Origin of the sequence: Shewanella sp. GD04112, assembly GCF_029835735.1 — a bacterium.
In the GTDB taxonomy this organism is placed as follows: domain Bacteria; phylum Pseudomonadota; class Gammaproteobacteria; order Enterobacterales; family Shewanellaceae; genus Shewanella.
In genome coordinates this window covers 343,849-401,519 of sequence record NZ_JAOEAL010000001.1, presented here as the reverse complement: position 1 = coordinate 401,519, position 57,671 = coordinate 343,849, and the positions used below count along the sequence as shown (strand labels likewise).

Below are 57,671 nucleotides of genomic sequence, written 5' to 3'. Positions count from 1 at the left end.
TATCGCGTCGTGACGGCCGATATCGCGATTTCGCCGCAGCAAAAGTCCTTTAGTAATCTCTGCCAACAAGGCTTTTGGCTTAAGATGCAGCAAGGGCTTACCGAGTGAAAATAGTTGTGGGCGCCAAGACTTAAGCGCTCGAGTTCGAATCGTCAGGGAAGAAGACAATGGATACCGCAAGCACCACTTTCTATCAGGACTATCTCCTTTGGGGATTGTTACTCCTTGGCGGCCTGCCACTACTCAGTTATCCCTTTGTGGTTCTTGCAAGCCTGATGGGGCTTGCCAGCCAAACCACGATTAAAGTGCATTGGTTTTATCGGCTGATGAATAAAAGCTTTTTGTGGGGAACCCTAGCTTATCCCTTAGTGTACATTCCCTGCTATTGGCTCGCGCGCAGTGAAAACAGTTCATTATCCTTAGGCTATGCCGCCCTGCCACTACTCTTTTTAGCACTGCTGTACCTGTGCTTTCACTGGATGGATGTACCATCTAAAGACAAGCGCCCAGATAACGACAAAGATCCCGATTAGATCTTCTGCTGCCGTGCGTATTTTTGTTTAAATGCCTTATGGTTAGCCTTCACCAGTTTCCAGCGGCTACAGCCATTAAAGCGCGCATACTCAGTGACTGCCGCCTCAAATGCCGCACAAAAGTCATCATCCATGCCATCGAATCCAGCTTCTAGGCTCAGCTGCTGTAATAGCAATAAACCGCTTTGCCGCTCGGCTTTCACATCTACTCGACCAACGAAGCGGTCACGCCATAGAATCGCGAGGGAGTAATAGCCATTTTGGCGTTTTTCGGCGGGCACATAGACTTCAATTTGATAATCAAAATCAAACCATTGCTTTAATCGTTGCCGCTGAATTAATAGATTATCGAAGGGATTGAGTAACCAGACTCGATTGGGCATCGCAGCGGTTATTTGCAGCTCGGGGCGATAAAAATACCATTGCCCTTCGGCCTTAAAGCTCGCTAATTCAGCTTGGGACTGCATTGCGGCTAATTGCTCATTCACATTAGCTTTTATGCCTTTGCGCAGATACGCGATTTGCGCCGCCGAGCCAAAGGCATGGGCATCGAGGTAACGCTCAATCAAATGGCGGGCAAATTCGGCCTCGCTCGGCGCTTGGGTATTGATATGCTCTGGCAACACGCGTTCGGTAAGATCATAACATTTTTGAAATTTTTCCCGCCGCACCACCATTAGCTCACCGCGCATAAACAACTGCTCTAATGCCTTTTTGGCGGGTTTCCAGTCCCACCAGGCGCCGTTTTTACCTTCGGTATGTTCAAAGTCACTGGCCTTGAGTGGCCCTTCGGCGCGAATGCGGGCGCGCACTTCCTGCATCACCTTATCGTCTGGCTCAAACCAATGTTTTCCGCCATTTTGTAGCAGCTGTTTACGCTGCAAACTAAAACGGTAGTCGGCAATCGGCAAATAGGCCGCCGCATGGGACCAATATTCAAAAATCTCCCCCTGCGCTAACGCCATATCCAGCATCATGGTTTGATACTGCGGCATCCGACTATGCAGCACATGATGATGTGCCCGCTCGACCACATTGATGGAGTCGATCTGCACATAACCAAGACGGCTAATCAGCTCGCTCACCGACGAGTGAGGTTGCAGTAAGCCTTGCTGCTGCATATTCAGCTGTAACCACTCACGGGGTGAAAAAGGGCTCGACATGCACTCTCCAAAGGTAACTAAAAGCGAATAGCTCTCTCAAATGGATACCCTTATCGGCTTAATATCCAAGGGATAGCTATCTCACTTTTGTCGTATATTTCGCAAACTTGGCGCCAATTTGCCAGCTTGCCGACAACTTCGGTTAAAATAAGACATTTCCTGGCTAAGGGCTATCGCTTTACCTCGAGGCGAGCGATGAGCTCTCCAAGGTTAGCCCCTCATTAAGGATTGATGAATGAATATCTATTACCGCGAAGCCAAACTCTGCGGTCGCAAAACTGGCAATGGCACTAAGCTGCCATTTTTGATGAATATGCTGTACTCACTCGCTGCAAAGAATGGTGATTTACAACCCTTTGCCATGGAGGATATTCAGGCCGTCCTGTTTAACCAGCATCAATCCATTGGCTGCTCCATCAAAGCACCTTTGCCCATAGTCTCTTGGCGTAGCGAAGCCATTTGGTACGAGCTATTCAAAGGTGAAGCGCCCGTATATCTACCCCAATGCATTACTTTTACCAATGGCGCCGTCGACTTTGCGATTGTCGTGATTGGCGATGAGTATGAACTACGTATTTGGCCTGACGCCAATAATCGTGAGCGTGAAAGACACCAATGGTTTTCACACCATGCCGCCGTCTACTCGGATGAAACCGAAATCTTTAAGGAATGTCTTGAGACCTTACTTCAACATATCCGCAAGGAAGATGACTACGAGGCCAAACACCCCAAATTTGGCAAAAAGCCACAAGCCGAGACCTAAGATTTAGCTCGTATCTGGGCAATTGCCATAATTTTGCCACTATTGATCAGCAACTTGCCCGCAACTCCTGTGGGCAAATCTGTTTTAATACCCGCCGTGATATCGAGTTAGCCCACAGTATGCCGTGCCGACTCGCGCGTATTTCATAGGGAATGAAATCCATGTTTAACATTATTTTCTGGGTGCTCACGTTACTGAGTTTGGCGCTATTTGGCGGCGCCATCTATTTAGTGGCACGTGCACTCCTTAAAAAACTCAATCGTGATCAAGGAACGGATATGTCAGCACTGGAACAGCCTGCCACAGCAAAGGGAGCGGCATTGAAAAACACCACGCTATTAAAAGCCTTAACCATTGGCATACTGTCGATTGTGGCCTTGCTACCGCTCGGGATCATTATGGATATGACGTCCGATCGCGAAATGCTTTACAACAGTGTGGTCGATGAAATCGGCCGCTCATGGGGCGAGCAGCAAACCCTCTCAGGCCCTGCGTTGGTGATCCCCTACAGCTATTTTGTGATGCAGGAAGAAGTCAGTAATGACGGTAAAACCCGCCACGAAGTGAAGCGCACCTATCAGGATGAGTTGGTGATCCTGCCGAAAAAACTCAGCCTCGATTTAGATTTAAAACATGATTTCCGCACCCGCGGCATTTACCAATCTCTGGTGTATAACGCGGCACTTAAGGGGCAGGCTGAATTTCGCTTAAACCGTTACGACATTCCTAACCTTATCGCCTTTGATAATCAAAATGCCCGTCTAGTCTTTGGGGTGTCATCGAATCAGGCAATTGATAAAGTGGAAAAAATTGAGGTTACGGGCGATTCAGTCTTACTCTCTGGCTCACTGATGTCGGGCACAGGTTTAACGACTGGTGGCCTAGAGAAAGGCTTTAACCAAGGGATCCAAGTCGGCGAAGCGAGTGATTTTAGCGTGAACTTTGCCATGACGCTGCGCGGTTCACAGTCGATTAGCGCCCTGCCATTAGGCGAACAAACCCTGCTGAATATCCATGCCGACTGGCCGCACCCGAGTTTTAAGGGCCTGCTCCCAGCTGAGCGTGAAATCACCGCCAATGGATTTACTGCCAGCTGGAATATCAGTCACTTAACCCGTAACTATCCGCAAGAGTTTATTAAGAGTAATCAATCGACACTTACGGAAGTCGTTGCCAATGCCATGCTGTTTGAGCCAGTGACCCATTACGGCAAGATTGAGCGCTCAGTCAAATACGGTCTGCTGTTTATCGTACTGACTTTTATCATGTTATTTATCTTCGAGCTGGGTCAAAAGACCAGCCTGAGCACAGTGCAATACATGTTGGTTGGCAGCGCCATGGCCCTGTTCTACCTGCTATTACTGTCACTCTCAGAGCACCTTGCCTTCCTGCAAGCCTATCTGATCGCCGCCTGTATTCCAGTGTTGTCGGTATCCGCCTATGTGGGCAGTGCCACCGCCAGCCTTAAGCGTGGCGGGATTGTCGGCACTATGCTGGTGAGCTTGTATGCGGTGCTGTACTCGATACTGCAACTAGAAGATTACGCCCTACTGATGGGCACCGGCTTGTTACTCGTCGTTTTACTGATTTTGATGTTCGTGACCCGCCATCAACCGAAGAACACGGTGCAATAGCACCTACCGCTCCACCCTTGAAGACCCCCGACAGCGCACTTTTTGCTGTCGGGATTTTTTTATTGGCAAGCCCAAATGTGGCATGTAGCCTATGTGGTTTACTCGGAGGCGAATATTTTGACTCATCCAGCCTATCTTCTACGTCGCTTAGCCCTTGTCTGGTTACTGCTGGCAACCATTCCAAGCTTACTGTTACTCACGCAAAATCAATTATTTCCGCTGATCGACCTGCAATCACCCTTAGCCAAAGCCCTGTACTGGCTTACCACCACAGGCACGGCGCCCTATGGAGTCGCGACCGTGTTAGTGGTACTGGCACTCGCCTATCGCTATATGCCAAAAGCGCTGTTTATTAGCCTGTTTTTAGCCATTAGCCTCAGCCAAGTTATCAGCCTAAGTACCAGTCATACCCTTAAAGCCTTTTTTAAAGAGCCAAGGCCGAACCTAGTGTATCTGTCAGACCAAGGGCTCCCAGAGGAAGCACAACTCAACCCACAGACTTTTTATCAATTAGCCAAACCTGAGCGCTCACAAGCCATCGCCGAGGCGCTAACCGAGCTACATACTATGGAGCCAGAGGTCAAACTCGCGCCTAACATTCACCAACATTGGGAGGATGAAATCGGCTATTCCTTTCCCTCTGGTCACACAATTTTTGCGGTCACCCTAGTGCTCACCGCCAGCTATTACTTGCTACTCGCGGGTTTGCCACTATTTGCCAACGCGTTATTTACTTGGGGGTTATTGATGGGCCTCAGCCGCATGTTACTCGGCATGCACTGGCCGCAGGATGTGCTCTTCTCCACCGTACTCGCCGCTATTATCAGCAGCTTAAGTGTATTTTTAGTGGAAAAGTTAAGGCCAAGAAGTAAAGAGCAACCCAACGGGTAAGAAGCATAAAGCCAGCCAAAGGGCTAACTCAGTGTGACAGGCGGCATCTGCAACTTATGTCGATGCCGTTTTTATCAGGAAACGTCTAAGCGACCAATCACTTCAGCCATACGTAAATGCCACGACCTCCGTTAACAGCAATACAGCCAAGACGACAGATATTGAAAGCGCCATCACACCAATAATCAAATGACTGTATCTTGCGAGGAACTTGTGTTCGATAGCAGCTTCTGGTTGTTGAATAGGCACAGATAAGCTCACCTTATCACCTATTTTCGGCCCAAAGCGGTTGTAGGCATGCTCGTTATAATTCATCAGCGCGCCGCAGATATAGCGCTGCCCTCGCCAAAAATATTCAATCACCGGATTAATAAACACTTGTTGATCCCTAAAGTGCTCAGGCTCGTCGCTATATCGATGATTCTCTTGCAGCGAAATAACCGTCCCTTCAACCAACTCATAAGCTAACAGCTGCTCTTGCCTAAATCTTAATATCCCGCCAATCCCAATCAGCCCAAGCACCAATGAAAACCAAGAGATTAACAGCTGACCACCAATATCCTCGAAGACAAATGCGCCAATAATCACGACAGGAATAGATAAGATAAAAACAAGAAATAAGATTAAATTACTCACTCAGCACCATCAATGTAACTAAGGAAATTCCCAATCGCTTGATGTGAAATTAAACTTCATTGAAGCTCAAAGAAAAGTGCGTTTTGCTTAACTCTGCTTGAAATGTGGGAATATTTTTATTTTTCACCAAGTCTTTAATTTCCGCAATGTCAGTCGGCGAAGTCCTACAACCTAGGAACACAGCAGAGATGCAATCAACAGGCAATTGAAATAAAAAGACAGAGGAAGGCATTACCGCTAATGAACCATATATTTCATTAAGAATTGTTTCACTGGGACTAAACTTCATCTCTTCATTATCATCAGTTGAGTTTCCATCATACTCTTGGTTGTCAAAACGTTCATACTCATCTGGATTAACCTGAAATGTTATAAAGTTGTCATCTTCTGAAATAACTCTAAATAATCTAATATATAGATCATCATAAAAATCATGCAGCTGCTCGAACAAGATTCTATCTACCCGAACAAAGTCTGCATCTCGTAATTTAGGTAAAATACGGTGCTCTTTCTCATAAATCCAGTCATCACTTTTGGTAAGTAATAAATCTTTTACACAAACACCTTTCTGCAAGGGTGAAAAACGCTCTCTGTTATATAGTACACGTTCAATAGTGTCTGACATTGATAGCTTGTAGTTAAAATAATATCCTAACTTTTCATAATCAAACTCAATAACAATCCCTTTATGCTCATTAGCATAATGTGACCACATTAGTAAGTTATTGTAGTTTTCAGTAAATGAAATTACACCAACTTCGTTAAAGTTAGCATCTGATGAAAACTGTTCAGCTTGTTCAAAGAAGTCGGCCCCTAATCCATCACGAAGTACCTTATCAATTAAGTCTTGTGCAGGACTTAGCTCAAATGGATCATTTAGAACACCTCGCTGACTTGCTCGGAGACAAAAACTAGAAAAAAATTCTCGCCGATAAGGCATATATTTGTATATTTTCTTCATATATCCCCGTAAAAACAAAATCTATTTATGCATTTGAAATGATGGATATTAAATATTAAAAACACATTATATTCAATTTAATCAAAAACTTACCAACAACACGAGCCCTAAGAATTGTTAACGTTTTCACAAAGGACTACATGGTATACCAAGGGTTTAACTGGATTAAGCACGGTCATGGAAGTGACCGTTGGCGGCATGGATGCCGCCGTCGAGCCTATAGGGACATATTCACGGCGTGTCACTGAAATGACTGTGCTTAATCAATACCACCCAAAGTAAAATACAACTTTGCCGATTAAACACACTTCTCATCCGATTTATCATCGGAAGAAAGTGCTCGGCTAATACTGCCGAAGATAGCGGTTAAAATCCCAATGCCCACATCCATCTGCCGGGCATTGCTATCATCACCGCTGGCCTCGCGTTGACTCTGATTGCCTGCTGTACCTCGCACAAAATCACAACTGGTATTGTTCATATTGCTGGAAGCACAACCACTTAATATCAGAATCAAACCGCCAATCAATAAACGTGAACTCACTAACCGCAAACTCACTCTGCGTAACATCCTTATACGCGAAACTGACATCTTAGTTCAGCACCTCTTCTAGGGCACCCAAACAGAGCGCGACATTCTCACGGCGGGCACCAAAGCCCATTAAACCGATGCGCCAAGCTTTGCCCGCTAGAGCACCAAGGCCTGCACCGATTTCAAGGTTGTAATCCTTGAGTAGACGCGCACGCACGGCGGCATCGTCAACACCTTCGGGGATATAAATGGCATTAAGCTGCGGCAAGCGTGACGCTTCGGCGACCACAAATTTCAGGCCAAGTTTTTCAAGGCCAGCGCGCAGCACTAAATACATGTCTTGATGACGCTTCCACGCATTTTCTAAACCTTCTTCGGCCAATAAACGCAGCGACTCGTGCAGGGCATAAAGCGCATTAACGGGCGCGGTGTGGTGATAACTGCGCTTACCGCCAGCACTGGTCCAATAGGCCATCACCAGACTTTGATCGAGGAACCAGCTCTGCACCGGCGTTTTACGATTTTTAAGCTTTTCCACCGCATTGGGTGAGAAAGACACAGGCGATAATCCCGGCACACAGGAGAGACATTTCTGGCTGCCAGAATAAATAGCATCGATTCCCCATTCATCGACTCTTAATTCCACACCGCCGAGGGATGTAACCGCATCGACAATCGATAAACAGCCGTATTGTTTTGCCAGCGCGCACAGGGTTTTAGCATCACTCAATGCGCCTGTTGAGGTTTCGGCATGCACAAAAGCAAGGAATTGAGCATCGGGGTTGGCCTTAAGCGCCGCTTCAACGGCAGCAGGGTCGACCGGCGTGCCCCATTCGTTATCCACAACCACGGCAATCGCACCGACGCGCTCGACGTTTTGGCGCATACGCTCACCAAACACACCGTTACGGCACACAATCACCTTTTCGCCGGGTTCAACTAAGTTCACAAAACAGGTTTCCATGCCCGCACTGCCGGGTGCAGACACCGCCATCGTCATTTCATTTTTGGTTTGAAACGCATATTGGATCAGGCTCTTAAGCTCATCCATCATGCCAACAAATAATGGGTCTAGGTGACCAACGGTCGGCCTTGCCTGCGCGGCTAATACTTCAGGATAAACATCCGATGGACCTGGCCCCATCAAAATGCGGCGAGGCGGATTAAAGGCAGAAAAATGCGGTGCAGGTAACATCATGTCTCCTTAATGCGTAGGGTCGAGGTCTGATTATTGTGTGACTAGAGCATTCACTCTTAACTTGTTAAACCAAACTACCACAAAAAGGGGCGCCTGTGCGCCCCTCCTTTAGCCTAAGTTGTAACCTAAAGCTAAGTGATTACAAAGGCAGGTTCTTTTTTCCTTTTCCGGCATTCAAAAACAGCTGATAAGCAGGGCTTTGCGTCTCTTCTTGATAGACAAATCCCAGCTCAGTTAAAAACTGCTGAAACGGCAAGGCATCGCCCTCGGGGACTTCAAACCCCGCCAGCACCCGCCCAAATGCCGCGCCGTGATTACGGTAATGGAATAAACTGATATTCCACTTGCTCTGCAGGGTGGTTAAAAACTTCAGCAGCGCCCCCGGATGCTCGGGAAACTCGAAGCTAAATAGGCGCTCCTCTAACGGCTCTGGTGGATGACCGCCGACCATATAACGCACATGTAATTTCGCGGTTTCATCACCAGATAAGTCCTGCACCTCAAAGCCATTATCTTCCAAGGTATTGATGATCTGCTCTAATTCGCCATGACCTTTAGTCAAACGAATACCCGCAAACACCACCGCCATATCGCGGCTGCTAAAGCGATAATTAAATTCGGTCATCACCCGCTTTTCGAGCAACTCACAAAAACGCAGGAAGCTGCCGGGACGCTCGGGCACTTTAACCGCCAGCACCGCCTCTTTTTGCTCACCCAGCTCGCAACGCTCCGACACATAACGCAGGCTGTGGAAGTTCACATTCGCGCCACTTAAAATCGCCGCGACTTTCTCACCCTTGCCACTCTCGCCCGTAGCATTGGTGCTGACATATTTTTTAAGCCCTGCAAGGGATAAAGCGCCCGCAGGTTCGGCAATGGCGCGGGTATCTTCAAAAATATCTTTAACGGCGGCGCAGATTTCGTCGGACGTTACCGTCACTACTTCATCCACAAACAGCTTGGCTAAGCGAAATGGCTCGGTGCCGATACGTTTAACCGCAACACCATCGGCAAACAAGCCGACTTGCGGGAGTGTGACAGGCTCGCCCGCTTCTATCGCCGCTTTTAAGCAGGCCGCATCTTCAGGCTCAACCCCAACAATTTTGACCTGTGGCATCACCGCCTTGTAATAGGCGGCAATCCCTGCAATTAAGCCACCGCCGCCCACGGGTACAAATACCACTTCAAGGTCGCGCTGCTGTTGCAACATCTCTTGGGCGATAGTGCCTTGGCCGGCGATCACGGCTTCGTCATCGAAGGGGGCGATATACACCCGACCTTCCTGCTCGGCCATCTCCATCGCAAAACCATTGGCCTGATCGAAAGCTTGGCCGTGCAACACCACATTGCCGCCTAAACGGCGCACCGCATCGACTTTAATATCTGGCGTAGTTTCGGGCATCACAATCACCGCATCCACACCACGACTGGCCGCCGACATGGCCACGCCTTGGGCATGGTTGCCCGCCGAGGCGCACACCACGCCGCGTTGACATTCGGCTTGGCTCAACTGAGCAATGCGGTTATAGGCGCCGCGCAGCTTAAAGGAATGCACAGGTTGCATATCCTCACGCTTTAAAAATACTTGGCAACCCAAACGCGCTGAGAGTTTGTTAAGGCTCGAGAGTGGCGTCACTTTCGCAACGTCATAAACCGACGACAGCAGGATTTTTTGCAAGTAACTTTGCGCAAGCTGACTCTTTTCTAAGGCAGAAGTGGCCGACTGCGACTTATCGGACTGAACTTGAGAGGGCTGAACTTGATAGGACTGGGCCTCAGCCTGCTCCGTTTGCGACGATGCGAGAGATAACATATCAGTCCTCCAACTTACTGCGATCGCGCACCGCGCCCTTATCGGCACTGGTGGCAAGCATGGCGTAGGCTTTAAGCGCCATCGACACATAACGCTGACGCGAAAGCGGTTTCCACGCCATTGGCCCACGGGCGAGCATGGTTTCACGGCGCGCAGCCAATTCGGCATCACTCACTGCAAGCTTGATACTGCGCTTAGGAATATCGATTTCGATGCGATCGCCGTTTTCAATCAAGGCAATCGTGCCGCCCGCTGCCGCCTCGGGCGACACATGGCCGATAGATAAACCGGAGGTTCCACCAGAGAAGCGGCCGTCGGTGATCAACGCACAGGCCTTGCCTAAGCCGCGGGATTTTAAGTAACTGGTTGGGTACAACATTTCTTGCATGCCAGGGCCGCCTTTTGGCCCTTCGTAACGAATCACCACTACATCACCCGCCACCACTTCGCCACCTAAGATGCCAGCGACTGCATCATCTTGGCTTTCGTACACCCGAGCGCTGCCAGTAAAGATCAGGTTAGACTCATCCACACCCGCAGTTTTAACGATACAGCCATTGTCCGCCAGATTGCCCGACAACACGGCCAGACCGCCCTCTTGGCTAAAGGCAAATTCGCGGCTACGGATACAACCTTCACGCCTGTCATCGTCCAGCGATGGCCAGCGGCAGTCTTGGCTAAAGGCTTTAGTGGTGGGAATGCCCGCAGGCCCCGCCATAAAGAATTGTTTTACTTTGTCATCTTGGGTTTGCATCACATCGAACTTGGCGAGCACCGACTTGAGATTGCCACCCGCATCGGCGGCAACGTGTGGCACATCAGTATGCAGCAGTCCGGCGCGGTCGAGTTCACCTAAGATGCCCATCACGCCCCCAGCGCGGTGCACATCTTCCATATGGTATTTAGCGGTCGACGGCGCCACCTTGCACAGATGCGGTACTTGGCGCGACATGCGGTCGATATCGTCCATAGTGAATGCCACGTCAGCTTCCTGCGCCGCAGCCAATAAGTGCAACACAGTATTGGACGAACCGCCCATGGCGATATCCAGCGCCATGGCGTTCTCAAAGGCTTTAAAGCTGGCGATATTGCGCGGCAATGCCGAGGCATCATCTTGTTCGTAGTAACGTTTGGTCAGCGCCATTACGCGGCGGCCCGCTTCTAAAAACAGTTCGCGGCGGTCGCTATGGGTCGCGAGCATGGAGCCGTTGCCCGGCAGCGACAGGCCTAAAGCTTCGGTTAAACAGTTCATCGAGTTGGCGGTAAACATGCCCGAACAGGAACCACATGTAGGGCAAGCACTGCGTTCGATTTTAGCGCTATCTTCATCGCTTACACTCGAGTCGGCTGCGGCCACCATGGCATCGACTAAGTCGAGCTTAATAAGCTTGTCCGACAGCTTGGTTTTACCCGCTTCCATCGGCCCACCCGAAACAAACACCACGGGGATATTGAGGCGCAGCGCCGCCATCAACATGCCGGGGGTGATCTTGTCGCAGTTAGAGATACAAACCAGCGCATCGGCGCAGTGGGCATTGACCATATACTCGACGCTATCGGCGATAAGCTCCCGCGAAGGCAGACTGTAGAGCATGCCACCGTGGCCCATGGCGATACCATCATCGACGGCGATGGTGTTGAATTCCTTAGCAATGCCTCCCGCTTCTTCGATGGCGCTAGCCACCAGAGAACCCATATCTTTTAAGTGCACATGGCCGGGAACAAACTGAGTAAAGGAGTTGGCAATCGCAATAATCGGCTTACCAAAATCATTGTCTTTCACCCCTGTGGCGCGCCATAGCGCACGGGCACCCGCCATATTGCGGCCTTCGGTACTGGTTGCTGAACGTAACTTTGGCATTGACTCTATCCTTTATCTCAAATCGAAAATCGTGCCCTTAGGGCCTTGCTGCAGCGCTAATGCCCGCAGCCACTTGATGCTTATGCGTGTACTTTTTGTTGTTGCAAGTTTAGCGGTAACAAGACCTTGCATTGAGTGACATCAATCAATTTATTCAGTTGATTGCTGAGCAGCTCGATGGCGCGCTCGCTGTCCACTTCCATATCTAGCGACAGACTCGCATCGTCGTTCATCCGCATCTGCATTTGGGTGACCGTAAAACCACGGTGACGAGTCACACGTAGTACACGTTCTATCACTTCTGGGCGTTGTTGAACCGTTAATTCTAGGGAGTGGATCATGTTTGTTTCTCCATTTCGTCCATCATATCGCTGTTTGATGCGCCGGGGGGCACCAGTGGCCAAACGTTAAAAGCATCGTCGATTGCTACGTGTAACAAATAGGGTCCCTTAGCCGCTAACATTTCGGTTAAGGCCTCTTCCACTTCGTCGGAAGAGAAAATCGTGCGGCCGGGAATATCGAAGGCCGAGGCGAGTTGCACAAAATCAGGATTGTCTGACAGATCGGTTTCGCTGTAGCGCTCTTCAAAGAATAGCTGTTGCCACTGCTTCACCATCCCCAGTTTCTGGTTGTCGATCAGCAGAATTTTCACCGGCAATTTGCGGCGCTTGATGGTGGTCAGCTCCTGCACGTTCATCATAAAAGAGCCATCGCCAGACACTGTGACCACAGTTGCATCGGGGCGAGCCACTTGGGCGCCGATAGCGGCAGGTAAACCAAAGCCCATAGTGCCTAACCCTGCGCTGGATAAATGATCTTCAGGGCGGCGGAACCACATATGCTGGGCAACCCACATTTGATGCTGGCCCACATCACAGCACACTACGCTGTCTTCGGGCAGTTTATTGGCTAAACGGCGCAGCATGGCAGGAGCGTAGATTAAGCTGCCGGGATGTTGATAATCCCATTGATGTTTACGGGCAAGATGTTCAACCTCTGCCTGCCAAGGCGTGATGTTCAGCGCCATAGCAAGGGCAGGGAAAATCTGGCGTAAATCACCTGCGATGGCCACATCGGGCTGGCGCAATTTGCCCAGCTCGGCGGCATCGATATCCAAATGGATGACTTTGGCCTTGTTGGCAAAGGTTGCTAAACGACCAGTGACCCTGTCATCGAAGCGCGCACCGGCAACCACTAATAAATCACAATCCTGCACCGCTAGGTTGGCCGCCTTTCCGCCATGCATACCTAACATTCCTAAATAACCTGGGGTGCCATGGGCAATACTGCCTAAGCCCTTTAACGTCGCGACCGATGGCATACCCGTGGCTTTGATAAATTCCCGCAGTTGATCGACCGCGCCCGCCATCCCCACGCCGCCACCGACGTACAACATTGGCTGCTTCGCTGCTGCTAACAGGGCGCGGGCCGCTTCAATCTCACTGACGCTCGCCTGTGGCTCATTGGTTACCGCTAGCAAGGGAGTGCGATATTCCAGTTGCGCGATTTGAATATCCTTAGGGATATCAACTAGCACTGGGCCGGGTCGGCCAGATGCTGCTATTTCGAAGGCTTGATACAGGGTCGGGATAAGATCGTTGACATCCGTCACCATAAAACTGTGCTTAGTGCAGCTTAAGGACATGCCCAATACATCGATTTCTTGAAACGCATCTGTGCCAATCACGGCGGTTGAAACCTGACCCGTGATAGCGACAACAGGTACAGAATCCAATAACGCATCGGCAAGCGAAGTGATTAGGTTAGTCGCACCAGGGCCAGAGGTCGCAAAGCACACGCCGGTTTTACCACTGGCTCTGGCGTAACCTACGGCGGCAAAGGCTGCGCCTTGTTCGTGGCGGCTTAAGAGATGTTCAACAGGGCTTCCATAGAGGGCATCGTAGATTGGCATAATGGCACCACCTGGGTAACCAAATACTGTAGTAACACCATGTGCTGCCAACACTTTTATGACTGCGTCTGCGCCTCTAATCATCTGCCCTGGTTCCATATTTCTCTCGCTACCTTGATCCTGAAATGCCGAAAATCGACTCGTAATTTGTGCTATTTCGAAACCTCATTTCCAAAACCTAGGGCCTGAAAACGAAGAACCCCCCGGTCCTTTCGGAGCGGGGGGTTCTTTCGAAACTTTTAACCTTTTAGGTCTACCAGTTTGCCATGCGCCGCCCCCGCTGTGATTTAATAATCACTACGGTAATAATCACGAGAATGAGCTTGGCAGCTTGGTTAAACATCAATATGGGTTCCTAATCGGTGTTCTGTATGTGTATCGCTGAAATTCTTATCGCTACTCACTTTTAAGCCTGAGCGATGCTTGCCTTGGGAACCTTGTCCCGCCGCGAGTTATTAGCTTTACCATAAAGCGACAGCCAAACACAATAAAAAATTATCTAATGTCAAAAAAATTCAGCTTCCCTGCCGAGACAATGCAAAACAACAAAGTGAAACGTTAACAAACGCGCGTTAGTGAAACAGATCGCTTACTAACCCATGTCGGTTTTGCCCGCTCGACAACCTACGAAGCAGGAATAAATTTGCGCCGCCGAGCCCCACATCCTTAGGGGCTCGGCCTTTATCAATTAAGCTCCAACAATACTTTTCATATCAGTCATATAACCACGAAGTTCCGCACCGATATACTCAACTGAGGTGTGGCGAATCGCATCATTGATGGCGATTAACTGCAGATTATCGACGTTGTTAGAACTGTCCTTCAGACCCGCACCTAAATACTCTGGCGACATGGCATTCACATAGTCACGCAGCATAGGCACGGCGGCGTGGTTGAACAGATAACAACCGTATTCTGCGGTATCCGAGATCACCACGTTCATCTCGTAAAGACGTTTACGGGCGATGGTGTTAGCGATCAACGGCGTTTCGTGCAGTGATTCGTAATAGGCGGACTCTTCAACAATACCCGCAGACACCATAGTATCGAAGGCTAATTCGACACCGGCTTTGATCATCGCGACTAGGAAAATCCCTTTGTCGAAATAGGTTTGCTCGTCGATATGCTCGCTCAACACTGGCGCATTTTCAAAGCCCGTTTCGGCGGTTTCGGCGCGCCAACGCAGCAGGTTAGCGTCGTCATTGGCCCAGTCTTGCATCATAGTGCGAGAGAACTCGCCGCTGATGATGTCATCCATATGTTTTTCGAATAAGGGTTGCAGGATTTCTTTTAAATCTTCTGCAATTTCAAACGCTTTAATCTTGGCTGGATTAGACAGTCTATCCATCATATTAGTGATACCGCCGTGCTTAAGCGCCTCGGTCACGGTTTCCCAACCTTGTTGAATTAACTTAGCGGCATAGCCAGGTTCAACACCATCGGCCACCATCTTGTCGTAACCTAAGATCGCGCCCGTCTGCAACATACCGCACAGAATGGTTTGCTCGCCCATCAGATCCGATTTCACTTCGGCGATAAAGGATGATTGCAACACACCAGCACGGTCACCACCTGTAGCACTCGCATAGGCTTTCGCAATCTCTAAACCATCGCCATTAGGGTCGTTTTCTGGGTGCACAGCAATCAAGGTCGGTACACCAAAACCACGCTTGTATTCTTCACGTACTTCAGTACCAGGGCACTTAGGCGCCACCATCACAACTGTGATATCGGGGCGGATCTGCATGCCTTCTTCAACGATGTTAAAACCGTGGGAATAAGACAGAGTCGCGCCTTGCTTCATCAGCGGCATCACGGCACTAACAACGTTAGAGTGCTGCTTATCGGGCGTTAAGTTCAGCACTAAATCCGCTGTAGGGATCAGCTCTTCAAAAGTACCGACTCTGAAGCCATTGTCTGTGGCTTTTTGCCATGAGGCACGCTTTTGAGCAATGGCTTCTGGGCGCAGGGCATAAGCAATATTCAGCCCCGAGTCACGCATGTTCAGACCTTGGTTAAGACCCTGAGCACCACAACCTAAAATAACAATATTCCAATCTTTGATGTAATTGCAGCCGTCGCTGAATTCAGAACGGTCCATGAAACGACATTGGCCAAGCTGCGCTAATTGTTGACGTAAATTCAGAGAGTTAAAATAGTTAGCCATCTGAGATACCACCTTTCAGTCGGGAATTTGGGACTCAACCAATATCAACTTTTTGTTAATGACTGGTTGTGATTGAAATCACTATAACCTATGGCTATCGTTGCTTAAAATGATATATTCGAAACCTCACATTGCGTTTTATGCAATGTCATTTTCGGTTACAACACCCTTTATAAGCGGCCAATAGGACGAGGTTATGGACATACGCACCCTCAAATTGTACCTACACTTATGTGACAGTTTGCACTTCGCCAAGACGGCGGAGCAGATGCACGTCAGTCCCTCGACCTTAAGTCGCGCCTTGCAACGGCTCGAAGAAGAAGTGAACGCCAAATTATTCGAACGGGATAATCGCAGCGTGACCTTAACCCATGCTGGGCGCGAGTTTAAATTGTTCGCCGAGCAGACCCTGCACCATTGGCGCAACCTGCGGCACAGTATCGATCTCAAGCAGGATGTACTGCGCGGCACCTTAAATCTCTATTGCTCAGTGACCGCCGCCTACAGCCATTTACCGCAATTGCTGGAACGTTTTCGGCAGGAGCATCCCTTTGTTGAGATTGCCCTCACCACAGGAGATGCCGCCAATGCACTGGCCGAAGTGCAACAAAATCGCGCCGACATTGCCATTGCCGCGCTGCCGGATCCCTTTCCTGCCACCTTGCATTTCGCCAAGATTGACGATGTGCCTTTGTCCTTAATCGCGCCAACCATGCGCTGCGCGGTGCAGCAACAGATAAGCCAAGCCCCCATCGACTGGTCGCGGGTGCCCTTTATCATTCCCGACCATGGCCCTGGGCGCCGCCGCGCCGATAATTGGTTCAAACAGATGGGAATAAGCCCCAATATTTATGCACAGGTGTCGGGGCAGGAAGCGATTGCATCCATGGTGGCGCTCGGGTGTGGCGTGAGCATCACCCCTGAGGTGGTGATCAATAACAGTCCGGTACGGGATAGGATCCAGCTATTAGCCTCCCCCGTGAACATTGCCCCCTTTGAGCTGGGTTGTTGTTGCAAGGTCAAACGCTTAGACGATCCGATAGTGAATGCGTTTTTAGAAGCGATCTAAATTTTAGTAGCAATATAAAAAAAACGGGACTGAGTCCCGTTTTTTTATGATGTTGATAAGATTAGGTATCTGGTGACATCAACTTATCGTTGCCATCGATACGAGTTACCAGCAGTTGATCGACCTTGTAGGCGTCGATATCCACCACTTCAAACTTGTAACCAGCATAGTTAACAAAGTCGGTGCGCTTAGGGATCTTACGCAGCATGTACATCATAAAGCCGGCAATGGTTTCGTAGTTTTGGTTATGGGGGAATTCCTCAATATCGAAGGCACGCATTACGTCAGTAATCGGCGTCACCCCGTCCACTAACCAAGAATTGCCATCACGGGCAATAATCTGCTCTTCGCTCTCGTGTAGCGACCAGGCCCCCATCACCGCGCGCTGCAGATCGTTGGTGGTGACAATCCCCACAACCAGAGCATATTCGTTCATCACCACCGCGAAATCGGCGCGGCTATTTTTGAAGTATTCCATCGCCTCAGACAGGCTTAAGGTATCGGGAATAATCAGCGAGGTATGCACAAGACTGTTGTCTTTTAAGGTAATTTTTTCACCGTTGATCACACGGATCAGCAGTTCCTTCGCATCCACAAACCCTTTGACCATATCCAATTGGCCGTCACAGACTAAAAACTTAGTATGGGGATCTTCGGCAATCTTACGCTTGATATCCTCCTCGCTGTCTTGCAGCAGGAAATACACTAAGCTTTCGCGGGCCGTCATGGCTGACGTTACCGAAACGGTTTGCATTTCAAACACATTTTCGATCATTTGTTGCTCGCCCTTGTCGAGCACCCCGGCTTCTGCTCCCGCGTTCATGACCGCATAAATATCATCTGGGGTGATTTCATCGTTACGCACGGTAGGGATCTGCAGCAACTTGAAGATACCACTAGCCATGCCATTGAAAAACCACACCAATGGACGCAGGATCGCGATACAAAAACTCATTGGCCCGACAACCACTAGCGCAACCGATTCAGGCATCGCCATTGCAATTCGCTTAGGCATTAAATCGGCGACCAAAATAAAGGCACTGGTTACCACAAAGAAAGACAGGAAGAAGCTAAGTTGGCTCAGCCAAGGGTCGCTCAACCACGCACTTAAAAACTGGTAAAAATAGGGACGAAACGCCGATTCACCCACAATACCGCCCATGATGGCAACGGCATTCAGGCCAATTTGCACCACAGTAAAAAAGCTACCGGGCTGGGCTTGGAGTTGCAGCACTTTTTCGGCGCGGCTATCGCCTTCATCGGCTAATTGACGTAAACGGATTTTGCGTGATGCGGCCAAAGCGATTTCTGACATGGAAAAGAAACAACTTGCGCCAATTAAGCACAATATAATCATCACGTTATCTAAGAGACTCATGTAACACCTTTTGTTTCACACTAGACTTACTTGCACCAACCCGCGCAGTGATTTTCGCGAGTCAGTTGGATTTGGCCCCGTAAAGCGGCACAAGCCTGTGGCGATAAAAGAACCCTGCTGCCGCTAAGCCCTTTGCTACACTTTAAAAAAATCGCCACTGCGCTTAAAAAGTATGATGCGTTTATTATATCCGCTAATCGCCTTGTTATGCGTGATTCTGCTCTCGCCTGCTGCCCATGGCGCAGACGAGCTTTCCCCATTAAGGTTACGCTTTTGTGTCGAAGAGACTGAATATCCACCGTTTAATTATTTTATTCGGCAAGATGGCATTAAGACTTCCACGCTTAGCGGCTACGATATCGACCTGCTAGAACGCACCTTTAAACCCATTGGAATTGATTATGAAGTGCAGGCTTTGCCTTGGTTACGCTGTTTGAAGGACGTTCAAAATGGCAGCATAGATGCCGCAATGAGCGCATCGCTCAACCGACAAAGGGCGACTGATTATATCCCATCTATTGCTTATTATTACCTCACCCCCAGTTATTTTTATTTGAAAGCAGAACTAGACCCGCAATTTCATATAAATGATATCAATCAGTTGGCTGATTTTGGCACGGTTTGCGGCATTAAAGGCTTCAATTACGATAACTTTGGCTGGCGCAAAGAAACGCCCATCAGCGAAATCAATTCCCTGCAACATCTCCCTGAAATGTTGTTGAAACACAGATGTAAATTCTTCATCGCCCGCAAGGAGATTTTAGCTGGCAGCCTCGCTTTAACGCAGTCGGGTGAACTGCCTAAGACGCTCACCTCTAAGGTATCTCCCAACACCCAGCAGGAGCCTTTTTATATGCTGATCTCAAAACGTTCAGCCAATAAAGACTTGATTGCGCGTGAATTTAATCGGCAGGTGCAAGCGATGCGAGACAGCCATCAACTCGAAGCCCTATACCAATTCCATATCCAAAAGCTTACTCACGGGGACGATAAGGGCAGTGATTCGCTTTAGGGCCGATTTGTGGATGATTACGGCAAGTTTCAGGACGTTGATGATAAATGGTGCAGCGACGGGTTTTACTGTCGAGGTACAGGCAATCATCGTTCGCCATGCGGGCCAAGGTAAAAATGGCGGTTTTGTGGTTGAAGTTGTCGATGATGCGCGCTTTTTGTAGACGTTTGGCGATGGCTTTGAGATCGCCCTCGGCTTCAAACTCGTCCACTAAGGCCATGCGCACTAAGTCGCTCACTGTGACTTCAACGGGTAGCGTACAGCAGGTCGCATGGCAGCTATCACATAAGCCTTTGCGATATTTTTGCCAAGTGGACAAATCATCGATATTGAAAATCGACACCGCACTTGCCGTATTTTTGCCCCGTTTTGACACACCAGAACCTAGAGTTAGAAATTAAAGGGCGGCAATTATAGCAGGCCAAAAGCAGAAATAAATCTGCGCCGCGCCATGCTCAAGACAAGCTGTGGTGCCGTGCCTCAATTAACAGTCACTTATGGTTCGAATCAATCACCACGGTATTGCGCCCCTGATCTTTAGCGCGATACAGACAAATATCGGTACGGCGCAGTACCTCCGACAACGTTAAGCCATCCTGGCTCTCCTTAGGAAAATACACCCCACCAATACTCAGGGTGATCTTGCCCTTTGGGGAGCTTTTATGGGGGATCTCCAAGGCGGCCACTTGGTAGCAGAGCTGGTTGGCTATCGCCTCCAATTGGATTGGTGAAATCTGTTGCAGAACAATCGCGAATTCCTCACCACCAATACGGGCAAGTAAACTCTCCTGCGGCAAAATACCACACTGAGTTAACGCCTGCGCCACTCGCTTAAGCGCCGCATCGCCCTCGAGGTGGCCGTAGGTATCGTTGTAACTCTTGAAGTAATCGACATCCAACATGAGCAGGCCGAAGGAAGTGTCTTGCTGGAGCAAGGTTTCTAGAGTTTGAGTGAAGGGGCGGCGGTTGCTTAATCCGGTTAATTCATCGGTGTCGGCCATCACCCGCAGCTGAGCATTCACCGACACTAAAGCCTGTTGCAGGCTGAGCATCTGTCGCTCTTTTTCCTCACGCAGTAATAATTCGTTCAGTGCCGCGGCAAATTGCGTCAGCATCACCTTCTTTTGCACGCTCCAATTTAATGGACGACTGACCATAGTAAGCGAGAGTAACCCCAAGAGTTGATTGTTATTTTTAATCGCATAGGCAGCAATTGAACAGATGCCGACCGAGCACAAGGCTTGATATTCCTTTGGTGATTCATCCGCCAGTTCAGCAACCGACTCAATGACTAAGGTCGACTCTGAGGTAAATTTTTGTGCCAGCACAGCCACACTGTCGATGGAAATATCTTGGATCTTGCCCGCCTGCGACTCGCAGCTCCAAAAACTCCGATATCGGGCGTGCTGCTGGGTAAATTCAATAATGCTCACCCGTTCAACATCAAATAGGCAACCAATGCGGCCACAGACCTCGGCTAAGGACTCATCTAATCGGGTGGTGTCTGTCGTTAAAAATTGCAACGACATCTCGGCTAGCAGCTGGTTTGCCTTGGATTGCCAATTGAGTTCTTGAGTCCGCTCATCGACCAGCTTCGCCAACTGGTTTTGCTGTTGTTGCAGCGCCCGTTGCTGGCGTTTATTGATTGCCAAATCGTTGCGGATCCGCTGATACATGTCCTGTAGCGATTGGGCGACATGGCCAATCTCATCGGAGTTTTGCATCACACTCATGGGCACATTGAGCTTAGGCAGGGAGTGCAGGTTAATTTGATTGGCGAACCGCTCCAGCGCCGAGAGGCGATTGGTGACTAACAAGCGAACCAAAGAGAGAATCAAGTAAATCATCAGCAGCGTTTTCAGCCCGTTGCCTAATACTATGATGATCAATTGCTGCCACAACTCGTAATAGAGTGTGTCCGTATCTAAACCGACCGTCAGCATGCCAATCTGCTGCTCTTGATAGTTAATGGGATAGTGAAACAGGGTTTGCCGACGATTATCTAAATGAATCGACTTACCCAATTGCATGGCAACGCCGTCGATACTCTCTAGATTAACGCTCGCCACCATGGGCATCATCCCAAGGCCAGACAACAAATCCGATAACAAACTATGGTCAACATCCCACAGCGACTTAGCCACACTGGGTAAGATGGATTCGGAGTATTCACGAATATCCGCCGTGGTTTTATCTATGCTCTCTTGATAGTTCCATATCAACTGTACCAACATAGTCAGGACAGCAAAAAACGAACTCACCCCAATAATAGTGAGCGTCATTCTGTGACTGATGGAATGATTACGATGCTTCATGGATACCTATTTATGATTGTGGCAACTTATCCAAAATCTGTGTCTTAAAAATTCCCGCCCAATCCCTAGCGACTAACAGCCGATAAAACTCCGAATCCGGATTAAGGACACTAAAAAGTTGTATGTCCGCATAGGGATAATATTGCGAAGTTGCTTGATAATGCTTCAGCTGCACTAATCCCAAAGCGCCCGCTAAAAAGTGCCCGCCGCCCAAAGTGGTGACCTGCTGTGATTGGCGAAGCTGTAAAATCTCTGCGGAGGTATTCACTGAACTCACCAATACATCACGCCCAGGCTGAAGTCCTTTTTCCCGCAAGGCTTTTAACACTCCCAAGGCCATATTATCGCTGGCCGTCCAAATCAGATTTAAATCGGGATAGCGGGAAAGCAAAGTTAAGGTTTGCCCATAGGCAATATCTTGACTCCACTGGCCATAGACGGTTTGAGTCACAGTGGCATTGTGCTGCATAAAAAAGTAGTCATTGGCGCCTTGGGTGCGCAGCACTGAGGCAGGCGTCGACTTATCGCCCGAAATTAATAAAACCTTCGCGTTTTCATCCTTTAAACCACTTAATAGGATTTTGGCCGTTTCGGCGCCAATCGCGTAATTATCGGGAATAATGGCTGGTAATAAATAGGTTTGCCAATGTGGATCCGCTAATAAGGTTTCTCGCTCGGCCACTGAAATATCATTCAATATCAGCTGCACATATATGGGATAGTGGTAGAGCAACTGCAACATTTTTATTGCTGACTGCTTCTCATTTACCAAAATAATATGGCTAGGGATGGATGAGGTAGAGCTTAATAATACCTCTAATTGGTTAATCATTTTAAAATGATTACGGTCTGAATGGGTTATTTGTAAATTAATATCGAGTTGAGTGGCAGCCACTTGCATTAATTTATCGACATCACCCCAAAAGCTATCCGTTGCGGCGCCAGGGTTAAAAAAAGCCACTTCTAATTTGGCCCATGCAGGCGATATGGAACACAGCAGGCCTATAAATAAACAACTCAAATACCATAGACGCAAAAGCGAGTTCTCCTCGACGGTGTTTCCCCAAATGTGTTCCGTCACTGGAGGTCACTTTATTATTTCGATTCACAACCTTGTTACCGCATAATTACCAAAGCATGTCGCTGGTAACCAATTATTTGATTAAACCACAAAATAATAAAAAGTGAACTTGGTAACTAAGAATATTTATTTTTGCCTAAGTTCAGCGCAAACAATTATAGGATATTCATTTTAATTTTAATAAGATAACTTAAATGTTAACGGCTAAGTTCATTCTTTTGGTGTAACGCCTCCCCGCCAGTTAACCCATCGCCATTTATCCTTTCGCCAGCGTCAAGCCCAAGATTGCCTTACGCTTATACTCTGTTAGTATATGTATAAATTCACAGTGATTGAGCGCTAACGACTTGCAGCAATTGGATCTTGTTCCGATCACCGACCTCAAAGGCGTCGCCAAAAGGGTGGCGGAAAAACTCGCCAAGCTCGGCATCACAACAGTACAAGATCTGCTGTTTCACTTACCCCTGCGCTACGAAGACCGCACTCAGATTTACCCTATTGCCGCCTTAATGCCGGGAAATTACGGCACCATTGAAGCCGAAATCCAGTCGACGCAAATCATTCAAGGCCGCAAACGCATGCTGGTGTGCAATGTGCGGGATAATACCGGCAGCATGAGCCTGCGCTTCTTTAACTTTTCGATGGCGCAACGCAATGCGATGCAAAATGGTTTAATGATCCGCGCCTACGGTGAAATTCGCCGTGGTAATCATCAGGCAGAAATCGTCCATCCCGAGTACAAAATTGTGTATCCCGGTGAAGACATTCACTTAAGCGATACCCTTACGCCGATTTATCCCACGACGGAAGGACTCAAGCAGGCGAGTTGGATCAAGCTCACCGAGCAAGCCCTCGAATTATTAGAAGACGGCGGTTTGACCGAGTTATTACCCACCAATTTGCAGCCCAACAGCATGAGCTTAAAACAAGCGCTGCAAACCCTGCATCGCCCCCACGCTGGAATATCACAATTTGACTTAGAGCTCGGCCAGCATCCGGCGCAGCAACGGCTGGTGCAAGAAGAACTGCTCGCCCATAACCTCAGCATGCTCCGACTCAGGCAGCGCAGCAATCTCGACGCCGCCGTGACCATGCACACCAGCGGCCAACTATTGAATCCCTTTCTCGCCTCATTGCCCTTTAAACCGACGGGCGCACAGCAACGGGTCGTCGCCGAGATAGGTAAAGATTTAGAGCAACCGCATCCCATGATGCGCTTAGTTCAAGGTGATGTGGGTTCGGGTAAAACCTTAGTCGCCGCCCTAGCCGCCCTGCAGGCCATCGAAAATGGCTACCAAGTGGCGATGATGGCGCCTACCGAATTACTCGCCGAGCAGCATGCGGCAAACTTTGCCGCCTGGTTTGAGCCTCTGGGATTAAAAGTGGGTTGGCTAGCGGGCAAGCTTAAAGGCAAGGCGCGGGCGCAATCCTTAGCCGATATTGAATCGGGCTCGGCGCAAATGGTGATAGGGACCCATGCCATCTTCCAGCAACAGGTAACCTTTAACAAACTCGCCTTGATCATCATTGACGAGCAGCACAGGTTCGGGGTTCACCAACGGATGGGGCTCAGGGAAAAAGGCATTAACCAAGGCTTTCATCCCCACCAGCTGATTATGACGGCCACGCCTATTCCGCGCACCTTAGCCATGACAGCCTACGCCGATTTGGACACCTCGATTATCGATGAGTTGCCGCCTGGCCGCACGCCCGTGACCACAGTCGCCATTCCCGATTCGCGTCGCAATGAAGTGCTCGAGCGCGTCCGCAACAGCGTCGTCACGGATAAACGCCAAGCCTATTGGGTCTGTACTCTGATTGAAGAATCCGAAGTTCTCGAGTGCCAAGCGGCGGAAGATACCGCCGAAGAGTTGCGCCAAGCGCTGCCGGAACTCAGCATAGGTTTAGTCCACGGCCGGATGAAAAGCGCTGAAAAGCAAAAAATTATGGCCGACTTCAAGACGGGAACTATCCATTTATTGGTTGCAACTACAGTGATTGAAGTCGGCGTCGACGTCCCCAACTCTAGCTTGATGATTATCGAAAACCCAGAGCGACTGGGTCTTGCACAGTTACACCAGCTGCGAGGTCGCGTAGGGCGCGGTGCCGTGGCAAGCCATTGTGTGTTACTCTACAAGGCGCCATTGAGCCAAACCGCGAGCCAGCGGTTAAATGTGCTCAGGCAAAGTAATGATGGTTTTGTGATTGCACAGAAAGACTTAGAGATCCGTGGGCCGGGCGAAGTACTGGGCACGAAGCAAACGGGACTGGCCGAGCTAAAAATCGCCGACCTTGTCCGCGATCAGGCGCTTATCCCACATATCCAAAAACTGGCGAGCCATGTGATGTCACAGGCGCCAGAGTCGGTCGATGCCATTATTCATCGTTGGCTTGGACACAGGCAGCAATACGTTCAGGCCTAAACCTTAAGCTAACCCCTTCAAGGTAAAATAAATTCAGCCTGTTCAGCTCACTGCTATGGACAAGCGCGTGGAAACTTGCACAATGAACCTGCCATCGACAACTCGTTGGCACTTGCACTTTAAATGTTAGCTGCATGTATTCACCCCGTTACCTTGACACTTAAGCGAAGGATGTAAAATGCAAGTTAATCAAGATGATAGAATTACACCTCAAGAAACCTCCTCAAGCAGTAATCGCTTTGCTTTGATTGCGATTGTGCTCGTCATCCTGCTCTCTGCGGGAGGTTATTATTACTACACCAAAGATGACTCACCCAAGCTCATCCCCAATGCGCCGATAGTGCTGCCTGAGCCGCCTTCATCTGAACCTATGACGCTCGAAACGGGCACTGAGCCAGAAACCGCGCCGGTGGAAAATGAAACCCCTGCGACGACCACGACGGAAACCGAAACCGTCGTCACGCCAACCGAGCCTGCGATTCCAGAAGAAGTCGTCCCCAGCCTGCCTGAGAGCGATGCCTTTGTGCATCAAAAAGCGCTGGCGATCATCAATAACAACGTGGTCGGCTCCTCCTTAGTGAACCAAGATTTGGCCCGTCAGTTTGTGGTGTTCGTGGACAACTTGGCCCAAGGCGATCTCGCCCGCAAAGTTAGCCCAGTCAAAGGCCCAGAAAAGCTGTTCACTGTGTCTGAAATCACGAGCAAAGTGTATTTAAATCCAGAGAGTTACCACAGATATGACGCCTATGCGACTGTGATTGCCAGCATGGATGAGCAAACCTTAATGCACACCTACAAACAGCTCACGCCGCTGTTTGACGAGGCCTTTGCCGAGTTGGGTTACAGCAACGCGAAATTCAATGACAGAATGCTGCAAGCCATTAAGATCATGCTCGCTGCTCCTATCATCGAAGAGCCTATTGAGCTGAGCTCAATCAGCGTGAACTACCGCTTTGTGGATCCTAATTTAGAAGCCTTACCGAGCGCGCAAAAACTGATGATCCGCATGGGGCCTGAAAACACCCGTAAAGTGAAAGCGGCGCTGCGTAAATTGGAAAACCAACTCGCCCAGTAATGCTCCAAACTTGTCTAAAAAGGCGCCTAGTGCGCCTTTTTTGTATCTTAAAAATACTACCTATAGACTTGTTCAACTCAGGTTCAGTCCAAGGTTTTATCCTCTATCCTCCCAATACCTCAGCTGCAACGAATGTTACTCTTGGGTGATAAATTCGAACTTAATTGCATTTTGTTAACCATCACAATGCAAATGGCTTCATTAAAACTAAGGACTTAGTGTAGAATAAGCCACTCAATAAACGGGGGAATTGTGCTCGTCAATCCAGCGAGAAAATAGCGATAAGCCAATCAATTCATTAAAATTTTCGCTTAGTTAGGGATAACTAAGACAGCTTTAAATAGTGTCGAGGCAAAGTAGTGCAACTCAGATTCAGCATCCTTTCTTGGGGCGCATGGGCGCCAAAGTATCCACAGCGTGATGACTGGCAAACTTGGTGCAAGCACTCGGCTGACACAAGCAAAGAAAATGACCTCGAGGGGATTTCCCCAGCCCTTTCCCAAGTCCCCGCCATGCAGCGCAGACGTTTTAGCCGTTTAACCAAGATGATGCTGGATGTCAGCTTCCAATGTGAGGCCGCGCCTAACTGTCGCTCGATATTTGCTTCTCGCCACGGCGAGCTGCACCGCACCATCGGCCTGCTCGAAGACATCATTGAAAAACAACCGCTTTCCCCCTTAGGTTTTAGTCAGTCGGTGCATAACACTGGCAGTGGTATTTTTGGCATTTTAACCAATAACACCGCCCCTTCGACCTCGATTGCCGCGGGCACAGAAACCCTTTCCCAAGCCATGGTGGAAGCGTTCGCCCAGCTGCACCAATCGCCTGAGCCACTGTTATTGGTGTTTGGCGATGATCCCGTCCCGCCAGTCTATGATGAATTTACTCAAGAGTTTGAGTTGCCCTTAGCCCTGGGATTGACCCTAGCGCCCGCAGATGAGAGTGCAACCGTCACCCTCACCCTAAGCCAACTGACAGCAGAGCAGCAACGAAACGCCACGCCGCTATCCTATGGCATGTTGATTCATGCGCTGGCAACCTCACAGGATATTGACGGCTGCTTGTCACACTGGCACTGGAGCCTAACGCATGCCTAATCCAGTGCCACACAATGCCGAATTTAATGTCGCTTATACGCTGCCCGAAAAACGCCGCGCGGGAATCAACTATATCCCGCGTTGGCTCGGCGGCGTCAGTTGCTACATCGCCTTTGGTCTCGGTGGACTGTTAAGCTCGTTAACCATTTTGCCACTGCTGCGTTTTTGGCCGGGCACGCCCGAGGCGCGGATTATCCGCGTGCAAAAGGCCGTGCACACTATGTTTAAAGGCTTTGTGGCCATGTTGACTTGGGCAGGAGTTATCCGAGTCAGCACCCATAATGCCGAGCTACTGCGAAATGCCAAGGGCGTGATAGTGATTGCCAATCACCCGAGCCTGGTCGATGTGGTGGTATTAATCAGCTTGATGCCTAATGCGGGCTGTATCGTTAAACAGGGGCTGTGGCGCAATCCCTTCTTACGTGGCGTAGTCTCCTGCGCGGGATATATTCCCAATCGCGGCGCCGAACTCATGCTCGAAGATTGCCGAGAAGTACTCGCCCGCGGCACGAACCTGATTATCTTTCCCGAAGGCACACGCACCGTATTTGGTGCAAGCATTAACGAATTTGCCCGCGGTGCTGCCAATATTGCTATTCGCACCCAAGCCGATATTTTACCTGTGGTTTTGCGCACTAATGTGCGTGGTTTGACAAAGGAACAACCTTGGTATGAGATCCCAAGGCAAACCATGGGAATGGCCGTCGAAATCGGTAACACAATTTCTCACCAAGGCTACCAAGCCCCTTTGGGGGAGCATGCGAAAATGGCTCGGCAATTAACCCGAGACCTTGAACAATATTATCAACAACAACTCGAAAATAATTATGACTTTACATAACGAAATTAAACAGTTGATCATCGACTGCCTCGACTTAGAAGACGTCAGTATTGATGATATCGACACAGATGCACCGCTATTTGGTGAAGGACTCGGACTCGACTCGATCGACGCGCTCGAGCTGGGTTTAGCCATCAAGAAAAAATTTGATGTGAAAATCGAAGCGAACTCGGATAGCACTAAGGCGCATTTTTACAGCGTCGCCAGCCTAGCTAACTTCATCGAATCACAACGTCCGTAGGAGAGGAAGATGCAAAACCGCGAACAAATCCTCGCTATGTTGACCACGATTTTGGTGGATGAGTTTGAAATCGATGCCGATGCCATTACGCCAGAGGCGAATCTCTATCAAGAGTTAGATCTGGATAGCATCGATGCCGTCGACTTAGTGATTAAGCTACAGCAGCTCACGGGCAAAAAAATTCAGCCCGACGAGTTTAAATCTGTGCGTACAGTCAACGACGTCGTTAACGCCATTGAAGGGCTAGTTAAAGACTAATGCGTGTCCTGCTACAAGTACTAACCGCACTCGCGCTGATTGCTTATCCAGTCGCCGTGTATTTAGGACTGAATTATCTGCCAGCAGGCACCATAGCCCTAGTGCTATGCCTCTTGTTGGTAGTGCGTTTAATGCTGCAAAAGCAAAAGGTTAAAACCTTAGTTTTGCCTTTGCTTGTTGGGATTGCGCTCACGGCGGGCAGTTTTGTCGCCAAACGCAGCGACTGGCTCTTGTATTACCCCGTGGTGATAAACCTCACCATGTTAGCCCTGTTTAGCTACTCGCTATACCAAGGCCCGAGCATGATTGAACGGCTCGCACGGCTCAAAGAGCCCGACTTGCCGGATGAAGCCATAGGTTATCTTAAAAAAGTCACCCTGCTTTGGTGTGGCTTATTTATCCTAAACGGCACTGTGGCGGCCTATACCGCCGCATTTACCAGCCTAGCAACTTGGACCTTGTATAACGGTTTGATTGCATACGTACTCATGGGACTGCTCCTCGGTGGGGAATGGTTATATCGCAGCTTTTGGTTGAAGAAGACATGACACAACTACTCAAAAACTGGTTAACCCAAGGGCCATTCGCCCAACAACTGATCAGCTTTAATCACCATGACATAGTCACAGGTGCCCTGTTTACCAATCAGGTTGCGCATTTTTACGAGCAGCTGCGCCAAGCGCCTGAACAAAAATGGTTATTGGCGAGTGATACCAGCGATCTGTTTGCCGTGGGTTTATGTGCCGCACTCTTGGCGGGCAAGGAAATTATTCTGCCGCCCAACACCCAAACTGGCACCCTGAGTGAACTGACCCATCAGTTTGAAGGCATATTGTCAGACAAGCCGCTGTGCGAGAGTCACGCCTTTATCCTGCTGAATAAAGAGCTGAGCCTACCCACCAAACCTTGGCCAGAGAGTGACAGCTTTGGTGAACTGGTGCTCTTTACCTCGGGCAGCAGTGGCGAGCCCAAGGCGATTCGCAAGAGCCTAAGGCAGCTCGATGCCGAAGTGACAGTGCTCGAGCACACCTTCGCCGAGCATTTGCCCCATTGCAGTGTGGTATCGACCGTTTCCCATCAGCATATCTACGGGTTGTTGTTTAAAATCCTCTGGCCATTAGCCGCCAGTCGCCCTTTTTTAAGCGAGCAAATCGAATACCCTGAGACCTTAAGCTACTACACCGCCTTGTTACCAAACCTGTGCCTGATCAGTAGCCCAGCGCAATTATCCCGTTTGCCTAAGGCGCTAGAACACGAACGCCAACTGCGCTCACCCAGCTTAGTCTTTAGCTCCGGCGGGCCGTTAAGTTTTACCGCTGCCCAAGGGGTTGCCCAGTGCTATGGCCATTTACCTATCGAGATATTCGGCAGCACCGAAACCGGCGGTATCGCCTACCGTCGCCAACACGAGGCCGACGAACCTTGGCAAGTGTTTGAACAAATTACCATAGACCAAGACGCTGACGATGGTGCCCTGCTGCTGAAGTCGGCCTATTTGGCCGACGATCAGTGGTTACGTTGCGAAGATAAAATCGAGCTAACGGCCAATGGCCAATTCAGGCTCAAGGGAAGACTCGACCGCATCGTTAAGATTGAAGAAAAACGTCTTTCACTGGCGCAAATGGAGACCTTGCTCTGTAGCCACGCCTATGTCGAGCAGGCCGCCTTGGTCGTATTGCCCCAGTTTAAATCCCAGCTAGGGGCAGTGATCACCCTGTCGCCATTGGGCCGAAGTGTGCACCAAGAGCAGGGAAAACTCAGTATCAACAATGCGTTAAAAGCGCATCTACTGACTCAGTTCGAGCGAGTGACCTTACCGCGCCGCTGGCGTTACCCCGAAACCTTACCGTTAAACACTCAGGGCAAGCGCGTCGTCGCCCAGCTAGTTGAGTTATTTGACCATGATTAAGTCGAGTTTACCGCCGATCCTCGCATCAGAGATCGGCCCAGAAAGTATTGAACTGCGCCTCTTTGTCGCCGCCGATCTCGAATATTTTAACGGCCATTTTCCCGAGCAAGCCGTGCTCCCCGGTGTGACCCAACTCGATTGGGCCGTGCGCTTAGGTTGCGAGCATTTTGGTTACAACGCTGCGGTCGCTAATTTAGAAGTGCTAAAGTTTCAACAGCTTATTCTGCCAGGGCAGGAAGTCACCTTAGCCATTAGCCATAATGCTGCCAAAGAGAAGTTAACCTTTGCCTACAGCGATGGCGACCACCGCTATGCCTCCGGGCGTATCAGCTTTGCTAGTCAGCAAGGTGATGGAGCGTCCCTGTGAGCGACGGTATGAGCGACACAATGCTAGTCCCGCCGAGTGATTTAATGGGCACGGCACCAATCAAGCTGGCGCTGGTGATCCCCAATTACAATCATAGCGCCGCGATCGCCCAGACCTTGGCCGAGCTTGCCGCCCTCAATCTGCCCTGCTATTTAATTGACGATGGCAGCAACGATGAGACCCGCTATCTGCTGCAATCCTTGGCGGAGCAACACGATTGGGTGACTCTGCTGCAACACCCCTACAATCGTGGTAAGGGCGCGGCTGTGATGACGGGGCTTCGCCGTGCCTATCGCGATGGCTTTACCCATGCGTTACAGGTCGATGCCGATGGCCAGCATAATTTAAGTGATATCCCCGCCATGCTCGCTAGGGCGCAGGCCAAGCCGGATGCGCTGATCTCGGGCAAGCCCGAGTACGATGAGTCCGTCCCCAAGGGGCGACTCTACGGTCGTTACCTCACCCACTTTTGGGTATGGGTCGAAACCTTAAGCTTTGATATTCAAGATTCTATGTGCGGATTTAGGGTGTATCCCTTAGCCGCCACCGAGCGCCTATTAAGCCAGCACGCCCTCACGGAGCGGATGGATTTTGATATCGAAATCCTAGTCAAACTCTACTGGCAAGGGGTGGAAATTCTGTTTCACTCCACTAAGGTCATTTATCCCGAAAACGGCGTCAGCCACTTTCAAGGTGTGGCCGACAATGTGCGCATCACTAAGCTGCACACCCGATTATTTTTCGGCATGTTAAAGCGCCTGCCACAACTACTGCGCCGTAAACAGAAAGCGCAATCGCCCCAGCCCGATAAAACATCAACTCATTGGTCGGGGATGAAGGAGCGCGGCAGTTATTGGGGCATAAAACTGTTGGTCGAAAGCTACCGTTTCGGCGGCCATTGGCTGTGCCGCGCCATTATGTATCCGGTGATTTGCTATTTCTTCCTGACGGGCAAAGTCAGCCGTGAAGCCTCGTTGGATTTTCTGCGCCGCGTGCAACGTCTCGAGCCACAGCATCCCCAATTGAATCGCCCCATTGGCTGGCGCGATAGCCTGAACCACTTTCTCGCCTTCGGTAATGCGGCGCTCGATAGAATCGATGCCTGGTGCGACCGCATTCAATTAAGCCAAGTGGATTTTCCCGACCGCCAAGTACTGGCCGAACAGCTAGAAAGTGGCAAAGGCGCGGTGTTATTGGTTTCCCACTTGGGCAATCTCGAACTGTGCCGCGCGATTTCAATCCACCAGCGCAAGGTCAAAGTGAATGTCATGGTGTTAACCAGCCATGCCGAAAACTTTAATAATGTCCTCAAGCAATTAAACCCAGATAGCACGCTGAATTTGATCCAAGTGACCGAGCTTAATCCCGCCACCTCTATGCTACTACAGCAAAAGATTGAAGACGGTGAGCTAGTGGTGATTGCTGGCGATAGAACCTCATCCCACTCCCAAGGACGCGTGGTATATGCGCCATTTATGGGTGAAGAGGCAGCCTTCCCGCAGGGGCCATTTATTCTGGCCGGCCTCTTGGATTGCCCTGTGTACCTGATGTTTTGCCTGCGCGAACAAGGGCGATATCGCGTGCATTTGGAGCACTTTAGCAACAGTCTCAAGGGCCCGCGTGCAGGGCGAATGGAACGACTACAACAGGCGGTGCATAACTACAGCGAACGCCTCGAATACTACGCAAGGCGTGAGCCTTTGCAGTGGTTTAACTTTTTTGATTTTTGGCGGGACGATAGCAAGGTCAACCGCGCGACACCCGCCCCACAAACGACAGCAGCACTCCCAGAGCAGGAGCGCACTACAGACAGGACAGAGCATTTATGAGCCACGCAGTTACTCACACGACAACCGCTGAGTTGCCAATCGAATTTGGCCGTCAGTTACTCACATTAGAGCAAGTCGTCGCCGTTGCTAAGGGTGCTAAAGTCAAACTCAATGATGATGCCGATTACCAAGCTTATATCCAAAAGGGCGCCCGCTTTATCGACAGCCTGCTGCACGAAGAAGGTGTGGTATACGGCGTTACCACCGGCTATGGCGACTCTTGCACTGTCAACGTGAGTCTCGACTTAGTCCATGAGCTGCCACTGCACTTATCCCGCTTCCATGGCTGTGGCCTCGGCGAAATCTTAAGCGTGATGCAGGCGCGTGCCGTGATGGCTTGCCGTTTAAACTCCCTCGCCATCGGTAAATCCGGCGTGACCTATGAGCTATTAAAGCGCATCGAAACCTTGCTTAATCTCAATATAGTGCCAGTGATCCCAGAGGAAGGTTCGGTTGGTGCCAGCGGTGACTTAACGCCATTGTCTTATCTCGCCGCCGTGCTAGTTGGCGAGCGCGAAGTGATTTATAACGGCGAGCGCAGAGCCACCCAAGAGGTTTACCGCGAGCTGAACATCACGCCCCATGTGCTGCGCCCCAAGGAGGGTTTAGCCCTGATGAATGGCACGGCGGTGATGACGGCATTAGCCTGTTTAGCCTTTGATCGTGCACAATATTTAGCGCGTTTAGCCAGCCGCATAACCGCCATGGCGTCGTTAACCCTCAAAGGTAACTCGAACCATTTCGACGATATTCTGTTTGCCGCCAAACCCCATCCGGGACAAAACCAAATCGCGACTTGGATCAGGGAAGATTTGAACCACCATGTTCACCCCCGCAATTCAGATCGTCTGCAGGACAGATATTCCATCCGCTGCGCGCCGCACATCATTGGCGTATTGCAGGATGCGCTGCCCTTTATGCGCCAATTTATCGAAACCGAAGTTAACAGCGCCAACGATAACCCCATAGTCGATGGTGAAGGCGAGCATATTCTCCACGGCGGCCATTTCTACGGCGGACACATTGCCTTTGCGATGGATTCCTTGAAAAACACTGTCGCCAACATCGCCGATCTCATCGACCGCCAAATGGCATTAGTGATGGACCCTAAGTTTAACAACGGTTTACCCGCTAACCTTTCGGGTTCAACTGGGCCACGCCGCGCCATCAACCATGGCTTTAAGGCGGTGCAAATCGGCGTTTCGGCTTGGACGGCAGAGGCGCTCAAGCACACTATGCCCGCGAGTGTTTTCTCTCGCTCAACCGAATGCCATAACCAAGATAAAGTCAGCATGGGCACTATCGCCGCCCGTGACTGTATGCGCGTATTGCAACTAACAGAGCAAGTCGCCGCCGCAGCCCTACTCGCCATGACTCAAGGCATTGGCCTGCGTATAAAACAAAACGAGTTAGACGAAAGCTCACTGACCCCTTCGCTGGCGACCACGCTCGCCCAAGTGCGCGCCGATTTTGAGCCATTAGTCGAAGACAGACCGCTCGAAGCCGTGCTGCGCCAAACCGTTGCGAAAATCCAAGCGGGCGAATGGGAAGTGTGCCGATGAAAGCCTTGCTCAGCATAGAAATGGACATGCAGATCCCCTTCCACGATGTGGATTCGATGGGGATCACTTGGCATGGTAATTACCTGCGTTATTTCGAGATTGCCCGCTGCAAATTACTCGACGAGTTAGGCTACAACTATCGCCAAATGCAGGCCTCGAACTATGCTTGGCCGATTATTGATTTGCAGATCAAATACGTTAAGGCCAGCACCTTCGAGCAAAACATTACCGTGCGCGCCGAGTTGGTCGAGTGGGAAAATCGTCTAAAAATCAATTATCAAATCCGTGATACGGCAACCGGTGAGCGTATTACCAAGGGCTATACCATTCAGGCTGCGGTGGATATGACGAGCCAAGAAATGTGCTTTGTGACGCCAGAGATATTCCGCAGCAAAATCGCCCCGCTGCTTGCAAAGGCGGATAGCGAATGATTGCCTTCCTCGCACGAGCTAAGTGGTGGCAAGGGTTCTGCCAAAGCCTACTCTTAAGCTGCACACTGCTGTTTGGCTCGGTACAGGCGCAGAGCCTCACCGATTCGAACCTCACAAGTTCGAGCCAATATCAAACGCTATTTGCCCAAGGCGCAGATAACGCTGCATTGCTCGCCCTTAGCCAAAAGCTCAATCTTGGCGAGACGGTTCGCGGCCACTTTGTGCAATCGCGTCAGCTTAAAGTGCTGAAAAAGCCTCTAGTAAGCCAAGGCCAGTTTGTGTTCGACAAGGCACAAGGGCTGATCTGGCAACAACTTAGCCCCTTCGAGTCCTTGCTGATTTTAAAAGATAAGCAACTTATTCAGCGAGATAGCCAAGGGCGAGTACAAATCAGCCAAGCCGATGCTTTGGCAAGCGCGGCAGCCATGGGGGATTTATTACCGAGTCTAGTAAATGCCATGCTGGGCGGCGATATTTCGGGTTTAAGTGCAAACTTCGAACTGCACTTTTTAGCCCAAGAGCCCTTAGCGCAAGGCAAGTCGCCACAAGAAAACTCAAGTTCAGGCAGCGCAAACTGGCAGTTGGGATTAACCCCTAAAGATCCGCTGATGAAGAAGGCAATCGCTAATATGGTGCTCGAAGGCAGCGATACGCTACACGCCTTAGTGCTACTCAGCGCCAATCCGAGTGTGAGTCCGCAGGATATCACCCGTATCGATTTTAGCGAGCTGCGCCAAGGTCCACTGAGTGAGGCTGAGTTAGCCCAATATGCCATCAGCCAGACAACGCCTAAAGACACTGGTCCAAGAGAGTAAGGCAGAAACATGGCGCCCAAGATTGCCACGCGTATTGGCCACAGCCTGATGCAAACCTCGACTAAATGGCGCTTCGCTATTTGGCTGTGTTTGATGCTGGCGGCGAGCCTTTGGACGCTGCAACTGTGGCAAAATGGGGCAAAGGTTCAAAGCGATATTCTCGCCATGTTGCCCCATCTGCAGCAGGACGCGCTCACAGCGCGCGCCCTCGAACAAGTGGAATCGACACTCGCCGATCAAGTATATCTCGCCCTGATTGCCAAGGATGAACCTCAGGCGATTGCGGCGGCCACACTCCTGATGGAGCAGCTTAAGACTCAAAATACCGCCTTTACCGATATTCGCAGCGCCGATCTGCAGTTGGGTGAAGCCCTAGGACAATTTTATTTCCCTTATAGATTTAAACTGCTCACGCCTGAACAAACCGAAGCCTTAAGCCATAATGGCCTCGAGCACTTAATTGCCTCAGCCACTCAGCAGCTCTACAACGCCTTTAGTTATGCCAATAGCCAACTCTTGACCCAAGATCCTTTGCTGTTGTTTCCCGACAATTTGCTCGCCCTTGCGCCCAACTCGAAGCTGAGCGCCAATCAAGGAATTTTAATCGCTCATCCACAAAGTGTTGATACCAAACAAGGTGTTAATAGCAGTGAAGACGTGGCTGCCATTATGATGGCAAAGGGCACAGAAAGCGCCTTTAACCCGAATGCGCAATTACGCCAGCAAGCGGCTCTCGCTCAGGCGCTGAATGCCGTCAGCGCGCAATACCCCAGCATACAAGTGTTACAGGCGGGTGCATTGTTTCATGCCATCGAGGCTACCAATACTGCTAAGAGTGAAATCTCTGTCCTCGGTCTCGCTTCTTTACTTGGCGTAGTGTTATTGGTTTGGCTCGCCTTTCGCTCCGTGATGCCACTCTTGCTGGCGATGGTGACAATCGGCAGCGGTCTGCTGCTGGCGGTGACCTTCACCTTAAGTGTGTTCGGGGAACTGCATTTACTCACTCTCGTCTTTGGCACTAGCCTGATTGGGATTGCCATTGACTACAGCTTTCATTTTTACTGCGAGCGGTTAAGCGACCATCAGCGAAGCGCGCAGGCGACCGTGGCCTATATATTCCCCACAGTGTCACTGGCCTTTATCACCAGCGCCTTAGCCTATGTCGGTATCGGTTTAGCACCGTTTCCCGGCATGCAGCAGGTAGCGATTTTCTGCGCCTCGGGTTTACTCGGCGCCTACCTGACGTTAGTGCTCGCCTATCCATTATTGGCGGGCAGCAAGTTGCCTTCGGGGGAACGTCCGTTAACCCTTGCAGAGGCCTATCTTGCGAGACTCACCGGATTCTCCAATAAACTGATCTCGCCATGGGGATTGAGTCTGTTTGCCTTAGTGCTCGCGGGAGTCTGCCTATTGGGGATCAGTAAGCTTAACGTCGACGATGATATTCGCCATTTACAGCAAAGCCCTGCGAGTGTGACTGAGCCTGAAGACAAACTCAGAAAATTACTCAGTGGCGGCACGGATAACCAGTTTTTATTGGTGCGCGCCCCCAGTGAAGAAGCCTTACTGCAACGACTCGAAGCCCTAAGTCCGCAGCTCGATGCCGCCATTAAGCAGCAAGAGCTGGGCAACTATGTCAGCCTTAGCCGTTATCTGCCAAGCAAACAAAAGCAGGATGCAGCGTATCAATTGCAGGGCAAGGTTTACCAATCGCAATTAACCACAGTGCTAAACAGCATTGGCCTCGATGACGGCATAGCACCTGAGCTTTCTGCCGCCTATCTTGCCGCCAAGGATAGCTATATCACCCCGACGCATTTTTTCGAACTTGGCCTAGGCAAACAGCTAGCCCCACTCTGGCTTGCACCGCAGGGATTCGCACAGCTTGAGCACTCAACAGAGCCAACGACCAGTCTAGATAATGCCAACCTAGGGAACGATAGCCACGGCGCCATAGTGCTGCTTGGTGGTATTGAAGATATTGCGGCCCTCAAGGCGCGCTTTGCTAACAATCCGCAGGTACAGCTTATAGATAAGGTCGCGGATATTTCCACCCTGATGGGCCACTATCGCCTGCTTACCCTGAAGTTATTGGGGCTAGCACTCGTTATCGCCCTCTTACTATTTAGCCTGAGCTTTGGCGTTAAAAGAGCCGCCCTTGTGGTCGCCGTACCCGCGCTGGCCGCCTTACTCACCTTGGCCATTTTAGGCTTAGTCGGCTCGCCCTTAAGCTTGTTTCATGCGCTGGCGCTAATTTTAGTCTTCGGGATTGGGATAGATTACAGTTTGTTCTTTGCCTCGGCAGCGCAACACGGCAAGGCAGTGATGATGGCGGTGTTTATGTCCGCCTGCTCGACCCTATTGGCCTTTGGCTTACTCGCCTTTAGCCAAACCCAAGCTATTCATTATTTTGGATTAACCCTGTCCCTCGGCATAGGGTTTACCTTTGTACTTTCGCCATTGATTTTGACCACCAGTCAGGTTTTAACCACCAACAAGGTCTCGATACCTACAAGGAATGTTATTTAAATGTCCACATCCACTGCAGCAAGCTCCGCACAGTCCCACTCCCTTTCCGTCGATGTGGCCATTATTGGCGCTGGCCCCTCGGGCTCGATTGCCGCTAGCCTATTGCATAAGCAAGGCAAACGGGTATTAGTGCTAGAAAAACAACACTTTCCACGCTTTTCTATCGGCGAGAGCCTGCTGCCCTGCTGCATGCAATTTATTGAAGAAGCGGGCATGTTAGAGGCGCTGAATGCGGCGGGATTCCAATATAAAAATGGCGCCGCCTTCCGTCGCGATGGGGTGTATACCACCTTCGACTTTACCGACAAATTTACCCCAGGGCCGGGCACAACCTTCCAAGTGCAAAGGGCAAACTTCGACAAATTGCTCGCCGATACCGCAGCAAGCTTTGGGGTAGAGATCCGTTACGGTGAAACCGTTGAGGCAATCGATTTAAGCGCCAACCCGCGCTTAAGCGTGCGTAACGAGCAAGGTGAGCAGTACCAAGTTGAGGCGCAATATGTGCTCGATGCCAGTGGTTTTGGCCGAGTATTACCACGACTACTCGACCTCGAAACGCCGTCGTCGCTGCCGACCCGCAGCGCTATCTTCACCCATGTGGAAGATAACATCAGCGATCCCGACTTTGACCGTAATAAGATTTTAATTAGCGTGCACCCGCAGCATCAGGATATTTGGTACTGGTTAATTCCCTTCAGCAACGGCCGCTGCTCGCTCGGCGTAGTGGCTGAGCCGCAGTTACTCGCGCGCCTCGAAGGCGATTTAGAGCAGCAGCTACTGACCATAGTCAAAGAAGAACCCGGCCTGAAAGCATTGCTGGCCAATGCCAAGGTCGCCCAGCCCTGTGCGACACTCAAGGGTTACTCTGCCAACGTATCTCGCCTCGCCACCGACAAGTTTGCCCTGCTGGGCAACGCGGGTGAGTTTCTCGATCCGGTATTCTCATCGGGCGTGACTATCGCCATGCAATCGGCATCGATGGCGGCAAAATGCGTGCTTAAACAGCTAAATGGCGACACGGTAGATTGGCCCGCCGAGTACTCGGCGCCGTTAATGCAAGGGGTGAACACCTTCCGCACTTATGTACAGGCTTGGTACGATGGCCGTTTCCAAGATGTGATTTTTTACGAAAATCCGAATCCTAAAATCAAACAGATGATCTGCTCGATTTTGGCGGGCTATGCTTGGGATGTGCAAAATCCCTTTGTAAAAGATTCCGAGCGACGCCTGAATATGGTGGTCGAGCTATGTCGGCAAGAAGCCGAACTCAGCGCCGAACCTGCCGTTAGCGAATTAGCCGAGGTGTAATTCGATGCGCTTAAGCCTTAACGCCAAAGGTCGCCCCAAGGCGATAGCAACCTTTTCCCTGCTCCTTATCAGCCTAGGTTTGATGGGATGCAGTGAGTTGCTCTATCGGCAAACCTGTGTCGGTTTGGCGAAAGATATGCGTTACTGCTTAGCGCCACTGCCCCATGATTTTGGCCCTGCAACGAATAAACCGCTCACCAAGCCGCAGGCGAATGAACCTAAAATTCAAGGCAATAGTCAGCAAGGTGACAGCAAAGCTGGGGTATCCTCACCCCAGTCCTTTAGTCAGAAGGTGAGTATTAAGGTGGGCGATAACACCCACGAGCTACTCACCCAGCTCGAACTCGAAGGGGAACGGATGACGCTGGTCGGGCTCGCGCCCCTTGGGCAGGCATTGTTTACCTTGGTTTACGATGGGAATACACTCAGCAGTGAACAGAGTCTCTTGCTAGGGGATGAGTTTAAAGCCGAATACCTGATGGCGATGATGCAACTCATCTATTGGCCGGAGCAGAGTATTAAAAGCCATTTAGAGGGCGGCGAGTTAGTGACGGGGCTGTGTGACACTCTTCCCTGTCGCCAGTTTTATAGCCAAGATACGCTGATCAGTCGCAGCGATAGCCAAACTCAAGTAATACAAATTCGTTATCAGCAACAGACCGACGATGCCCTCTGGCAGGCACACATTAATTTGACCATGCCACAGGCAAAGTTTGAGTTAGAGATACAACCCATTTAATCGTCTTTTGACAATGCCATAGGCACCCGTTAACAGCCAATCGATATGAGCCTTTAGCCTTGCTCACATCAAAGGCCATAGGTATAGCAAGCAGCAATGAACAACAGAGTCGCCATTACACAAATTGGATTGTGTACCCCGTTAGGGCAAACGCCCGAGCAGGTGTTAGCCCGCTTGATTGCAGGCGATACCAGTGCCATGCAAACCAGTGATACTCTGCTATTTGGGGAGTCGACACTGGTTGCGCCCGTCGCTGAGTCGTTACCGACCATTCCTGCCGCGCTGGCGCAATTCGATTGTCGCAATAATCAGTTACTCCTTGCTGCCGCACTGCAAATTCACGATGCCGTAGAGCAAGCCAAAAGTGAGTTTGGCGCCGAGCGTATCGGCGTGGTCTTAGGCACCAGCACCTCGGGGATTTCGAAGGGCGAAGCCGCCTTGGCCTATCGCAATCAACACGGCCACTTCCCCGCCGATTACCATTATTTCCAGCAGGAACTCGGCAGCACCAGCGATTTTCTACGCCAGTTATTTGAGCTCCAAGGCCCTTGCTACACCATTTCGACCGCCTGCTCCTCTAGCGCCAAGGTATTTGCCAGCGCCAAACGCCTACTCGAGGCCAAGCTGTGCGATATGGTGATCGTCGGCGGTATCGACAGCCTGTGCCAACTGACAGTCAACGGATTTCACGCCTTAGAATCGGTTTCCAAGGGACATTGCAACCCCTTCAGCGCCAACCGCGATGGTATCAATATCGGTGAAGGCGCCGCGCTATTTACTCTGACCTTAGCGACAGACAACACAGCAAATGAAGCCTGCGTTTTGCTTGCAGGCATAGGCGAGTCGAGCGATGCGCACCATATGTCGGCGCCGCATCCCGAAGGTGCGGGGGCAATTGCCGCCATGCAGGCCGCGCTTGATGATGCACAGATTTCGGCGAAACAGATTGATTATATAAACTTACATGGCACAGCAACGCCTAAAAATGATGCGATGGAAAGCCGCGCCGTACTCTCGGTATTTGGCGACACGCCACCACCCGCAAGCTCAACCAAACCGCTGGTTGGCCATACCTTAGGTGCCGCGGGCGCGATTGAAGCCGCATTTTGCTATTTACTGCTCTCACCCCATAATCACCATCTTGCCCTGCCTCCCCATAGGTATGATGGGCAGCCAGATCCACAGGATCCCAGCATAGCCTTAGTCGCGCCCAAGCAATGCGCCGAACATGGCAAGCTTAACTATGTGATGAGCAACTCCTTCGCCTTTGGTGGCAGCAATGCCAGCCTGATTTTTTGCCGTAAAGGGGCTTAAGTTTTATGTCCAGTTCTACTGACACTGCAATGGCACCCGCCGAGCCGATGTGGCTGCAACAATTAGCCGAGCAGAATATTGCTGATTTTATTCCGCACCGCGCGCCGATGATCTTGATTGATAAGATCATTCGTCATCAGCAGGATGCGCTCGAAACCGAAGTGCAGATCAGCCCTCAGAGTGCTTATTTTGACGAGCAACGTCAGGCCGTCCCCAATTATGTGGGTATCGAATACATGGCGCAGAGCATCGCTGCCCTCGCCGGTGTAGAGGCCAAACTGCGCCACGATAAAATCCGAGTGGGTTTTTTATTGGGATCGCGTAAATTAGCCTTACACACAGCGCAGTACGAACTCAACCGCCGCTACCGTACTCAGGTTAAACGCCTCTATCAAGAAGAGTCGGGACTGGCGGTATTCGATTGCCAGATTTATCTGTTGCCCGAGGCAGGATCGGAGCAAACACCACAACTCGTGGCCGAGGCCAATGTGAACGTGTTCCAACCCCAGGACACTCAAGCGTATATCGCCTCCAGTCAGGCTTAATGTCTGGCCTAGCGCTCACAAGCGCCAAGCTTTAAACCGACGCAACGTCAGTCGCACTACAAAAGGATTTAGCCCTTTGATGCATAAACAACTCATCATCAAGCATCACGGGTGGAGAAATAAAGATGAATAACAGAGTATTAGTCACAGGTTCGAGCCGCGGTATTGGCAAAGCCATCGCCCTTAAACTGGCTGCGGCGGGCTACGATATCGCCCTGCATTATCACAGCAATCAGGCCGCAGCCGATGCCAGCGCTGCAGAACTTAGCGCCCTTGGGGTGAACGTCAGCCTATTAAAGTTTGATGTTGCCGACCGCGCCGCCGTAAAAGCCGCCATAGAAGCAGATATCGAAGCCAATGGCGCCTATTATGGCGTGATACTCAATGCGGGCATCAACCGTGACAATGCCTTCCCAGCGATGAGCGAAACTGAGTGGGACAGCGTGATCCACACTAACCTCGATGGTTTTTACAATGTGATTCATCCCTGTGTTATGCCCATGGTACAAGGCCGCAAGGGTGGCCGTATCATCACCTTAGCTTCCGTTTCAGGTATCGCGGGCAACCGTGGACAGGTCAATTACAGCGCCTCTAAGGCCGGATTGATTGGCGCCACTAAGGCGCTGTCCTTAGAGCTGGCTAAACGTAAGATCACTGTAAACTGTATAGCCCCAGGTTTAATCGAAACCGATATGGTGGCGGATATTCCTAAGGATATGGTCGAGCAGTTAGTGCCGATGCGCCGCATGGGTAAACCCAATGAAATCGCCGCCTTAGCCGCCTTTTTAATGTCGGACGATGCCGCCTATATTACGCGCCAAGTGATTTCGGTGAATGGAGGCATGATCTAAATGACGCAGCGCAATCCCCTAGGCAGACGTGTCGTCGTTACCGGTATCGGCGGTATCAGCGCCCTAGGCCATGACTGGCCAAGTATCGCAAGCAGCCTTAAGGCACAAAAAAACTGTGTCGTGACGATGGCGGAATGGGACAAATACGACGGACTAAACACTCGCCTCGCCGCCCCCATTACTGACTTTGAGGTGCCTAGCCACTATTCCCGCAAAAAGATCCGCTCCATGGGACGCGTCTCGATTATGGCGACTCGCGCCAGCGAACTTGCGCTGATAGATGCTGGACTCTTGGACGATCCTATCGTCACCTCGGGGGAAATGGGCATTGCCTATGGTTCCTCCACTGGCAGTACCGATCCGCTGGTCGCCTTTGGCGATATGCTCAAAAATGGCGATATGTCAGGCGTCACCGCCACCAGCTATATCCGCATGATGGCACACACTACTGCGGTAAACGTGGGGGTTTTCTTTGGTCTTAAGGGACGCATTCATACCACCAGCAGCGCCTGTACTTCGGGCAGCCAAGGCATAGGTTACGCCTATGAGGCCATCAAATACGGGCAACAGACCTTAATGCTCGCGGGCGGCGGTGAAGAACTCTGCCCCACCGAGGCGGTAGTATTCGACACTTTGTTTGCCACCAGCACCAAAAATGCCACGCCAGAGTTAACACCTCGCCCCTTCGATGCCAATCGCGACGGTTTAGTGATTGGCGAAGGCGCTTGTACGCTAGTGCTTGAAGAGTTAGAGCATGCCTTAGCGCGCGGCGCGAAAATTTACGCCGAGATCGTCGGTTTTGGCACTAATTCCGATGGTCAGCATGTGACTCAGCCCAATAGCGATACCATGGAAATCGCCATTCGTTTAGCCCTTAAGGATGCGGCACTTACGCCCGATGCCATTGGTTATGTGAATGCCCACGGTACAGCCACCGATCGTGGTGACGTTGCCGAAACCCATGCAACCCATGCAGTCTTCGGTGCGGATATACCGATTTCATCCCTTAAAAGCTACACAGGCCATACCTTAGGTGCCTGCGGCGCGTTAGAGGCATGGGTCAGTATCGAAATGATGAATGCGGGCTGGTTTGCCCCCACGCTTAATCTCGACAATATCGACCCAGAATGTGCCGGACTCGATTACATTCGCGGCGAGCCACGTACACTCGACACTGACTATGTGATGAGCAATAACTTCGCCTTTGGCGGCATCAACACTTCACTGATTTTTAAACGCTGGAAAACGACATAAGGACATATCAATGAAACCATTAGTAGCAAGCATTTTACTCGGCATTAGCTTACTGGGCTCACCCGTATGGGCACAGGAATATACGGTTGAAACCTATCAAGAAATTTTTAAAGGCGACAATCAATTTAAGCAAAAACAAGCCATCGAAGCCCTGACGATTGCCGGATTATCCGATCCCGCCATTTACGATGTGTTAGAGGCCAAACTGCTCGAATCCCTGCCCCTCGCCACCGAGAAAAACGCCATCGACTACAGCGCTTGGTTAGTCAAAGGCTTAGCTTACTCGGGTAATGACAAATACAGCGCGACCATCAGCAACATAGTCAATGGCAGCTACCACAAGAAACTAAAGAAATACGCATCACAAGCCCTTGAAAATCTTGCGCAATACAAAAAGTGGAACGCCATTTTAGCGGATAACAGCCAATATGTGGCCGAGCAAAGCCCTAAGAACAATGCCTTTGCCAACGCCTTGAAAAGCGATGATTTAGAGCTGATGCGCCTCGCCGCTAAACGCATAATGGACGATCAAAACTACGATGATTTTCTATTAGAGCGCCTCAGCGTTGAGCTGAAAAATCCACGCCTAATGAGCAACGACAAGTTAGCCATCGATACCTACGCTAATATGGCCAAGGCCCTCGCCGCATCGGGCAATACGCAATACCGCGAAGTGATTGAAAATATTGCCAACAACAACCCGAACAAAAAGCTGAAAAGCTACGCCGAAAGCTATCTGAAGAAGTACTACTAATCATCTTTGGATGAGCAAAAGCGCTAATAAAAAGCCGAGAATCATCTCGGCTTTTTGATCTCATTTGTAGGCAAACCATGGTACTGACTCGACGACACGCCACGGAGTGAGACCAACCATGGTACAGGCTCGACGACACGCAGCAAGTCCATCCCTGGATGCTCGACCGCCCCGTCCATGGGGCAGACGGTCGTCTCGCCAATCACCATGGTTTGCCTTTCGAGCACAGACAACATCTGAAAGCTTAAAAGACTAGAATCACATTAATAATCTGAAAGTAGAACAATCATAACTAAAGGCTAATATATTAAACGGTGTGAGGTTTATTATATTTTAATTATGAGAAATCATTAAACAGATGAAGATATTACTCAAACTCACTTCCGGTTAAAATTTTTACACTACTATTATCTTTCATCTTTCGGATTAATTTTTCAGTAGAGATTTCAAAACCAGCCTTATTAGTCCGATGCAAACAAATAAAATTTTCCAGATGCTCGCATTTCACAAAATTATCAAACCTACTTATTAAGCTGTTTAAGTTATTACGAAAACCCTGTTCAATTTGATAAAGATGACTAGGTTGATAAGCATGCTCCCTAACATAAACCATACTATTCCAAACTGAAGTGTAGTGTTCCAGAGCCTTTTGAGCATTATCTCCATTGGGATCGCCAATATAACTTATTTCAAGCTCACATCCAGACCAATTATGTTTACCAGAACGATACATAGTCGAATAATTCAACTTGAACTTTGGATAAAGTTCATAACTAAAAACACTCCCAACGAGCTCTATAAATGAAAAAGCTGTGTTTGATGGTAAATTAACTAAAGCTGCATCTAATCTAGCGCAAAGTTGTTCCATTCTTCGTAATGAAACCCGATGAAAAGCACAAAACAGTGCTACTATTTCATAAGCAACATCTTTAGTTACTGCTGGATACATTATTACAGGATCAAACTCTATTATGGAGAAGAAATCGTTTGCCTTGATAAAATCCAAATAGTTTGGCTCAGATAAAGTTAATCGCCTTTGAAAAAATCGACTTAAATATTCCTCTGAATCAAACTGTTCACCGTAAACAGCCTTAATTGAACACTCCAGCTGTTTAGTATCTGTAGACATCACGAAAACCAACTTAGGAATATCAAACAAATGCTTTATCACCTCAAGCATTTCAATAGCATATGTAGGTCTACATCGGTCTAATTCATCAATAAAAATATAAACTTTATTTTTATTAGACAGTTCACAAACTTGATCTATTAAATTAGACAACTCCGTTTTAAACTCAACGGCGAACTCTTTATGCTTGTTATGTATTGAAAATATCTCAGCCCCAAACTCGCCTAAACGATTCTTTGATACACTTTTATCATTAGCCGAATCTTTAACTGCCACACCAATTTCTTTAAGTAGATCACCAAACTCACTACCTAGAAAATGTTTACCTAAAGCAATGGTGATCACTGGTAAAAAGTTTTTTGCTAACTTCCAGCCAGCATTGAATATTTTACTTTCAGTTTCCGAGAAATCTATTATCCCACTCTGACATTTTAATTTAGTCAAGAGTTCAGCGGTGACAAGAGCAAGTGGATCGTTTAGATAATCAGATTCCCATGCGTCGATTTTGATCGCAACATATCTTTGCTCCCCAAGTTTACGACACCAATTATCGACAAAGAAGGTCTTCCCCGTACCCCACGCGCCGTTAAGATTCGCTACATATGCTTTTTCATCACTTCGAGTATCCAAGTACTTCGTAAACGCATCAGCCTGCTTCTCTCGAATTTGCCTGTAAGCACAGGTTGAAAAAGCTAGTGAAGATGTAGAGTCGTTCATGAGTTTTTATTCCATATTTTGTATACTTTGCGGCTCAATGTTACTGCCAATCAATATCTCCTAATTAGTTTCTCTTTATATGATATTTGACGCTCAAATAACACTGAAATCAAAGGAGTACACCATCCCCTCGGAGTTGCCGCAGGGCGATTAGACAAATTGCGTGAGTCTCACCATGGATGGCGAGCTAGCTTTCGCAGCTGCAGGGACGCATCCTTCGGAAGCGATAGCAAATTTGGCAATGAGCACAAGGGGCTTTCAACTCCGTTGGGGCGTCTTGGAGCATCCAAGGAGGATAGGACGAGCAGTCCTCCTTGGTCGGGTGTGGGGTGAAGCCCCACGACTTTGACTTCATCTAAAAATCCAAACTAAGTTGGGAAAGATCTAGGGGCGACTTTTCTAGCATTTACCAGATCCATGGAAAAGAAAGCAAAATAAAACAGGAAGTTATTTCTCTTGCTATAAAGACTGATACCAACCTCTTCCCTAAATGTTGGCCTACCCTTTGCTTATCCACCGCGGCGTTTTAACCCTAAAAACAACCAAACGCGATAACGCTATGATGGATAAGCGACAACACAGGGAATTTTAATCTTGAGAGCAACAATGAAAATAATACTAGATGATCTAAAAGGGCCTGAAATTGCAGCACTTTTAACTGAACACCTTGAAGATATGCGAGCAACCTCGCCGCCGGAGAGTGTGCACGCATTAGACTTGAATGGCCTGCGCCAACCCAATATTCGCTTTTGGACACTGTGGGATGGCCGAAATCTAGCGGGCTGCGGTGCACTAAAATGGTTAGATGCCGAGCACGCCGAGATCAAATCGATGCGCACCGCCGCCACCTACAAACAACAGGGGATTGCTTCTAAGGTATTGCAGCACTTGATCAATGATGCCAAAGCCGCAGGCGTGCAGCGCCTCAGTTTAGAAACGGGCTCAATGGCCTTTTTCCAACCCGCCCGTAACCTGTATGCCAAATTTGGCTTCGAGCTGTGCGGCCCCTTTGCCGATTACGTGCTCGACCCCAATAGCCTGTTTATGACAAAAAAGCTCTAGGCCTAACACACATCAATCCACTTACATGGCGAACCGCAGTCTAAACCTAACCACAGCTAAGCTTTTGCCTGTTTAGTTGTGGTTAAAGCGCGATGCTTGTGCCAGTAATGCATTAAAAATCCGAGCAATAATCCCCAGAAGGCACTGCCGATCCCCAATACACTCACGCCCGAGGCGGTGACGAGAAACGTAATCACCGCCACCTCTCGCTCGTCGTTATCCGCGAGCGCAGCGGTCAGACTGTTACCTATGGTGCCAAGCAGGGCTAATCCTGCAATCGCAAGCACCAACTCCTTCGGAAATGCGGCGAAGAGCCCCACCACAGTTGCGCCGAGTAGACCTGTTATCAAATAAAAGACTCCGCCCCACACCGCCGCCCAATAACGAGTTGCGGGGTTAGGGTCCGCCTCTTTACCCATGCAAATGGCCGCCGTAATGGCGGATAGGTTAAAGGCAAAGCCACCAAAGGGGGCAAACAGTACGCCCATCAGACCCGTCACGGTAATTAATGGCGAGATAGGCGGACGATAACCATGGCCGTGCAGCGCAGCCACTCCAGGCATATTTTGTGAGGCCATAGTCACCACAAATAAGGGCAGCGCCACACCCACTACGCTGGTGACAGAAAACGTAGGTGCTATCCATACAGGAGCCGCGAATTGCAACTCAAGCTTATCGAGTTGCAGTAGATCCAATTGATAACTCATCCCTATCCCCACGACGAGGGTGAGCAACATAATGTAGCGTGGCGCCCAGGGCTTAAGCACAACAAACACTAATAACATCAATAGGATTAAACTCAGTTGAGTCTGCATGGCTTGAAACAGCCCTAAGCCAAACTGCAATAAAATCCCCGCTAACATGGCCGAAGCGACTGACTGCGGCATGATACGAATAAGCTTATCCATCCAGCCCGCCAAGCCGCATAGAGTGATCAACAAAGAGCTAATCAGGAAGGCACCAACGGCTTCGTGGATACTCAAACCCGCAAGGCTGCTGACCATCAGAGCCGCTCCGGGGGTCGACCATGCCGTAAGCACCGGATTTTTATAGTAGAGTGACAGGCCAATACTGGTGAGTCCCATGCCAACACCTAAGGCCCACAGCCATGAACTCATCTGTGCCGATGTCGCGCCAACGGCATCTGCCGCCTGCAGGATAATCACCGCCGAACTGCTGTAGCCCACCAGCACGGCAATAAAGCCCGCCGATATTTTTGATAGTCCTAAAGCCTCGCGCCACATCATCCCTACTCCTCTGCCTACCTTTGTCTTGATCATCGAACCACTCATCGTGCGCTATAACGCACGAGATGGACAAGATAGCACTTGTGCGTTATAACGTACAAATGATTTTTTAAGCGTCAGAACCTAATGCAGACCATCAACAGTTATCTTGCCGCGACCCTAAAACAACTGCGCAGCCAAAAGGGTTGGAGCCTAGATAAAGCGGCACTCGAGACAGGCGTAAGTAAGGCCATGATAGGCCAGATTGAACGCGGCGAATCCAGCCCCACCATTGCTACCCTGTGGAAAATCGCCAGCGGTTTTAATACCTCACTCTCGACCTTTTTGGAGCCAACGCCCGAGAGCCAAGGCGCGGTCTTTCGTAACGCAGATGCATTACGCCAAAAGCCTGCAACCGATGGCATGTTAGTGGCGTCGCTATTTCCCTTTGAGCCACGCTTTGGTTTTGAGATGTTTGAACTCACTCTATTGCCGCACTATGAACGCCTTTCCGAGCCCCATGAAGCGGGCGTGACCGAGCATGTGATTGTACTGAGCGGCACCATGGAAGTGTTAGTCGATGGCCAGTGGCAGCCATTACAGCAGGGCGAGGCCGTACGCTTTGCCGCCGATAAACCCCATGGTTACCGCAACTTGAGCGATCAACCTGTGGTGTTTCATGATCTTATCCATTACTACAGGGAAGCGCCTGCCACCGAGTAACGCCAACAAGCAAAGTGCCCAACAGATTGGCGCTTGCGCCCGACAATCCATTAGAATAAACTTATTGAAAATTTTCTAATCATAGAGGGCAAAGCTATGTTTCAATCTTTACTGGCTAAATTATCTGGCAGCAGCAACGGTGAAAAATGTTGGCAATTGATTGATCAAGGTGCGCGCGTTATCGATGTGCGCTCACCGGAGGAGTTTGCCTCGGGTCATTTGCCTCAGGCCATTAACGTACCGCTGCCAACGCTCGACCAATGGTTGCATCAGGTCGAAAATAAACAGCATCCCTTTGTACTTTACTGCGGCGCAGGCATTCGTGCCCAAAAGGGCTGCGATATTTTAAGGGCCAATGGTTTTGAATGTGTGGTCAACGGTGGCTCGCTAAAAGATTTAGTGTGCTGCCAGCCAAGCTAAGGCCTAAGCTAAGCAAAACAACGATGCGTGAGGAGGTGCAGATGATAACAAAGTGCCCACGCCCACCTAGCGGCGAACAACTGCCTCAGCCCAAAGTGGTTCGCGCAACACGCTACAGCGTGAGCCGCAACCGTGGCCAAGCCAGCACTAAGGTGCGTTATATCGAAACCAGCGCTATATCCCTTGGCTGCAAGCTGTGCGAATAATCGCTTGCTGCAGAAACAAAAATGCCAGCATTTACGCTGGCATTTTTTATTATCTTTGCGATTAAACGGTTAACGCATCGAGGCTTTGTTTCGCTTCGCTGATACCTTTTTGGTTGGCTTCTGGGCCCATGTTCAGCGCTTCGCCATAAACCACTTCCACGTCGGTGATACCGATAAAGCCGAGGAAGGTTTTTAAGAAAGGCACAATGTGATCCGTTGGACCATCTTTATGAGCGCCACCACGGGTGGTGATCAACACAGCGCGTTTACCTTCTACTAAGCCTTTAGGACCGTTTTCGGTATAAGTGAAAGTCACACCGGCACGGGCCACAAAATCAATCCAGTTTTTCAGCTGGGTTGGAATGTTGAAGTTGTACATAGGCGCGGTGATCACGATAGTGTCGTTCGCTTTTAACTCTTCAACTAAGGCGTTAGACAGGTCGAGCATCTCTTGCTGACGTGCAGTTAACTCGGCGCCGCCAAGTAGGCCAGAGGCAATTTCGCCATCAACCATTGGCAACACATCTTTACCCGCTAAATCGCGAACTGTGATGGTCGCGCCTTGGTCTTCCCATTTACCGATCAGGTGGTCAACTAACAAGGCAGATTGTGAATAACCGCCAAGAATACTGGATTTTAACACTAGGACTTTAGACATAATCTGCTCCGAAAATTGAAATACTTGAGAGTCTTTCAGCTTGCTCTCGACTCTATGACGCTAGTTTATTAGCCCATAAAAAAGAAAAAAAGCGGATAAAATTTGAGATTAGCTTCGATTTTTTAGAAAGGTTTTACATTTTAGGCACACTGACATATAAGCCATCAAATTGAGCGCAGAGTTTTTCGTCACAAAAGAGTTGTACTTCCAGTTTTACTTTGGCTTTACGCCCCCGGTGCAGCGGGCTTAAATCTGTTTCAGGCCAGCGCACTTTGACCTCGGGCGCACAGGTCACGGGCGCTATGTAGCGGATATGGGCATCGGCTAACACTATGTCGCCATCCACCTGCTGAAGCTGCTGTTGCAGCCACACCATGCCCCAACCTGTGAGCGTCATAAGGGTATAAATACTGCCCGCAAACATAGTGTTATGCAGATTGATATTCGGCGCCAGTGGCGCACTCACGCGCAGTTCGCCTTCGGCGAAGGAAACTGGCGCTATCTGCATATACTCGCTAACGGGAATGGTGCTGTGCCAGGTCTGGCGCAATTGGTTCAATAATTCGTCCATGTGCATGTCCTTACTGCCGTTGGCACATTTTCCTGTGGGTTATACCTGCAAATTGAAGGTTACTGGACCATCGTTGACCAGCTCGACCTTCATGTCGGCGCCAAATTGTCCCGTTTCAGTCGTTACCCCCTGCGCACGGCAAAAGGCGACAAATTCTTCATACAGGCCAAGCGCTTGCTCGGGTGTACCCGCCCCCGAAAAGCTCGGGCGCAGGCCACGGCCAGTGTCGGCGGCCAAGGTAAATTGCGACACCACTAAAAGCGAGCCACCCGCCTGAGTTAAGTTGAGATTCATCTTGCCATTTTCATCGGAAAACACTCGATAACTCATCACCTTAGTGGCTAATTTCTCCATCTTCTCGCGGTTATCTTCCCGCTCAACCCCAAGTAAAACTAACAAACCCTTATCGATTGCACCTATGGTTTGATTGTCCACCACCACGCTGGCGCGGCTGACTCTTTGAATTAAAGCGATCACAACTTTTCCTTTAAATTAAGACTTTACAACGGGCATCAAAGGAATTGGGCGCAGATACTGCTCAATTCCCTCCGGCAAGGACTTAGCGATTTCTGCCAAGCCGCCATCGGTCCACAGCATAAAACGGCGAAGCTCCTCGATTTCGACCTTATCGGCAAAGGTCACGGTACCTTGGATTTGGATCACTGCGCCCTGCTCGCGCAATACAAATTTAGCGAAGTTTAGCTTGGCGTTTAGTTCGCCAATCACCGCGGGCAGTTCAGGGCTGGCCTGCAACTGTGGATGCACCGCATAAAAACGGTTCATCAGAATACGGTCAATCCCCGCAGCATTTATACTGGGTTCGAGCATAAAATCATTATTGCCAAATTGCACCGCAACCTTATCCGCCCCGACTTTGGTGGCTAAATAGTTGGCATTAATTAAGGCCTGATACAAAGCATCAGCGGCGGCCTCATTGGTCATTCCAGCCAACTGCACCACTTTAGGCGCCACGGGAGCACGCACCTCGGTGGATTCGACCGCAGAAGATGAGGATTGAGGTTCTGGGGTTGAGGATGAGGTGGCTGCGCAGGCCGTTAATCCTAAAATGGCGGCAATAATCATAGCTAATTTCATGCAAACTCCTGTCGCTTTATCCAAGACCACATGGCTTGAATTTCGAGTGTGACGGCAAGTGAGAGTATTTCACTATTCAACGAATGCCCGCCATCAACAATAGTGTGGATTTGTATCCTGGGGTTATCGATTTTTGCCCCAAATGCGGCTAATAAGCGTGCCGGACAGACGGCATCCTGCGTGCCTTGTAATAGCAGGGTACGCGCAGAGACTTGAGATGTCACCCGTTGTAATACACTGAACATATTGAAGTAATCATTTTGCGCATAGTGCAGCTCAATTTGAGCTAAGGCGAATAGCGGCGGCGCAAGCCGCTTAGGTAGGCCAGTTGGTACGCCCGCTAGGGTTAATTCCCATTGGATCCAACGGCGGGCAAATTCGTGGCGAGTTACCTCATCTTGGGCGTTAAATCCTAGCTGATAATGCGTAAATAAATCCGCCAATCCAATAGAAGGCGCGGCAAATTCACGGTAAGCCTGTGGATATAACTGCGCTGCGCCCGAGGGCGCATAGAGCCATTCAATGCCGGCCTTGGAGGGAATAAACATTGCCCACAGTACTTGAGCAATCACTCGATGAGGAAATAAACCACTGTAAATTAAGGCTAAGGTGGCGCCAAATGAGCCACCCGCTAGGCACCAACGCGCTATGCCTAAGTGAATCCGAATCGCCTCAATATCGCAGATAAGCCCATTTAAATGGTTATGTTCCAACTCGCCAGCGGGCAGCGATTGTCCCGCACCTCGTTGATCTAGCAGTAAAATCCAATAATGCTCGGGGTTAAATAAACTGAGCTCACTCACACTAGCGCCTGCACCAGGACCACCATGCAGATAAAGCAGCGGGATACCCTGCGGATTACCATATTGAGCGAGATGCAACTGCTGCCCATTGCCCATCATCAGCCAATCACGGCGGATAAAAGCAGCAAGCGGATGGGCATCAGTGATCATAGGTGGGATAAGGCTCGCTGAATGTATTGGTGAATGATAACTTAGCTACGGCTTATCCAGTGTAGTCGATGAAGGCGCGTTTGCCGCAAGTTCACCTGTCGTCTCAAGCACTTGGCTTGATTGGGCGGATGGGGTTTCTAGCTGCGCGGCGGGTGTATCCTGCGCCGCTAAAGGTTGACCCTCGAGGTTAGTTTCGTTGATATCGCTGCTGGACTCATAGTCCAAATACTCGGGCATGGCGGCGGTAATTTCGGCGCCCAGTAGCACGATCATCCAAGATAAATATACCCAAACAAATAGAATAGGAATGGTCGCCAGCGCACCATAAATGGCTTCATAACTTGGAAATTTCGTCACATACAAGGCAAAACCTTTTTTCCCCAACTCGAATAGCAAGGCAGCCACCACAGCACCGAGTAGTGCGTGCCAAAACTTCACCTTTTGATTCGGTACCACCATATAGAGCAGTAAAAACGCGGCCACCGAAAATAACATCGGCAAACGTTCGATAAACAGCGGCATTACGCCAGATAAGGTGTCGCCCTCAAACAGCTTTAACGACACCACGTAGGAAGTCGCCACTAGGCTCGCCCCCACCAGCACAGGGCCTAAGGTAATCACCATCCAATACATGGAAAAGGCCACGACCACAGAACGTTTTTCCTTAGTGCGCCAAATATTATTCAGTGACTTATCTATGGCGGAGATCAGCATAATCGCCACCACCACTAAGGCCGCAATCCCCACCGCAGTGCCTTTAGAGGCATTACCCACAAATTCATTGATATAGACTTGTACCGTATCGCCCGCTGCGGGTAAAAAATTCTCGTAAACGAAGGCTTCAATTTGGCCGCGGATCCCCTTAAACACAGGAAACGCCGACAACATAGACATAGTCACCGCCACCATAGGAACGAGCGATAATAGGGTGACATAGGCCAAGTGGCCCGCACGAATATTGATTTGATCTTCTACTAGGCGCTGGCGTAAATGCAGCAGGAAGTGCCAAATCCCAAGGAGTAAGACTCGAATTTGTGCCAGATCTATCTTCTTAGTCACGGGTTTCTCTTGATTCTGTTGGTATAGACTCGTTATCTTCGTACAATAAACACTTAATTTACAAGTCTAAGGAGTGAATTGATGTCACAACAAGGATCCACTGGCAATGTTATCGCTGCAATCGCTAGTCTGTTTTTCCCCGGCCTAGGCCAACTGCTACAAGGGCGAATTTTGGCAGCATTGCTATTCTTCGTGGTCACTGTAGTCGGCTACGCCCTTTGGTGGTTAATTGTGCCCGCGGTAATTGGTGCTATCTTTCACCTCTGGAGCATTATCGATGCGGCACGTTTTAAGGCCGACTAACTTCATCTGACTCAGTGACGGAATACCCAATGAAAAGATTGATCACCTCAAGCCTGATGGCGGCAACGCTATTGCTGACGGGCTGCCAGAGTGCCTATTACGGCGCCATGGAAAAAGTGGGCTACCACAAGCGCGACATCATGGTCGACAGAGTGAAGGCCGCAAAAGAATCCCAAGAGGATGCCCAAAAAGACTTCAGTTCAGCACTCGAGGAGATGCAAGCCCTGCTCAACCACGATGGTGGCAACCTCGAAAAGGCCTACAACAAGGCCAAAGATGAATACGAGTCAGCCCAAAGTGCCGCCGATGACGTGAGTAATCGCATCAATAAAGTCGAAGATGTCGCCGAGGCGCTATTCGATGAATGGCAAGCCGAAATCGGCGAGATCAGCAAAGCCAGCCTACGCCGCAACAGTGAAACCAAGCTCAAGGAAACCCGCCGTTCCTACGAGCAACTGATGAAAACCATGCGTCGCGCCGAATCTAAAATGCCGCCCATTCTCACCGCCATGAAAGACAATATGCTGTATTTAAAGCATAACTTAAATGCCCAAGCGATAGGCGCGATTAAAGGGGAATTTGCGAGCCTACAGACGGATATCTCTGGGCTTATCAAAGAGATGAACAAGTCGATCAACGAGTCGACCAAGTTTATCGAGGCCCTAGAGAGCTCAAAGGGTTAACAAAGCCTGTAAATAGGTAAACTCGATGTTGAGTTTAAGTTTGTGCTTTGCGGAAATATTAAGCGGGTCAATTTGCTATAACTGTTTGAAATGATACATCTCAACTTATCACCTATAGTAAATTTGTTTTTATTATCAAACAGTTAAAAAATACACCTTATAAATCAGAGCATAAGAATTTAGCTATATTTCTCGTCATAACAGACTAAAAACAATAATGTATGAGATTGCTCGTCTTTAAACGGGAACAGTTAGAATTCAAATCTAATAGCTTGTACAGGCTAATAAACACCAAAAAATCGAACATAACAGATTAGAAATAACAATACTAATGCAGATATAAGATTAAAAAGCGATACATCTTGGGCGCAAAAATGCTACCGGGTGGTGTATTTTGAAGTCAAAACCGTCTTCCTGTATGCTGTGTTTAAATTAATTTGTTAATGCAGGGTAACACGATTGGATACTTGTTTTGAGCGCCCCATAATTATCTTGTCGGCTCCACGCTCTGGCAGCACCTTGCTCTTTGAGGTCCTGTCACAAAACACCTCTTTATGTACAATCGGTGGTGAAAGCCATGCCGTCATTGAAACTATCCCTGAACTAAATGTAGCAATACGAGGATTCCGTTCGAATGCGCTTACTAAAGAGGATGCCACACCTGATATCATTCATCTATTGAGAAAGGGATTTGCTTCAAAATTGCGTAAAGCCGATGGTACTCAGGTTTCTTTGCCCCATCATTCACCTATACGATTTTTAGAAAAAACTCCTAAAAATAGTTTACGTGTCGACTTTCTCAACAGTGTATTTCCTGATGCATTATTTATTTATTTAGTCAGAGATCCTAAGGAAAATATCAGCAGCATTATGGAAGCATGGCGGTCCAATCGATTTGTCACGTATCCGCAATTGCCAGGATTTGGGGATTGGTCTTTATTACTTCCAGATAATTGGGCACGACAAAGAGGTAACACACTGCAGGAAATCGCTGCTTTTCAATGGCAGCAGGCAAACGATGCGATCATGAGCAGCTTATTAAAACTACCTAAGTCTCGTTGGCATATACTCACTTACCGTGATTTAGTGGCAACACCTAGCAAGCAACTCGCAGCTCTTTGTCAATTTTGCGATATCCCTTTTGATAACTTATTCCAGCAGATTTGTGATACTCATTTACCCTATTCTCGATATACAGTTTCTCCTCCAGCTCCCAATAAATGGCAGAGTAATGCGGCAGCAATACAACAGGTTTTTCCTAAAATTGAATCGACACTAGACCTTATAAATAAGTTATTAATCGAACAATCCATTGAACCGTTGTCTAAAGTAAGGGTTATCCTAAAAACAAATCAAGATAGTGTTACTCAGAAAGATTTGTATAAAGGCATGAGTCGAAACTCACTTTGCCCATGCAAGTCAGGAAAACGTTATAAGTATTGCCATGGCGCATTAATTTAGCCCGTCAGATGAAGAGTTAACAATAATGAAACTTAAGCGTGAATTTTATCAACTCCCATTACAATTTGATTTAGAAAAAATGCAGCAAGAGATCGCACAATTTGCTGATTCTGAATGGGTGCCACATCATGAAAATTTTAAAGGAAACTCAGCTTTACCTTTAATATCTGTCAATGGTGAATTTAATAATGACTTTAAGGGTATTATGCTGCCAACTTCGGCATTACTCAGATGTGAATATCTGCAACAAGTAATCGCTTCATTTGGCGAGGTGGTTGGCCGAACTCGATTGATGAAACTTGATGCTGGATGCGAAGTCCCATTACATTCAGATATCAATTATC

58 protein-coding genes (2 of these 58 only partly in view) are annotated in these 57,671 nt (G+C 49.4%); 36 read left to right on the top strand and 22 right to left on the bottom strand.

Going from position 1 to position 57,671, the window contains the following annotated elements; all coding sequences use genetic code 11:
- Together N7386_RS01915 and N7386_RS01910 are read left to right on the top strand one after the other, a co-directional pair.
- Positions 1-108: the 3' end of a hypothetical protein gene (locus N7386_RS01915; RefSeq protein ID WP_279766883.1), read on the top strand. 225 nt of this gene lie to the left of the window's left edge; the window shows 108 of its 333 coding nt (coding positions 226-333); the start codon falls outside the window, past its left edge; the stop codon is at positions 106-108.
- A gap of 59 nt (positions 109-167) precedes the next feature.
- Positions 168-533, top strand: a complete 366-nt coding sequence (locus N7386_RS01910) for a hypothetical protein (RefSeq protein WP_279766882.1) — start codon at positions 168-170, stop codon at positions 531-533.
- Here N7386_RS01910 and N7386_RS01905 read toward each other — a convergent pair.
- Entirely contained in the window at positions 530-1,696 is a 1,167-nt protein-coding gene (locus tag N7386_RS01905; protein WP_279766881.1) for a crosslink repair DNA glycosylase YcaQ family protein, read from the bottom strand. The two genes, N7386_RS01910 and N7386_RS01905, sit on opposite strands and share 4 nt — an antisense overlap.
- 235 nt (positions 1,697-1,931) lie before the next feature.
- On the opposite strand from N7386_RS01905, the gene N7386_RS01900 reads away from it, so the two are divergent.
- The 3 genes from N7386_RS01900 (at position 1,932) to N7386_RS01890 (ending at position 4,984) form a co-directional block, all read left to right on the top strand.
- Positions 1,932-2,459, top strand: a complete 528-nt coding sequence (locus tag N7386_RS01900) for a hypothetical protein (protein ID WP_279766879.1) — start codon at positions 1,932-1,934, stop codon at positions 2,457-2,459.
- Between the two features lie 161 nt (positions 2,460-2,620).
- A complete protein-coding gene (gene creD, locus N7386_RS01895; RefSeq protein WP_279766878.1) occupies positions 2,621-4,093 on the top strand; it encodes a cell envelope integrity protein CreD in 1,473 nt (490 codons plus the stop codon).
- A 75-nt stretch (positions 4,094-4,168) separates the two neighbouring features.
- Positions 4,169-4,984, top strand: coding sequence for a phosphatase PAP2 family protein (locus N7386_RS01890; RefSeq protein WP_279766877.1), 816 nt, complete (start codon positions 4,169-4,171; stop codon positions 4,982-4,984).
- Between the two features lie 102 nt (positions 4,985-5,086).
- Here the strand turns inward: N7386_RS01890 and N7386_RS01885 are convergent, their stop codons facing one another.
- From N7386_RS01885 to ilvC, 9 genes are all read right to left on the bottom strand, one after another.
- Positions 5,087-5,620, bottom strand: coding sequence for a hypothetical protein (locus N7386_RS01885; RefSeq protein WP_279766876.1), 534 nt, complete (start codon positions 5,618-5,620; stop codon positions 5,087-5,089).
- Between the two features lie 49 nt (positions 5,621-5,669).
- Positions 5,670-6,581, bottom strand: coding sequence for a DUF2971 domain-containing protein (locus N7386_RS01880; protein WP_279766875.1), 912 nt, complete (start codon positions 6,579-6,581; stop codon positions 5,670-5,672).
- 298 nt (positions 6,582-6,879) lie between these two features.
- Positions 6,880-7,140: a hypothetical protein gene (locus N7386_RS01875; RefSeq protein WP_083757872.1), complete on the bottom strand. Its 261-nt coding sequence runs from the start codon at positions 7,138-7,140 to the stop codon at positions 6,880-6,882.
- 34 nt (positions 7,141-7,174) lie between these two features.
- Entirely contained in the window at positions 7,175-8,308 is a 1,134-nt protein-coding gene (locus tag N7386_RS01870) for an alanine--glyoxylate aminotransferase family protein (protein WP_279770947.1), read from the bottom strand.
- A 142-nt stretch (positions 8,309-8,450) separates the two neighbouring features.
- The gene (gene ilvA / locus N7386_RS01865; RefSeq protein ID WP_279766874.1) at positions 8,451-10,124 is read right to left on the bottom strand and encodes a threonine ammonia-lyase, biosynthetic; all 1,674 of its coding nucleotides are present in this window, start codon (positions 10,122-10,124) and stop codon (positions 8,451-8,453) included.
- 1 nt (position 10,125) lies between these two features.
- On the bottom strand, positions 10,126-11,985 hold the full coding sequence (gene ilvD / locus N7386_RS01860; protein ID WP_279766872.1) for a dihydroxy-acid dehydratase: 1,860 nt from the start codon (positions 11,983-11,985) through the stop codon (positions 10,126-10,128).
- Between the two features lie 80 nt (positions 11,986-12,065).
- Entirely contained in the window at positions 12,066-12,326 is a 261-nt protein-coding gene (ilvM, locus tag N7386_RS01855; RefSeq protein ID WP_011621169.1) for an acetolactate synthase 2 small subunit, read from the bottom strand.
- Positions 12,323-13,996 (bottom strand): acetolactate synthase 2 catalytic subunit, encoded by a 1,674-nt coding sequence (gene ilvG, locus N7386_RS01850; RefSeq protein ID WP_279766871.1) that lies wholly within the window; start codon positions 13,994-13,996, stop codon positions 12,323-12,325. The genes ilvM and ilvG overlap by 4 nt, the downstream gene beginning before the upstream one ends.
- A gap of 589 nt (positions 13,997-14,585) precedes the next feature.
- The gene (gene ilvC, locus N7386_RS01845; RefSeq protein ID WP_279766870.1) at positions 14,586-16,064 is read right to left on the bottom strand and encodes a ketol-acid reductoisomerase; all 1,479 of its coding nucleotides are present in this window, start codon (positions 16,062-16,064) and stop codon (positions 14,586-14,588) included.
- Positions 16,065-16,260: 196 nt separating this feature from the next.
- On the opposite strand from ilvC, the gene ilvY reads away from it, so the two are divergent.
- Positions 16,261-17,133, top strand: coding sequence for an HTH-type transcriptional activator IlvY (gene ilvY, locus N7386_RS01840; protein WP_011715584.1), 873 nt, complete (start codon positions 16,261-16,263; stop codon positions 17,131-17,133).
- Positions 17,134-17,194: 61 nt separating this feature from the next.
- On the opposite strand, the gene N7386_RS01835 is transcribed toward ilvY, so the two are convergent.
- A complete protein-coding gene (locus tag N7386_RS01835) occupies positions 17,195-18,511 on the bottom strand; it encodes a hemolysin family protein (RefSeq protein WP_011715583.1) in 1,317 nt (438 codons plus the stop codon).
- 211 nt (positions 18,512-18,722) lie between these two features.
- On the opposite strand from N7386_RS01835, the gene N7386_RS01830 reads away from it, so the two are divergent.
- Positions 18,723-19,523, top strand: coding sequence for a transporter substrate-binding domain-containing protein (locus N7386_RS01830; protein WP_279766869.1), 801 nt, complete (start codon positions 18,723-18,725; stop codon positions 19,521-19,523).
- Here the strand turns inward: N7386_RS01830 and N7386_RS01825 are convergent.
- The 3 genes from N7386_RS01825 to N7386_RS01815 all read right to left on the bottom strand — a co-directional run bounded on the left by N7386_RS01825 (position 19,486) and on the right by N7386_RS01815 (position 22,874).
- Entirely contained in the window at positions 19,486-19,899 is a 414-nt protein-coding gene (locus N7386_RS01825) for a YkgJ family cysteine cluster protein (RefSeq protein ID WP_011621163.1), read from the bottom strand. The two genes, N7386_RS01830 and N7386_RS01825, sit on opposite strands and share 38 nt — an antisense overlap.
- Positions 19,900-20,014: 115 nt before the next feature.
- On the bottom strand, positions 20,015-21,838 hold the full coding sequence (locus N7386_RS01820) for a sensor domain-containing diguanylate cyclase (protein WP_279766868.1): 1,824 nt from the start codon (positions 21,836-21,838) through the stop codon (positions 20,015-20,017).
- Between the two features lie 10 nt (positions 21,839-21,848).
- Positions 21,849-22,874, bottom strand: a complete 1,026-nt coding sequence (locus N7386_RS01815; protein WP_347815249.1) for an ABC transporter substrate-binding protein — start codon at positions 22,872-22,874, stop codon at positions 21,849-21,851.
- A gap of 392 nt (positions 22,875-23,266) precedes the next feature.
- Between N7386_RS01815 and recG the strand changes: the two genes are divergently transcribed.
- The 21 genes from recG to N7386_RS01710 all read left to right on the top strand — a co-directional run bounded on the left by recG (position 23,267) and on the right by N7386_RS01710 (position 45,061).
- A complete protein-coding gene (gene recG, locus N7386_RS01810) occupies positions 23,267-25,342 on the top strand; it encodes an ATP-dependent DNA helicase RecG (protein ID WP_279766865.1) in 2,076 nt (691 codons plus the stop codon).
- Between the two features lie 178 nt (positions 25,343-25,520).
- Positions 25,521-26,417 carry a DUF3014 domain-containing protein gene (locus tag N7386_RS01805; protein WP_279766864.1) on the top strand — a complete coding sequence of 299 codons (897 nt, stop codon included), beginning with the start codon at positions 25,521-25,523 and terminating at the stop codon, positions 26,415-26,417.
- Positions 26,418-26,776: 359 nt separating this feature from the next.
- Entirely contained in the window at positions 26,777-27,514 is a 738-nt protein-coding gene (locus tag N7386_RS01800) for a beta-ketoacyl synthase chain length factor (RefSeq protein WP_279766863.1), read from the top strand.
- Positions 27,507-28,355: a lysophospholipid acyltransferase family protein gene (locus N7386_RS01795; protein ID WP_109287143.1), complete on the top strand. Its 849-nt coding sequence runs from the start codon at positions 27,507-27,509 to the stop codon at positions 28,353-28,355. Before N7386_RS01800 ends, N7386_RS01795 begins: the two co-directional genes overlap by 8 nt.
- The gene (locus N7386_RS01790) at positions 28,342-28,596 is read left to right on the top strand and encodes a phosphopantetheine-binding protein (protein WP_011621156.1); all 255 of its coding nucleotides are present in this window, start codon (positions 28,342-28,344) and stop codon (positions 28,594-28,596) included. The genes N7386_RS01795 and N7386_RS01790 overlap by 14 nt, the downstream gene beginning before the upstream one ends.
- 9 nt (positions 28,597-28,605) lie before the next feature.
- Positions 28,606-28,854, top strand: a complete 249-nt coding sequence (locus N7386_RS01785) for an acyl carrier protein (RefSeq protein WP_011621155.1) — start codon at positions 28,606-28,608, stop codon at positions 28,852-28,854.
- A complete protein-coding gene (locus N7386_RS01780) occupies positions 28,854-29,402 on the top strand; it encodes a hypothetical protein (RefSeq protein ID WP_011627439.1) in 549 nt (182 codons plus the stop codon). Before N7386_RS01785 ends, N7386_RS01780 begins: the two co-directional genes overlap by 1 nt.
- Positions 29,399-30,763: an AMP-binding protein gene (locus N7386_RS01775; protein WP_279766862.1), complete on the top strand. Its 1,365-nt coding sequence runs from the start codon at positions 29,399-29,401 to the stop codon at positions 30,761-30,763. Before N7386_RS01780 ends, N7386_RS01775 begins: the two co-directional genes overlap by 4 nt.
- Positions 30,756-31,130, top strand: a complete 375-nt coding sequence (locus N7386_RS01770; RefSeq protein WP_279766861.1) for a thioester dehydrase — start codon at positions 30,756-30,758, stop codon at positions 31,128-31,130. Before N7386_RS01775 ends, N7386_RS01770 begins: the two co-directional genes overlap by 8 nt.
- A 20-nt stretch (positions 31,131-31,150) precedes the next feature.
- Positions 31,151-32,959 carry a glycosyltransferase family 2 protein gene (locus N7386_RS01765; protein ID WP_279770945.1) on the top strand — a complete coding sequence of 603 codons (1,809 nt, stop codon included), beginning with the start codon at positions 31,151-31,153 and terminating at the stop codon, positions 32,957-32,959.
- Complete coding sequence (locus N7386_RS01760) at positions 32,956-34,521, top strand: aromatic amino acid ammonia-lyase (protein WP_089068671.1); 1,566 nt, start codon at positions 32,956-32,958, stop codon at positions 34,519-34,521. The genes N7386_RS01765 and N7386_RS01760 overlap by 4 nt, the downstream gene beginning before the upstream one ends.
- Complete coding sequence (locus N7386_RS01755) at positions 34,518-34,952, top strand: acyl-CoA thioesterase (RefSeq protein ID WP_011621149.1); 435 nt, start codon at positions 34,518-34,520, stop codon at positions 34,950-34,952. The genes N7386_RS01760 and N7386_RS01755 overlap by 4 nt, the downstream gene beginning before the upstream one ends.
- The gene (locus tag N7386_RS01750; RefSeq protein ID WP_279766859.1) at positions 34,949-35,767 is read left to right on the top strand and encodes an outer membrane lipoprotein carrier protein LolA; all 819 of its coding nucleotides are present in this window, start codon (positions 34,949-34,951) and stop codon (positions 35,765-35,767) included. Before N7386_RS01755 ends, N7386_RS01750 begins: the two co-directional genes overlap by 4 nt.
- Before the next feature lie 9 nt (positions 35,768-35,776).
- Positions 35,777-38,296 (top strand): MMPL family transporter, encoded by a 2,520-nt coding sequence (locus tag N7386_RS01745; protein ID WP_279766858.1) that lies wholly within the window; start codon positions 35,777-35,779, stop codon positions 38,294-38,296.
- The gene (locus N7386_RS01740; RefSeq protein WP_279766857.1) at positions 38,297-39,604 is read left to right on the top strand and encodes an NAD(P)/FAD-dependent oxidoreductase; all 1,308 of its coding nucleotides are present in this window, start codon (positions 38,297-38,299) and stop codon (positions 39,602-39,604) included.
- A 4-nt stretch (positions 39,605-39,608) separates the two neighbouring features.
- Positions 39,609-40,343: a DUF3261 domain-containing protein gene (locus tag N7386_RS01735; protein ID WP_279766856.1), complete on the top strand. Its 735-nt coding sequence runs from the start codon at positions 39,609-39,611 to the stop codon at positions 40,341-40,343.
- 96 nt (positions 40,344-40,439) lie between these two features.
- Positions 40,440-41,657, top strand: a complete 1,218-nt coding sequence (locus tag N7386_RS01730; RefSeq protein WP_279766855.1) for a beta-ketoacyl-[acyl-carrier-protein] synthase family protein — start codon at positions 40,440-40,442, stop codon at positions 41,655-41,657.
- Positions 41,658-41,662: 5 nt separating this feature from the next.
- Entirely contained in the window at positions 41,663-42,202 is a 540-nt protein-coding gene (locus N7386_RS01725) for a hotdog family protein (RefSeq protein ID WP_279766854.1), read from the top strand.
- 125 nt (positions 42,203-42,327) lie between these two features.
- Complete coding sequence (locus tag N7386_RS01720) at positions 42,328-43,053, top strand: 3-ketoacyl-ACP reductase FabG2 (RefSeq protein ID WP_011627449.1); 726 nt, start codon at positions 42,328-42,330, stop codon at positions 43,051-43,053.
- Positions 43,054-44,307 carry a beta-ketoacyl-ACP synthase gene (locus N7386_RS01715; protein WP_279766853.1) on the top strand — a complete coding sequence of 418 codons (1,254 nt, stop codon included), beginning with the start codon at positions 43,054-43,056 and terminating at the stop codon, positions 44,305-44,307.
- A 10-nt stretch (positions 44,308-44,317) separates the two neighbouring features.
- Positions 44,318-45,061 (top strand): hypothetical protein, encoded by a 744-nt coding sequence (locus N7386_RS01710; protein WP_011715556.1) that lies wholly within the window; start codon positions 44,318-44,320, stop codon positions 45,059-45,061.
- 367 nt (positions 45,062-45,428) lie between these two features.
- Here N7386_RS01710 and N7386_RS01705 read toward each other — a convergent pair whose 3' ends face one another.
- Positions 45,429-46,907 carry a P-loop NTPase fold protein gene (locus N7386_RS01705; RefSeq protein ID WP_279766852.1) on the bottom strand — a complete coding sequence of 493 codons (1,479 nt, stop codon included), beginning with the start codon at positions 46,905-46,907 and terminating at the stop codon, positions 45,429-45,431.
- Positions 46,908-47,513: 606 nt separating this feature from the next.
- Here N7386_RS01705 and N7386_RS01700 point away from each other — a divergent pair.
- Positions 47,514-47,969: a GNAT family N-acetyltransferase gene (locus N7386_RS01700; RefSeq protein WP_279766851.1), complete on the top strand. Its 456-nt coding sequence runs from the start codon at positions 47,514-47,516 to the stop codon at positions 47,967-47,969.
- A gap of 56 nt (positions 47,970-48,025) precedes the next feature.
- On the opposite strand, the gene N7386_RS01695 is transcribed toward N7386_RS01700, so the two are convergent.
- On the bottom strand, positions 48,026-49,213 hold the full coding sequence (locus tag N7386_RS01695) for a benzoate/H(+) symporter BenE family transporter (protein ID WP_279770943.1): 1,188 nt from the start codon (positions 49,211-49,213) through the stop codon (positions 48,026-48,028).
- Between the two features lie 129 nt (positions 49,214-49,342).
- Between N7386_RS01695 and N7386_RS01690 the strand changes: the two genes are divergently transcribed.
- The 3 genes from N7386_RS01690 (at position 49,343) to N7386_RS01680 (ending at position 50,544) form a co-directional block, all read left to right on the top strand.
- The gene (locus N7386_RS01690) at positions 49,343-49,918 is read left to right on the top strand and encodes an XRE family transcriptional regulator (RefSeq protein WP_279766850.1); all 576 of its coding nucleotides are present in this window, start codon (positions 49,343-49,345) and stop codon (positions 49,916-49,918) included.
- Between the two features lie 96 nt (positions 49,919-50,014).
- The gene (locus N7386_RS01685; RefSeq protein WP_011627458.1) at positions 50,015-50,338 is read left to right on the top strand and encodes a rhodanese-like domain-containing protein; all 324 of its coding nucleotides are present in this window, start codon (positions 50,015-50,017) and stop codon (positions 50,336-50,338) included.
- A gap of 23 nt (positions 50,339-50,361) precedes the next feature.
- Positions 50,362-50,544, top strand: a complete 183-nt coding sequence (locus N7386_RS01680; RefSeq protein WP_086903220.1) for a hypothetical protein — start codon at positions 50,362-50,364, stop codon at positions 50,542-50,544.
- A gap of 61 nt (positions 50,545-50,605) precedes the next feature.
- Here the strand turns inward: N7386_RS01680 and azoR are convergent, their stop codons facing one another.
- The 6 genes from azoR to N7386_RS01650 form a co-directional block, all read right to left on the bottom strand.
- On the bottom strand, positions 50,606-51,202 hold the full coding sequence (gene azoR, locus N7386_RS01675) for an FMN-dependent NADH-azoreductase (RefSeq protein WP_279766848.1): 597 nt from the start codon (positions 51,200-51,202) through the stop codon (positions 50,606-50,608).
- Positions 51,203-51,335: 133 nt separating this feature from the next.
- Positions 51,336-51,773: a thioesterase domain-containing protein gene (locus tag N7386_RS01670; RefSeq protein ID WP_086903221.1), complete on the bottom strand. Its 438-nt coding sequence runs from the start codon at positions 51,771-51,773 to the stop codon at positions 51,336-51,338.
- A gap of 39 nt (positions 51,774-51,812) precedes the next feature.
- Entirely contained in the window at positions 51,813-52,250 is a 438-nt protein-coding gene (gene dtd / locus N7386_RS01665) for a D-aminoacyl-tRNA deacylase (protein ID WP_011621125.1), read from the bottom strand.
- 15 nt (positions 52,251-52,265) lie between these two features.
- On the bottom strand, positions 52,266-52,868 hold the full coding sequence (locus N7386_RS01660; protein WP_218678223.1) for a hypothetical protein: 603 nt from the start codon (positions 52,866-52,868) through the stop codon (positions 52,266-52,268).
- Positions 52,865-53,821, bottom strand: coding sequence for an alpha/beta fold hydrolase (locus N7386_RS01655; RefSeq protein ID WP_279766847.1), 957 nt, complete (start codon positions 53,819-53,821; stop codon positions 52,865-52,867). Before N7386_RS01655 ends, N7386_RS01660 begins: the two co-directional genes overlap by 4 nt.
- Before the next feature lie 45 nt (positions 53,822-53,866).
- Complete coding sequence (locus N7386_RS01650) at positions 53,867-54,880, bottom strand: virulence factor BrkB family protein (protein WP_279766846.1); 1,014 nt, start codon at positions 54,878-54,880, stop codon at positions 53,867-53,869.
- 81 nt (positions 54,881-54,961) lie between these two features.
- On the opposite strand from N7386_RS01650, the gene N7386_RS01645 reads away from it, so the two are divergent.
- The 4 genes from N7386_RS01645 to N7386_RS01630 form a co-directional block, all read left to right on the top strand.
- Positions 54,962-55,183: a hypothetical protein gene (locus tag N7386_RS01645; RefSeq protein ID WP_037423215.1), complete on the top strand. Its 222-nt coding sequence runs from the start codon at positions 54,962-54,964 to the stop codon at positions 55,181-55,183.
- A gap of 29 nt (positions 55,184-55,212) precedes the next feature.
- Positions 55,213-55,866: a DUF2959 domain-containing protein gene (locus tag N7386_RS01640; protein ID WP_279766845.1), complete on the top strand. Its 654-nt coding sequence runs from the start codon at positions 55,213-55,215 to the stop codon at positions 55,864-55,866.
- A gap of 459 nt (positions 55,867-56,325) precedes the next feature.
- A complete protein-coding gene (locus N7386_RS01635; RefSeq protein ID WP_086903226.1) occupies positions 56,326-57,327 on the top strand; it encodes a sulfotransferase in 1,002 nt (333 codons plus the stop codon).
- 25 nt (positions 57,328-57,352) lie between these two features.
- On the top strand, positions 57,353-57,671 hold the 5' portion of the coding sequence (locus tag N7386_RS01630) for an aspartyl/asparaginyl beta-hydroxylase domain-containing protein (protein ID WP_279766844.1). The gene runs 692 nt beyond the window's last position; the window shows 319 of its 1,011 coding nt (coding positions 1-319); its start codon is at positions 57,353-57,355; the stop codon falls past the right edge of the window.

Excerpts from the sequence above, each read along its gene's own strand:
- N7386_RS01910 (WP_279766882.1), top strand. The coding sequence starts at position 168 with ATGGATACCGCAAGCACCACTTTCTATCAGGACTATCTCCTTTGGGGA.
- N7386_RS01905 (WP_279766881.1), bottom strand. The coding sequence starts at position 1,696 with ATGTCGAGCCCTTTTTCACCCCGTGAGTGGTTACAGCTGAATATGCAG.
- N7386_RS01900 (WP_279766879.1), top strand. The coding sequence starts at position 1,932 with ATGAATATCTATTACCGCGAAGCCAAACTCTGCGGTCGCAAAACTGGC.
- creD (WP_279766878.1), top strand. The coding sequence starts at position 2,621 with ATGTTTAACATTATTTTCTGGGTGCTCACGTTACTGAGTTTGGCGCTA.
- N7386_RS01890 (WP_279766877.1), top strand. The coding sequence starts at position 4,169 with ATGTGGCATGTAGCCTATGTGGTTTACTCGGAGGCGAATATTTTGACT.
- N7386_RS01880 (WP_279766875.1), bottom strand. The coding sequence starts at position 6,581 with ATGAAGAAAATATACAAATATATGCCTTATCGGCGAGAATTTTTTTCT.
- N7386_RS01870 (WP_279770947.1), bottom strand. The coding sequence starts at position 8,308 with ATGTTACCTGCACCGCATTTTTCTGCCTTTAATCCGCCTCGCCGCATT.
- ilvA (WP_279766874.1), bottom strand. The coding sequence starts at position 10,124 with ATGTTATCTCTCGCATCGTCGCAAACGGAGCAGGCTGAGGCCCAGTCC.
- ilvD (WP_279766872.1), bottom strand. The coding sequence starts at position 11,985 with ATGCCAAAGTTACGTTCAGCAACCAGTACCGAAGGCCGCAATATGGCG.
- ilvM (WP_011621169.1), bottom strand. The coding sequence starts at position 12,326 with ATGATCCACTCCCTAGAATTAACGGTTCAACAACGCCCAGAAGTGATA.
- ilvG (WP_279766871.1), bottom strand. The coding sequence starts at position 13,996 with ATGGAACCAGGGCAGATGATTAGAGGCGCAGACGCAGTCATAAAAGTG.
- ilvC (WP_279766870.1), bottom strand. The coding sequence starts at position 16,064 with ATGGCTAACTATTTTAACTCTCTGAATTTACGTCAACAATTAGCGCAG.
- ilvY (WP_011715584.1), top strand. The coding sequence starts at position 16,261 with ATGGACATACGCACCCTCAAATTGTACCTACACTTATGTGACAGTTTG.
- N7386_RS01835 (WP_011715583.1), bottom strand. The coding sequence starts at position 18,511 with ATGAGTCTCTTAGATAACGTGATGATTATATTGTGCTTAATTGGCGCA.
- N7386_RS01820 (WP_279766868.1), bottom strand. The coding sequence starts at position 21,838 with ATGAAGCATCGTAATCATTCCATCAGTCACAGAATGACGCTCACTATT.
- N7386_RS01805 (WP_279766864.1), top strand. The coding sequence starts at position 25,521 with ATGCAAGTTAATCAAGATGATAGAATTACACCTCAAGAAACCTCCTCA.
- N7386_RS01795 (WP_109287143.1), top strand. The coding sequence starts at position 27,507 with ATGCCTAATCCAGTGCCACACAATGCCGAATTTAATGTCGCTTATACG.
- N7386_RS01790 (WP_011621156.1), top strand. The coding sequence starts at position 28,342 with ATGACTTTACATAACGAAATTAAACAGTTGATCATCGACTGCCTCGAC.
- N7386_RS01785 (WP_011621155.1), top strand. The coding sequence starts at position 28,606 with ATGCAAAACCGCGAACAAATCCTCGCTATGTTGACCACGATTTTGGTG.
- N7386_RS01780 (WP_011627439.1), top strand. The coding sequence starts at position 28,854 with ATGCGTGTCCTGCTACAAGTACTAACCGCACTCGCGCTGATTGCTTAT.
- N7386_RS01775 (WP_279766862.1), top strand. The coding sequence starts at position 29,399 with ATGACACAACTACTCAAAAACTGGTTAACCCAAGGGCCATTCGCCCAA.
- N7386_RS01770 (WP_279766861.1), top strand. The coding sequence starts at position 30,756 with ATGATTAAGTCGAGTTTACCGCCGATCCTCGCATCAGAGATCGGCCCA.
- N7386_RS01765 (WP_279770945.1), top strand. The coding sequence starts at position 31,151 with ATGCTAGTCCCGCCGAGTGATTTAATGGGCACGGCACCAATCAAGCTG.
- N7386_RS01760 (WP_089068671.1), top strand. The coding sequence starts at position 32,956 with ATGAGCCACGCAGTTACTCACACGACAACCGCTGAGTTGCCAATCGAA.
- N7386_RS01755 (WP_011621149.1), top strand. The coding sequence starts at position 34,518 with ATGAAAGCCTTGCTCAGCATAGAAATGGACATGCAGATCCCCTTCCAC.
- N7386_RS01750 (WP_279766859.1), top strand. The coding sequence starts at position 34,949 with ATGATTGCCTTCCTCGCACGAGCTAAGTGGTGGCAAGGGTTCTGCCAA.
- N7386_RS01745 (WP_279766858.1), top strand. The coding sequence starts at position 35,777 with ATGGCGCCCAAGATTGCCACGCGTATTGGCCACAGCCTGATGCAAACC.
- N7386_RS01740 (WP_279766857.1), top strand. The coding sequence starts at position 38,297 with ATGTCCACATCCACTGCAGCAAGCTCCGCACAGTCCCACTCCCTTTCC.
- N7386_RS01735 (WP_279766856.1), top strand. The coding sequence starts at position 39,609 with ATGCGCTTAAGCCTTAACGCCAAAGGTCGCCCCAAGGCGATAGCAACC.
- N7386_RS01730 (WP_279766855.1), top strand. The coding sequence starts at position 40,440 with ATGAACAACAGAGTCGCCATTACACAAATTGGATTGTGTACCCCGTTA.
- N7386_RS01725 (WP_279766854.1), top strand. The coding sequence starts at position 41,663 with ATGTCCAGTTCTACTGACACTGCAATGGCACCCGCCGAGCCGATGTGG.
- N7386_RS01720 (WP_011627449.1), top strand. The coding sequence starts at position 42,328 with ATGAATAACAGAGTATTAGTCACAGGTTCGAGCCGCGGTATTGGCAAA.
- N7386_RS01715 (WP_279766853.1), top strand. The coding sequence starts at position 43,054 with ATGACGCAGCGCAATCCCCTAGGCAGACGTGTCGTCGTTACCGGTATC.
- N7386_RS01710 (WP_011715556.1), top strand. The coding sequence starts at position 44,318 with ATGAAACCATTAGTAGCAAGCATTTTACTCGGCATTAGCTTACTGGGC.
- N7386_RS01705 (WP_279766852.1), bottom strand. The coding sequence starts at position 46,907 with ATGAACGACTCTACATCTTCACTAGCTTTTTCAACCTGTGCTTACAGG.
- N7386_RS01700 (WP_279766851.1), top strand. The coding sequence starts at position 47,514 with ATGAAAATAATACTAGATGATCTAAAAGGGCCTGAAATTGCAGCACTT.
- N7386_RS01695 (WP_279770943.1), bottom strand. The coding sequence starts at position 49,213 with ATGTGGCGCGAGGCTTTAGGACTATCAAAAATATCGGCGGGCTTTATT.
- N7386_RS01690 (WP_279766850.1), top strand. The coding sequence starts at position 49,343 with ATGCAGACCATCAACAGTTATCTTGCCGCGACCCTAAAACAACTGCGC.
- N7386_RS01685 (WP_011627458.1), top strand. The coding sequence starts at position 50,015 with ATGTTTCAATCTTTACTGGCTAAATTATCTGGCAGCAGCAACGGTGAA.
- N7386_RS01680 (WP_086903220.1), top strand. The coding sequence starts at position 50,362 with ATGCGTGAGGAGGTGCAGATGATAACAAAGTGCCCACGCCCACCTAGC.
- azoR (WP_279766848.1), bottom strand. The coding sequence starts at position 51,202 with ATGTCTAAAGTCCTAGTGTTAAAATCCAGTATTCTTGGCGGTTATTCA.
- N7386_RS01670 (WP_086903221.1), bottom strand. The coding sequence starts at position 51,773 with ATGGACGAATTATTGAACCAATTGCGCCAGACCTGGCACAGCACCATT.
- N7386_RS01660 (WP_218678223.1), bottom strand. The coding sequence starts at position 52,868 with ATGAAATTAGCTATGATTATTGCCGCCATTTTAGGATTAACGGCCTGC.
- N7386_RS01655 (WP_279766847.1), bottom strand. The coding sequence starts at position 53,821 with ATGATCACTGATGCCCATCCGCTTGCTGCTTTTATCCGCCGTGATTGG.
- N7386_RS01645 (WP_037423215.1), top strand. The coding sequence starts at position 54,962 with ATGTCACAACAAGGATCCACTGGCAATGTTATCGCTGCAATCGCTAGT.
- N7386_RS01640 (WP_279766845.1), top strand. The coding sequence starts at position 55,213 with ATGAAAAGATTGATCACCTCAAGCCTGATGGCGGCAACGCTATTGCTG.